At 66.8% G+C, this 57,671-nt stretch carries 42 protein-coding genes and 1 pseudogene (2 of these 43 running past the window's edge); 22 read left to right on the plus strand and 21 right to left on the minus strand.

Annotated features, from left to right (window positions below):
* A protein-coding gene (locus tag WI26_RS19510) for a cytochrome c peroxidase (RefSeq protein ID WP_155768826.1) crosses the window boundary here: on the minus strand, nt 1-872 show its 5' portion. Its footprint begins 466 nt before the window's first position; only the first 872 of its 1,338 coding nucleotides appear in the window; its start codon is at nt 870-872; the stop codon falls past the left edge of the window.
* 200 nt (nt 873-1,072) lie between these two features.
* Nucleotides 1,073-2,536, minus strand: a complete 1,464-nt coding sequence (locus WI26_RS19515; protein ID WP_069226873.1) for a metallophosphoesterase family protein — start codon at nt 2,534-2,536, stop codon at nt 1,073-1,075.
* A 177-nt stretch (nt 2,537-2,713) separates the two neighbouring features.
* Between WI26_RS19515 and WI26_RS19520 the strand changes: the two genes are divergently transcribed.
* Nucleotides 2,714-3,562, plus strand: a complete 849-nt coding sequence (locus WI26_RS19520; protein WP_069226874.1) for a class I SAM-dependent methyltransferase — start codon at nt 2,714-2,716, stop codon at nt 3,560-3,562.
* 90 nt (nt 3,563-3,652) lie between these two features.
* Here the strand turns inward: WI26_RS19520 and WI26_RS19525 are convergent, their stop codons facing one another.
* From WI26_RS19525 to WI26_RS19545, 5 genes are all read right to left on the minus strand, one after another.
* The gene (locus tag WI26_RS19525) at nt 3,653-3,964 is read right to left on the minus strand and encodes a hypothetical protein (protein WP_069226875.1); all 312 of its coding nucleotides are present in this window, start codon (nt 3,962-3,964) and stop codon (nt 3,653-3,655) included.
* Between the two features lie 58 nt (nt 3,965-4,022).
* On the minus strand, nt 4,023-6,044 hold the full coding sequence (locus WI26_RS19530) for a BCCT family transporter (protein ID WP_059510245.1): 2,022 nt from the start codon (nt 6,042-6,044) through the stop codon (nt 4,023-4,025).
* A gap of 280 nt (nt 6,045-6,324) precedes the next feature.
* Nucleotides 6,325-7,512, minus strand: coding sequence for a porin (locus WI26_RS19535; protein WP_069226876.1), 1,188 nt, complete (start codon nt 7,510-7,512; stop codon nt 6,325-6,327).
* A gap of 117 nt (nt 7,513-7,629) precedes the next feature.
* Complete coding sequence (locus WI26_RS19540) at nt 7,630-10,050, minus strand: glycoside hydrolase family 31 protein (protein WP_069226877.1); 2,421 nt, start codon at nt 10,048-10,050, stop codon at nt 7,630-7,632.
* A 27-nt stretch (nt 10,051-10,077) separates the two neighbouring features.
* Nucleotides 10,078-11,349, minus strand: coding sequence for an MFS transporter (locus WI26_RS19545; RefSeq protein WP_059595398.1), 1,272 nt, complete (start codon nt 11,347-11,349; stop codon nt 10,078-10,080).
* A gap of 400 nt (nt 11,350-11,749) precedes the next feature.
* Between WI26_RS19545 and WI26_RS19550 the strand changes: the two genes are divergently transcribed.
* From WI26_RS19550 to WI26_RS19590, 9 genes are all read left to right on the plus strand, one after another.
* A complete protein-coding gene (locus WI26_RS19550; RefSeq protein ID WP_069226878.1) occupies nt 11,750-12,706 on the plus strand; it encodes a MurR/RpiR family transcriptional regulator in 957 nt (318 codons plus the stop codon).
* Nucleotides 12,703-13,689 (plus strand): isoaspartyl peptidase/L-asparaginase family protein, encoded by a 987-nt coding sequence (locus tag WI26_RS19555; RefSeq protein WP_069226879.1) that lies wholly within the window; start codon nt 12,703-12,705, stop codon nt 13,687-13,689. The genes WI26_RS19550 and WI26_RS19555 overlap by 4 nt, the downstream gene beginning before the upstream one ends.
* Before the next feature lie 27 nt (nt 13,690-13,716).
* On the plus strand, nt 13,717-15,627 hold the full coding sequence (locus tag WI26_RS19560) for a dipeptide ABC transporter ATP-binding protein (protein ID WP_069226880.1): 1,911 nt from the start codon (nt 13,717-13,719) through the stop codon (nt 15,625-15,627).
* Between the two features lie 128 nt (nt 15,628-15,755).
* Complete coding sequence (gene gsiB, locus WI26_RS19565; protein ID WP_069226881.1) at nt 15,756-17,318, plus strand: glutathione ABC transporter substrate-binding protein GsiB; 1,563 nt, start codon at nt 15,756-15,758, stop codon at nt 17,316-17,318.
* 67 nt (nt 17,319-17,385) lie between these two features.
* Nucleotides 17,386-18,306, plus strand: a complete 921-nt coding sequence (gsiC, locus tag WI26_RS19570) for a glutathione ABC transporter permease GsiC (RefSeq protein ID WP_059466256.1) — start codon at nt 17,386-17,388, stop codon at nt 18,304-18,306.
* Between the two features lie 13 nt (nt 18,307-18,319).
* A complete protein-coding gene (gene gsiD, locus WI26_RS19575) occupies nt 18,320-19,213 on the plus strand; it encodes a glutathione ABC transporter permease GsiD (protein WP_059466255.1) in 894 nt (297 codons plus the stop codon).
* Nucleotides 19,213-20,292, plus strand: a complete 1,080-nt coding sequence (locus tag WI26_RS19580) for a P1 family peptidase (protein ID WP_069226882.1) — start codon at nt 19,213-19,215, stop codon at nt 20,290-20,292. The genes gsiD and WI26_RS19580 overlap by 1 nt, the downstream gene beginning before the upstream one ends.
* Nucleotides 20,289-21,116 (plus strand): M55 family metallopeptidase, encoded by an 828-nt coding sequence (locus tag WI26_RS19585; protein WP_069226883.1) that lies wholly within the window; start codon nt 20,289-20,291, stop codon nt 21,114-21,116. Before WI26_RS19580 ends, WI26_RS19585 begins: the two co-directional genes overlap by 4 nt.
* Before the next feature lie 224 nt (nt 21,117-21,340).
* The gene (locus tag WI26_RS19590) at nt 21,341-22,120 is read left to right on the plus strand and encodes an AraC family transcriptional regulator (protein ID WP_069226884.1); all 780 of its coding nucleotides are present in this window, start codon (nt 21,341-21,343) and stop codon (nt 22,118-22,120) included.
* Nucleotides 22,121-22,582: 462 nt separating this feature from the next.
* Here the strand turns inward: WI26_RS19590 and pcaG are convergent, their stop codons facing one another.
* The gene (gene pcaG, locus WI26_RS19595; protein WP_069226885.1) at nt 22,583-23,176 is read right to left on the minus strand and encodes a protocatechuate 3,4-dioxygenase subunit alpha; all 594 of its coding nucleotides are present in this window, start codon (nt 23,174-23,176) and stop codon (nt 22,583-22,585) included.
* 3 nt (nt 23,177-23,179) lie between these two features.
* Entirely contained in the window at nt 23,180-23,887 is a 708-nt protein-coding gene (gene pcaH / locus WI26_RS19600; RefSeq protein ID WP_059450554.1) for a protocatechuate 3,4-dioxygenase subunit beta, read from the minus strand.
* A 70-nt stretch (nt 23,888-23,957) separates the two neighbouring features.
* Here pcaH and WI26_RS32300 point away from each other — a divergent pair, with 70 nt between their 5' ends.
* The 4 genes and pseudogenes from WI26_RS32300 to WI26_RS19615 all read left to right on the plus strand — a co-directional run bounded on the left by WI26_RS32300 (nt 23,958) and on the right by WI26_RS19615 (nt 26,058).
* The gene (locus WI26_RS32300) at nt 23,958-24,098 is read left to right on the plus strand and encodes a hypothetical protein (protein WP_236849356.1); all 141 of its coding nucleotides are present in this window, start codon (nt 23,958-23,960) and stop codon (nt 24,096-24,098) included.
* A gap of 109 nt (nt 24,099-24,207) precedes the next feature.
* On the plus strand, nt 24,208-25,194 hold the full coding sequence (gene pcaQ, locus WI26_RS19605) for a pca operon transcription factor PcaQ (protein WP_059466241.1): 987 nt from the start codon (nt 24,208-24,210) through the stop codon (nt 25,192-25,194).
* Nucleotides 25,195-25,330: 136 nt separating this feature from the next.
* A pseudogene (locus WI26_RS19610) lies at nt 25,331-25,691 on the plus strand (type II toxin-antitoxin system RelE/ParE family toxin).
* 70 nt (nt 25,692-25,761) lie between these two features.
* Nucleotides 25,762-26,058 carry an XRE family transcriptional regulator gene (locus tag WI26_RS19615; RefSeq protein WP_069226886.1) on the plus strand — a complete coding sequence of 99 codons (297 nt, stop codon included), beginning with the start codon at nt 25,762-25,764 and terminating at the stop codon, nt 26,056-26,058.
* A gap of 84 nt (nt 26,059-26,142) precedes the next feature.
* Here the strand turns inward: WI26_RS19615 and WI26_RS19620 are convergent, their stop codons facing one another.
* From WI26_RS19620 to WI26_RS19630, 3 genes are all read right to left on the minus strand, one after another.
* Nucleotides 26,143-27,417, minus strand: a complete 1,275-nt coding sequence (locus WI26_RS19620; RefSeq protein ID WP_059915906.1) for an APC family permease — start codon at nt 27,415-27,417, stop codon at nt 26,143-26,145.
* Nucleotides 27,418-27,548: 131 nt separating this feature from the next.
* Complete coding sequence (locus tag WI26_RS19625) at nt 27,549-32,045, minus strand: DEAD/DEAH box helicase (RefSeq protein WP_069226887.1); 4,497 nt, start codon at nt 32,043-32,045, stop codon at nt 27,549-27,551.
* 278 nt (nt 32,046-32,323) lie between these two features.
* Nucleotides 32,324-32,848, minus strand: a complete 525-nt coding sequence (locus WI26_RS19630; RefSeq protein ID WP_059466236.1) for a metal-dependent hydrolase — start codon at nt 32,846-32,848, stop codon at nt 32,324-32,326.
* A gap of 399 nt (nt 32,849-33,247) precedes the next feature.
* Between WI26_RS19630 and ggt the strand changes: the two genes are divergently transcribed.
* A complete protein-coding gene (gene ggt / locus WI26_RS19635; protein ID WP_069226888.1) occupies nt 33,248-34,969 on the plus strand; it encodes a gamma-glutamyltransferase in 1,722 nt (573 codons plus the stop codon).
* 249 nt (nt 34,970-35,218) lie between these two features.
* A complete protein-coding gene (gene ppk2, locus WI26_RS19640) occupies nt 35,219-36,169 on the plus strand; it encodes a polyphosphate kinase 2 (protein ID WP_059466234.1) in 951 nt (316 codons plus the stop codon).
* A 55-nt stretch (nt 36,170-36,224) separates the two neighbouring features.
* On the opposite strand, the gene WI26_RS19645 is transcribed toward ppk2, so the two are convergent.
* The 4 genes from WI26_RS19645 to WI26_RS19660 all read right to left on the minus strand — a co-directional run bounded on the left by WI26_RS19645 (nt 36,225) and on the right by WI26_RS19660 (nt 41,762).
* Nucleotides 36,225-36,512, minus strand: a complete 288-nt coding sequence (locus WI26_RS19645; protein ID WP_059539483.1) for an H-NS family nucleoid-associated regulatory protein — start codon at nt 36,510-36,512, stop codon at nt 36,225-36,227.
* A 208-nt stretch (nt 36,513-36,720) separates the two neighbouring features.
* Nucleotides 36,721-37,326 carry an IMPACT family protein gene (locus WI26_RS19650; protein WP_419468946.1) on the minus strand — a complete coding sequence of 202 codons (606 nt, stop codon included), beginning with the start codon at nt 37,324-37,326 and terminating at the stop codon, nt 36,721-36,723.
* 476 nt (nt 37,327-37,802) lie between these two features.
* The gene (locus WI26_RS19655; protein ID WP_069227793.1) at nt 37,803-40,004 is read right to left on the minus strand and encodes a glycoside hydrolase family 3 C-terminal domain-containing protein; all 2,202 of its coding nucleotides are present in this window, start codon (nt 40,002-40,004) and stop codon (nt 37,803-37,805) included.
* A gap of 498 nt (nt 40,005-40,502) precedes the next feature.
* Nucleotides 40,503-41,762, minus strand: coding sequence for an oligosaccharide flippase family protein (locus tag WI26_RS19660; RefSeq protein WP_069226889.1), 1,260 nt, complete (start codon nt 41,760-41,762; stop codon nt 40,503-40,505).
* 574 nt (nt 41,763-42,336) lie between these two features.
* On the opposite strand from WI26_RS19660, the gene WI26_RS19665 reads away from it, so the two are divergent.
* Complete coding sequence (locus WI26_RS19665; protein WP_069227794.1) at nt 42,337-44,193, plus strand: serine aminopeptidase domain-containing protein; 1,857 nt, start codon at nt 42,337-42,339, stop codon at nt 44,191-44,193.
* A 144-nt stretch (nt 44,194-44,337) separates the two neighbouring features.
* On the opposite strand, the gene WI26_RS19670 is transcribed toward WI26_RS19665, so the two are convergent.
* Nucleotides 44,338-44,898 carry a hypothetical protein gene (locus WI26_RS19670; protein ID WP_236849357.1) on the minus strand — a complete coding sequence of 187 codons (561 nt, stop codon included), beginning with the start codon at nt 44,896-44,898 and terminating at the stop codon, nt 44,338-44,340.
* Between WI26_RS19670 and WI26_RS19675 the strand changes: the two genes are divergently transcribed.
* The 4 genes from WI26_RS19675 to WI26_RS19690 all read left to right on the plus strand — a co-directional run bounded on the left by WI26_RS19675 (nt 44,885) and on the right by WI26_RS19690 (nt 51,100).
* Nucleotides 44,885-46,111, plus strand: a complete 1,227-nt coding sequence (locus tag WI26_RS19675; RefSeq protein WP_069226891.1) for a polysaccharide biosynthesis/export family protein — start codon at nt 44,885-44,887, stop codon at nt 46,109-46,111. The two genes, WI26_RS19670 and WI26_RS19675, sit on opposite strands and share 14 nt — an antisense overlap.
* Nucleotides 46,112-46,169: 58 nt before the next feature.
* Nucleotides 46,170-48,443, plus strand: coding sequence for a polysaccharide biosynthesis tyrosine autokinase (locus tag WI26_RS19680; protein ID WP_069226892.1), 2,274 nt, complete (start codon nt 46,170-46,172; stop codon nt 48,441-48,443).
* Nucleotides 48,440-49,843: an oligosaccharide repeat unit polymerase gene (locus tag WI26_RS19685; RefSeq protein WP_069226893.1), complete on the plus strand. Its 1,404-nt coding sequence runs from the start codon at nt 48,440-48,442 to the stop codon at nt 49,841-49,843. The genes WI26_RS19680 and WI26_RS19685 overlap by 4 nt, the downstream gene beginning before the upstream one ends.
* 87 nt (nt 49,844-49,930) lie before the next feature.
* Nucleotides 49,931-51,100, plus strand: coding sequence for an acyltransferase family protein (locus WI26_RS19690; protein ID WP_069226894.1), 1,170 nt, complete (start codon nt 49,931-49,933; stop codon nt 51,098-51,100).
* Nucleotides 51,101-51,240: 140 nt separating this feature from the next.
* Here the strand turns inward: WI26_RS19690 and WI26_RS19695 are convergent, their stop codons facing one another.
* The 3 genes from WI26_RS19695 to WI26_RS19705 form a co-directional block, all read right to left on the minus strand.
* Nucleotides 51,241-52,320 (minus strand): glycosyltransferase family 4 protein, encoded by a 1,080-nt coding sequence (locus WI26_RS19695; RefSeq protein ID WP_069226895.1) that lies wholly within the window; start codon nt 52,318-52,320, stop codon nt 51,241-51,243.
* A 27-nt stretch (nt 52,321-52,347) separates the two neighbouring features.
* Nucleotides 52,348-53,496 (minus strand): glycosyltransferase, encoded by a 1,149-nt coding sequence (locus WI26_RS19700; RefSeq protein ID WP_069226896.1) that lies wholly within the window; start codon nt 53,494-53,496, stop codon nt 52,348-52,350.
* 459 nt (nt 53,497-53,955) lie between these two features.
* Entirely contained in the window at nt 53,956-55,005 is a 1,050-nt protein-coding gene (locus tag WI26_RS19705) for a glycosyltransferase family 2 protein (RefSeq protein WP_069226897.1), read from the minus strand.
* A gap of 442 nt (nt 55,006-55,447) precedes the next feature.
* Here WI26_RS19705 and WI26_RS19710 point away from each other — a divergent pair, with 442 nt between their 5' ends.
* Nucleotides 55,448-56,737: a right-handed parallel beta-helix repeat-containing protein gene (locus tag WI26_RS19710; RefSeq protein ID WP_069226898.1), complete on the plus strand. Its 1,290-nt coding sequence runs from the start codon at nt 55,448-55,450 to the stop codon at nt 56,735-56,737.
* Nucleotides 56,738-56,851: 114 nt separating this feature from the next.
* Here the strand turns inward: WI26_RS19710 and WI26_RS19715 are convergent, their stop codons facing one another.
* On the minus strand, nt 56,852-57,671 hold the 3' portion of the coding sequence (locus WI26_RS19715) for a mannose-1-phosphate guanylyltransferase/mannose-6-phosphate isomerase (protein WP_069226899.1). 755 nt of this gene lie beyond the right edge of the window; the window shows 820 of its 1,575 coding nt (coding positions 756-1,575); its start codon lies beyond the right edge, outside the window; it ends in the stop codon at nt 56,852-56,854.

Below are 57,671 nucleotides of genomic sequence, written 5' to 3' on the forward strand. Positions count from 1 at the left end.
GCGGGCAGCGCCCGGTTGCGCGGCACAGCGATCGCGTCGTAGCCGAAATCGGTGAAGAGCGAGCGCTCCGGCCGGCTCGACGTCTCCGACAGCGTATGGCAACTCATGCAGTTGCCCTTGTCGGGATTGCGGAACAACGCCAGGCCGCGCATCTCGGCCGGCGCGAGCGGCTTGCGCGCGCGCAGGTACGCGTCGAAGCGCGACGTGAACGGCGCCATGTCGTCGCTCTGCAGATAGGCTTCGACGGCCGAGCCCAGCGCGTGCACCAGTTGCTCCGGGTCGCGCCGCACCGATGCGCCGAAGCGCGCGGCGAGAGCGTCCGCCAGTTCGGTGCCGTTCACCTTGCGCAGCAGCGCGGCCGGCGCGAGGTTGTTCATCTCGTTCGGGTCGAACAACGGACCGCGGATCTGTTCGGCGAGCGTGTCCGCGCGGCCGTCGCTGAAGAGGCCGCCGAACGGCGATGGCGCGGGAGCGTCGTCGTCCTGGTAGAAGTGGCGGCGCGGCACGTAGCGCACGTAGAGCAGCGACGGCGCGTTGCGCTGGCTGAAGCGCCCGTGGCGGCTGCCTTCCGGCACGCCCGGCCCTGCGAGCGAAGCGGCCGACAATGTCGGCGCGAACGCGCGCCCCGGATCGTGGCAGCCCGCGCACGACATGCCGCGCGGCTCGGACAGCCGCAGATCGAAGAAGATCCGGCGGCCCAACGCGACCAGCGTCGGGTCGGGCGCGAAACGGGCGGCCGCCGCGTCGACTTTGCCGGTCACCTGCGGCGTCCCGTTGCCGATCGTGCCGACGACGCGCGACGGCGGCGCACCGGGAAGCAGGATCGTCTCTGACGGCGCGGCATGGCCCACGAGCGCCGCGCCGCCGAGCAGGGCGACGGCAAGTACGCGTATCGTCCGGCTGCCGCTGCCGCTGCCGCTGCCGCTGCCGCTGCCGTCGCCGACCGTAATCGAAGGGGAAGTCAGAGGCCCGGCAGCGGTCGCCGACGAAACCGTCCGCCACCGCGATCCGGCCATCCGTTTCCTGCTGCTGGTCGGATCCGCCGGATCCTCCTGCAATTGAACTTCGTCGCTCACGGTGCGATGAACCCCGTCTTGTCGCATGCGAGCGTGTTGCCCGACTGGTCGCACGACGCGAGCAGCTTGCCGGCCGCCGAATATGCATGGAACACCCAGCCCGTCGCCGGTGCCGCGCGCCGCTCCATGATCAGGAAACCAAAGCTGTTGTTGTGCGATAGCCGTTCGATCACGGCGCCCGGCGCGGGTGTCAGACCGGCCGGGAACGGATCGGGCAGTGCGACGTCGAGGTTGTCGCCGCCGTTGCCGGACACGATCGTCGCCGGATGCCCGGACGAGAAGTTGATCGCCTGGAAGTCGTGCACGTGCCCGTGCAGCGCGACGTTGACGCCGGGCGGGTAGTACGCCTGCGCGTTCAGGCTCGCCATCACCGACTGCAGCGCCAGGTTTCCCGGCGCGGGCGTGCTGCCGGCGATCGGCGCGAACGCGAGGATCGGGTGGTGGTTCGTGAAGATCGTCGTCGAGATGCCGGCTTTCGACGCAAGCGACGCGACCGTCTGAAACTGCTTCTGATAGATGCGGAACTGCGCGTCGGTTGTCTTCAGCGGATTGCGTCCGACCTTCGCAGTGTCGAACACGATCACCTGCGTGCCGCCGCCGAGCGATACCGCATAGGGATCCGAATAGTTCGCGTCGTCGTCGTTGGCCGGATCGTCGCACGAACGGGCCGCCGAATACGGGCGCGGATCGAGGAAGCGGTACCAGCCCTGGCCGGCCCGCGCGCATTCCTCGTGGTTGCCGCGCACGACGATCCACGGCGCCTTCGCGAACAGCGGTGCGGCGGGGCGGAACAGGTCGGCCTGCCACGTATCCCAGCCGTAGCCCCACGGGCTGTCCTTGCAGCCGGCGATGTCGGGCGGGCACGCGTTTTCGCGGTAGTGATAGTCGCCGACGTGCAGCACGAGGTCCGGCGACAGCTTCGCGACGCTCGCCGCGATCGTGTCGAACGGCCAGACCGTCGCGTCGTTGCATGCCTGCCATGCGTTGTCGGCCTTCTTCATCCGGCAGCCGGTGTCGGCGATGATCGCGATGCGCTGCGGCTGCGCTTTCGGCAGCGGCAGCGCGCGGCCCGCGACGCTCGCCGTCCGGGCATCGGTCGGCAGCGTCGCTTCGCAGACCGACACCGGGAAGCTCGACGGTTTCGAGTCGGCCGGGGCGCTCGCCGTCGGCCGTTGCGCGACGGTCGCGGCGCCGGCGCGCAGCGTCATGCGCGACAGCTTGCCGTCGACGGACAGTTGCGGACACACCGGATCGCTCGCGGACGCGGGGCTGTAGTTCGTGACCACGCGCGCGACCGCCTGGTTCGCATCGCCGATCTCGACCCACGCGGCCTGAACGTTGATCGCGGCACTGGCCGGGTCGGCGGGCGTATCGATGTGATTCGAACACGCGGACAGCGCCGCGAGAGCAACAAGCGGAGCGCAGCGCACGAGCCGCGCGCGGGAGAGGAGTCGTCGCATGGGAGGCACCGTAGGAAAGCCGTCAACGATACGGAACGTGAATGTAAGAAATGTGAAGGGCAGGTGCGATGGCCAGCGCGCGCGAGTCGTGCCGCGTTCGCGGCCTTGACCTCAAGCCGGCTTGAAGCAGCATAGTCCGGTTCACGTTCAACCACGCGGACAAAAGGAGCATCGACGATGGAAGGAAACCGGGCAAACGAAGCGCAGTCTGCGCTATGGAACGGCCCGTCTGGACTGGCATGGGTCGACGCGCAGCGCTCACTCGACCGGATGTTCGAGCCGTTCGAGGCATTGCTAGCGAATGGGGCGGTAGCGGCGTCCGCGAGCAGCGTGCTCGACGTCGGCTGCGGCACCGGCGCGGTGACGCTCGCGATCGCGCGCCGGCTTGGCGCGCACGCGCACTGCACGGGCCTGGATATTTCGGCGCAAATGATTGCCGCGGCGCAGGCGCGCGCCGAACGCGAGGGCGTTGACGCCGACTTCGTGCATGCCGATGCGCAGACGCATGCGTTCGCGCCGGACCGGTTCGACCTGATCGTGTCGCGCTTCGGCGTGATGTTCTTCGACGATCCGGTGCAGGCCTTCGCGAACCTGCGGCACGCGGCACGCCCGAACGCGCAATTGCGATTCGTCGCATGGCGCGACGCCGCCGACAATCCGTTCATGACGACCGCCGAGCGCGTCGCGGCGCCATTGCTGCCGGCCCTGCCGGTGCGGCAGCCGGGAGCGCCGGGACAATTCGCGTTCGGCGACCGGCGCCGGATCGCGTCGGTATTGTCGGACAGCGGCTGGGCCGACATTGCGATCGAGGCGATCGATATCGCGTGCGCATTGCCGGTACCCGCACTGGACGACTACATCGCGCGGTTGGGGCCGGTCGGGCTCGCGCTTCGCCAGGTGGACGACGCGACGCGCCGGCGGGTGGTCGATACGGTTCGCGCTGCGTTCGAGCGCTACGTGCAGGGCGCGAACCTGTGCTTCGAAGCGGCATGCTGGCTCGTCACCGCGCGGGCGCCGTCTGCCTGATGCATCAGGAAAAGGGCCGCAGCCCGTTGTTGTGCATGTGCGTTGCCGTTCATGCATGACAAGGCAGCGGCATCGTGCACAAGGCAGGCATCAGTCGCGCCTCGCTCGCAACATCAGCCAGGCGCAGCCGGCCGCCACGAGCACGAGCCCGAGCAGCACCGCCTCGGCGCCGAGTGCGAAACCGGGCGGCATCTCGCCGCTGTTCGGCATGGGCGACAGGTTGGCGGCGATTGCGATCGCGCCGCCGGCCAGCAGCGCGATGCAGACGATCCAGTAGAGCTTGCCGCGCGGGGCGGCGGTGCGGATCCGCCACAGCGCGAGGCCGACGCCGCCGAGGTAAAGCACCGCGAGCGTTGCGAGCGCGATGAAGTCGCCGGTGCGATCGTTCAGGAGGCTGCTCATGGCACGCCTCCGTCGGGTGCCGCGTGTCGGCTCGACGCAATGCACGCAGCGGACGGGTTCATTCGGCCTCCGTTGCGTGTCCCGGCGCGCGGCTCAGCAGATGCGTACGCTGGTCGGCCGCGAGCGATACATAACGTTCGTATTGACGCAGTACATCGGCGATCAGTTCGTCGCCGCGCAGGTATTCGACGTCGTAGCCGAGCCGGCCGTCCTCGAAGAACGTGACGATGCCGTACACGTGCGGACGCTCGGACTCCGGCTCGGCCGCTTCGCGTACCAGGAAGGCTGCCGCGGACTTCGCCGTCACGCGCGCGCCGTAGACGAAATCGCGGTGTTCCGCGGTCGGCACGGTCAGGCGTACCGCATCGTCGCTGTCGCGCTGCACGTGCGCGTCGACACCGCCCGCCCGCAGTTCGTCCGCGACCTTGCGCAGCGCGGGCTCGACGGTTTCCGCGACGAACTGGCGAGCGTCGGCCTCGGTCGTTTGCCGCAGGATGTGGGTCAGGCGATGGCGCCAGTGCTGACCGGTCCAGAAGCTCGTCGCGGGCGCGACGTCCTGCGAATAGTGCGCGCGATCTGCCGCGAGCCCGCGCCACAGCCCGTAGCAGAGCGCGAGCATGATCAACGCGACCGGCAGTGCGGCAATCAACGTCATCGCCTGCAGCGCGCCGAGCCCGCCCGCGACCAGCAGCACGGCTGCCGTCACGCCCAGCAGCGCAGCCCAGAACAGCCGCTGCCAGACCGGCGAATGCGCGGTGCCGCGCGTCGCGATCTGGTCGATCACGAATGCGCCGGAATCGGCGGACGTGACGAAGAACACCGCGATCAGCACGATCGCGACGATCGACAGCAACTGGGGCAGCGGCAGGAAATCGAAGAAACGGAACAGCAACGCATCGACACTGCCGGCCGTTTGCGCGAGCGCGCCGGCCGCGCCGTGCGTGTCGAGCCAGATCGCGCTGTTGCCGAACACGGTCATCCACACGAGATTGAATGCGGTCGGCACGAGCAACACGCCGATCACGAACTGGCGGATCGTTCGGCCGCGCGAGATGCGTGCGATGAACATGCCGACGAATGGCGACCACGATACCCACCATGCCCAGTAGAGGATCGTCCAGCCGCCGAACCAGCCTTCCTCGCGCGGCGGCGCATACGCATAGGTGCGGAACGACAGGTCGACGAGATTCGACAGGTACTGGCCGATGTTGTCGCCGAGCGCGCGCAGCAGGAACGACGTCGGGCCCGCGACGACCACGAACGCGAGCAACAGGAACGCCAGCAGCAGGTTCAGCTCGGACAGTCGCCGCACGCCCTTGTCGAGACCGCTCGCGGCCGATGCGCCGGCCAGGATCACGACGATCACGACGAGCCCGATGCGGAACGCGTTGCCGCTCGTATCCCAGCCGGCGACCGTATGCAGGCCCGCGCTCAACTGCATCACGCCGTAGCCGAGCGTCGTGGCGATGCCCGCAACCGTGCCGACCAGCGCGAACGCGTCGACCGCGTGGCCGATCCAGCCGTTCACGCGCTCGCGCAACACCGGGTACAGCCCGGAGCGCAGCGTCAACGGCAGGTTGTAGCGGAATCCGAAGTATGCGAGCACGAGCCCCATCAGCCCGTAGATCGCCCACGCATGAAAGCCCCAGTGGAAGAAGGTCATCAGCATCGCCTCGCGTGCGGCGGCGGGCGTGCCGGGGTCGACGGTCGGCGGCTTCAGGAAGTGCTGCATCGGCTCGCCGACGCCGAAGTACATGAGGCCGATGCCCATGCCCGCCGCGAACAGCATGGCCGTCCACGACAGGAAGCTGAACTCGGGCTCGGCGTCGTCGGGGCCGAGCCGGATGTTGCCGAAGTCGCTCGCCGCGATCAGCACGAGAAACACGAGGAACGTGGTGACGGCGAGCACGTAGAACCAGTCGAAGCGAGCGACGACCCATTGCTGGCCGGAGGAGAAGAGTGCGCCTGCTTCGTTCGGGTGCAGCGCGCACACGACGAGCAGTGCACCGATGACCGCAAGCGCGGGCAGCACGACCTGCGGCTTGAATGTCGTGCGGGGCGAGGAACGGGAATCCGGCATGGCTGGCATCCAGTTGTGGGCGCAACGAGGCGCGACGCCGCCCGGCGCGCGTGTCGCGCGTCGGACCCTGATACGGCGTGCGTCGAGTGTACCGCGGTGTCAGGACTGCAAGAAGGGATATGCAGCAGGGATAAACCTGACGAATTGTAAGGTATTGGGGCGATCACGAAAACCCGCACGCTGCGCGCTGCGTGCGAGAGAGCGGCACGTCGAACGTAAAACGCCCCCGACGATGCCGGATCGTCCGGGGCTCAGGCAGGCGATGCGCAGCCGTGCGGGTTCAGAACGTCACGGCGATCCCGGCCATGCCGACGAACTGCCCGTGCGTCGTCGAAGGGGTGAGTTGCTGCGAATCGCCGACGATCGGCGCCGCGTCGACGATATGGCCGGCTCCCAGCGCGCCGAGCGTCCGCCCGCTCGAATGCGTGTACGCCTGCAGCACATAGAGCGTCGTGCGCTTAGACAGGCTGTACGACTCCTTCAGCGAATACTGCTGATAACGGGCCGCGTCCGACACACCGTTCGCCTTCGACGCGAGCGTGTACGCGAACGCGCCGGCCACCGAGAAGGTCGGCGTGAAGCGATACGCGGCGAGCGCGCCGTAGGTGTTGAACACGGCCGTGTCCGTGAACGCGGAGCCGTTGCCGGGCAAATACTTCACGTTCGAGTAGTTGAGGCCCATCGTCAGGTTGCCGAGCGTGTAGTTGCCGGCGGCCGCGACCTGTTCGATGGCCTTCGCGGTCAGGTAGCCCTGGTTCAGCACGGACACCGCGAAGCTGCCCGACGCCGCGGTCGCCGGATTCAGGAAGCCTGCCGACGAGCCCGAGCTGTTGATGCGCAGGTAGCCTGCCGCGATCCCGACCGGCCCGTTCGCATAGCGCAGCGCGGCGCTGAACGTGTTGCCCTTGCCGGTCGCGCCCGCGATGCCGCCGAACGCGTACATTGCGCTCGCGGTCAGCCCGGAGAATGTCGGCGACGTATAGGTGACGGAATTGTTGACGCGGATCGTCGTGTCGAGCCCGTCGATGTCGCCCGGATGCGCGCCCGTCGCGCCGGTCAGCCAGCTGCTCGACGCGTACGGGCCGACCAGCAGGAAGTACGGCGTGTACTGGCGGCCGGCCGTCACCGTGCCGTAATGATCGTTGCGCAGCCCGACGAAGGCCTGGCGGTTGAAGATCGTGCCGGCGGAGGCTTGCGCGCCGGTGTTCAGGTTGAAGCCGGATTGCAGGTCGAAGATCGCGTGCGTGCCGCCGCCGAGATCCTCGTCGCCGCGCAGCCCGAACTTCGACGCATACAGGTTGCCGTCGCGCATGTACACGTTCGAGTGACCTTGCTGGTTGTTCACGTACGCGATCGAATCGTCGACCACGCCGTACAGCGTCACGCTGCTCTGCGCATGGGCGGCGGAAGCGCCGAGCGACGCGACCGATAAAATTAGGATTGCAGAGTAGTGATGCGATGCCTTCATTGACGATCTCCAAGTCTCAAGGGGCGGGAGGCTGATCGGCCTCCTCTTTGGCGAAGGGCGAGTCGTGTGCGCGGCCCGCCCGATCCGAGGGTTCGGTGTTTTCTCGTGTTTGCGCGGTCAGTCGCCGAGTGCCACGACGATGCGGCGCCATGCACCGTCCCGCGCATCGTGTTCGATACGCGCACCGCGCACGGCAAGCGTGCCTTGCAGCGACGCCGGCAGCAGGATCTCGACGCGCTCGGCAGGGCGGTTCATGCGGCCGTCCCAGCGGACCGACACGCCGAGTTCGCCCGACGCCGCGCGCCCGGTCTCGATGCGCCACAGCCCGTATTCGCCGTCGCGCCACGCTTCCGTTTCGCCGTCGTCCTCAACGCACTCGCCGTACGCAACGCCGTCCTCGATGCGCGGCGCGACGAGGAAGCCGCGCATGTCCGCACGTGCGCCGAACCGCTGTTCGGCCACGTTCAGCGGCAGCACGCGGCCCTCGCGCAACAGCATCACCGGCGTGTCGAGCGGCGCGGGCAGCGTCACGTTCGCGCCGCCGTCGAACGACCGCGCGCTCGTGCAGCACAGCCAGCGCGCGCCGGACGGCAAGTAGACCGCGCGCTCCGTGCGGCCGGGCTCGACGACCGGCGCGACCAGCAGCGCGTCGCCGAGCATCATGTCGTCGCATTCGTCGTAGCAGCGCGGGTCGCCGGGGAAGTCGCCGAAGGTCGGCCGCAGCACGGGCTCGTAGCGCGTGGTCGACAGCCACAGCAGGTGATAGAGGTAAGGCAGCAGCCGGTAACGCTGCTTGATCAGCGACGCGATTCGCGCGGTGATCTCCGGATACATCCACGGTTCGTTGACGGTGCCGTCGTCATTCCACGAATGGATGCTGAAGCGCGGCATGAAGATGCCGAACTGCACCCAGCGCAGCAGCAGTTCGGGCGACGGCGCGGGGCCGGAGAAGCCGCCGATGTCGTGACCGATGTTCGACACGCCCGACAACGCGAGCCCGAGGCCCATCCTGAGGTTGTAGCGCAGCGTTTCCCACGACGTGTAGTTGTCGCCGGACCAGGTCTGCACGTAACGCTGCATGCCGGCGCCGCCGGAGCGCGACACGAGGAATGGCCGCCGTGCAGGCGCATGCGCGCGCTGCGCGTCGCGCGACGCGCGCATCATCAACATCGTCTGCAGCACCTTCGCGTCGCGTGCGGGAAACGGCTGGCCGAAGCCGTGCGCGATCGCGTCGGGCGACCAGATTTCGTATTCGTTGTTGTCGTTCCACGTCGACTCGATTCCATAGTCGAGCAGCGCCGACGTGACCTGCTCGCGCCACCAGCGGTACGTGTCCGGTTGAGTGAAGTCGAGATACGCGCCGACCTCGTCCCAGAACTGCACCCATGCCGGTTCGCCGGACGCCGAACGGATCAGCAGCCCGCGCCGCGCGGCGTCGTCGAACGCCGGGTGGTCGCGCAGCAGGCATGGCTTGATGTTCGCGCACAGGCGGATGCCGTGGTCGCGGTAGTGCTTCACGAAACCCTTCGCATCGGGAAACTTCTCGCGGTTCCAGTTGAACACGTAGCGCTTCGCGCCGATCGACGTATAGCCCGACGACAGGTGAAACGAATCGCACAGAATGTCGTGCGATTCGCACTGCTCGACGAACTGGTTCATCTGCCGCTGCGCGTCCGGCGCGTCGGTGTAGCTCATCGTCGAGCCCGAATAGCCGAGTCCCCATTTCGGCGTGCGGGCCGGGCGCCCGGTAAGCCACGTGAAGCGCCGCGCCGCCGCGAGCGGCGTGTCGGGCGACGCGATGAAGTAGTAGTCGAGGTCGCCGTGCTCGGCGACGAAGTAGCGGTACAGCCCGTGGTAGTTGTCGAGTTCGCGGCCCATGTCGAACGCGCAATCCGACAGCGTGTCATAGAACAGCCCGAAGCCCTGGCATGTGTCCGGCGACCACGTGACGTAGAACGGAATGTGTTTGTAGAGCGGGTCCGTGTGCTTCGCGCTGTAACCCATCGCGTCGATGTTGCGCATCTCGAAGCGCGCGCCGGTGCGGTCGAGGTCGCCCGCGCGTTCGCCGAGGCCGAACACCTTGTCGCCGCGCTCGCGCGCGACGTAGTGATAGGCGCGATCGTCCCACCAACCGAAGTTGTACGCCTGCGTCGCACGGTCGGCGAGCACGACGCGCCACGTGTCGTCGGCGCCGCGCATCGACCACGTGCAGTGGCCGCCTTGCCGGTTTACCGTGAGGCGGATCCGCTCGGTTTCGATGCGCACGCCGCCCCCGTCTTCGACAAAGTCGTAGGCCGGCAGCGCGAAGCCGCTCAGGTCGAGCCGGTCGCGCCCTTCGAGCGGCACGTCGTCGAGGCCCGGCGCGATCGTCCAGGTGCGAAGGTTGCGCGGCGTCGCGTCGGGCAGCACGCGCACGCGCACGATGTCGTCCTCGAGCACGAAGATCTCGAGGGTCGCGCCCGCGTCGGACGCGAGCAGCACGCGGTTCGCCTGCCGGTCGGCGACGCGGAACACGGGCGGATGAAGAAGCGAGGTCATGAAGGCGATTCCTGGTGAAAACGGCGGTCAGGCGTGTTGCGCGAGCAGGCGTTCCTGCTTCGACTGTCCGCGGATCAGCACCGCGAGCAACGTGACGCCGATGATGTCGAACAGGCCGAGGCACGCGAACAGCGGTGCGTAGCCGATCTTGTCGGCGAGCGCGCCGACCAGCAGCGAGAAGCCGAGCCCGCCGATCCATGCGGCCATCCCCGCGAAGCCGCTGGCGGTGCCGACTTCCTCGGGATCGAACACGTCGGCCGACAGCGTGTTGACGAGCGCGGAGATCATCTGGTGCGCGAAGCCGCCGACGCAGAACAGGCCGATGGCCGTGTACGGCGACGACACGAGCCCGATCATCGCCGGCCCCAGCATCAGCACTGCGCCAAGCGCGACGCCGGCGACACGCGACCACACGAGCGGCAGCTTGAACCGTTTCGCGAGGTAGGGCGACAGGTAGCCGCCGGCAATGCCGCCGAGGTCGGCCGCGAGAAACGGCATCCACGCGAACACGGCGATCTGCGCGAGCGCCATGTGGCGTTCGGTCGCGAGGTACAGCGGGATCCAGAAACTGAAGGTCTGCCACGCGGGTTCCGCGAAGAAGCGCGGCAGCGCGATCGCCCAGAAGCGGCGCGCGGTAACGACGTCGCGAATCCGGCGCTTCGACACGGCCGGCATCGTGGCCTGGCCGTCGCGGATCAGCGTGCGCTCCTGCGACGTGATGCGCGGATGATCGGCCGGCGACCGGTACTGCGTGTACCACAGCGCGGCCCACGCGAAGCCGAGCGCGCCGGTGACCATGAATGCGGACTGCCAGCCGAACCGCATCGACAGGAACACGACCAACGGCGGTGCGATCGCGGCGCCGAGCGATGTTCCCGCATTGAAGTAGCCGACCGCGACGGATTTCTCTCGATCCGGAAACCATTCGGCGACGGCCTTCATCCCTGACGGAATCGCGGCGGCCTCGAACAGCCCGAGCAAGCCGCGCAGGATGCCGAGCGACAGCCAGCCCGATGCGAAGCCGTGCGCGACGCCGACTACCGACCACAGCATCGCGAACAGCGCGAATCCGAGCCGCAGGCCGATCAGGTCCACGATGAACCCGCAGACCGGCTGCATGATCGTATAGCCGATCTGGAACGCCCCGACGATGTAAGAGTACTGCTGCGTCGAGATCGCGAACACGTGCTTCAGCTCCGGTGCGAGCACCGCGAGGGAATTTCGCGCGAGGTAGTTGAGAATCGTGCCGAGACATACCAGCACGATGATCCACCAGCGCAACGCCTTGACTGTTTTCACTGCTGTCTCCTGATCCATGCAAGTCGCCCGGCCGGGGCGGCTTATGCGGTCATGTTTGTACGATGTCCGATCTTGACGGGCGGCTGTTTCACCTGATTTCTACCAGAGCGTCTGCATTCGATCGAACATTCAGTCGCCGTCGAAGCTCAATGTTATCTGACGACTGATCATTTTCGAGCATCCTATGTTCGAATTCGAATCCGGTCAACGCGAATCTGCATTCGAACGAACATCCTTGGGGTATTCCCGATAAGTCTGCGGACAGGGGGCCGATGCGTTGTGCGACGCGACTGCATCAGGCGGGCCCGGCAGGGGGCGTGACAACCCTGATGAAAATTTATTTTTTTCCTCTCGGTAGATTGTGTAAATTGATTTTCATCTACCTTGCAAAACCATTCGCATGACGCCTCTCGTTCCGCACGATGCCAGTCAGGACGAATCCGCGATCGCGGAGCGCATCGCCTCGGCCATGCCGCGGATGACACCGATTCATCGCAGGATGGGCGAATTCGTGCTCGCGAATCCGTTTCGCGCCGCGACGATGCGGATCGACGAGCTCGCGCAGGCCGTGAATGCGTCGATCGCGACCGCGAACCGCTTCGCCAGGGCCCTCGGGTTCGACGGCTATCCGGCGATGCGCGCGGCGCTCGTGCGCGGCTTCGAGGCGACGCTCGGGCCGGTCGAGCGGCTGCGTTCGGCGCAGGAGCAGGAACAGGAGCACGAGCAGGGCGTGCGCGGCGCCGCATGGATCGACGCAGTCTTCGACCAGGCCGTCGCGAACATCGAGAACACGCGTGCGCAGCTGGATGCGGCCGACGTCGAGGCGGCCGTCGAAGCGATTGTCGGTGCGCGGCGCGTGCTGATCCTCGGCGCCGGTTCGAGCGCGTTCCTGACCGGGCTGATGGAACACGGATTGTCGGTGTGTCACGACAACGTGCAGTCCCTCGCGCTGCTCGGCGGCCCGTCGCACGCGGCGCGGCGCCTGTACACGGCCGACTCGCGCGATCTCGTGATCGCGCTCGCGTTTCCGCGCTACGTCAAGGACACGATCGAGCTGGCCCGCCGCGCGGCCGCGCGTGGCGCGCGCGTGCTCGGCATCTCCGACGGGCCCGGTTCGCCGCTTGCACCGATCGCGACGCTGAATCTGTATGTCAAGGCCGAACGGCGTTTCGCGGCCACGTCGGAAGCGGCCGTGCTGACGATGATCGAGGCGCTGATCGACGCGGTGGCGCTGCGCACGCACCGCTCCGCGAAGTCCGCCGCCGAAATGACCGAATTCCTGTTGCCGTGGCTGGTCCACCCGCAAGCGGCGCTGCCCGCCGTCAACCCCTCTCCCTCCGGTCCGAAAAAATCATGACTTCAACCGCGATCGTCGCGATTCATGGCGGTGCAGGCACGATCCTGCGCGATGCGATGGACACCGACACCGAACGCCAGTACCGCGCCGAACTCACCGCGATCCTGCGGGCCGCGCAACAGGTGCTCGCCGATGGCGGCAGCGCGCTCGACGCCGTCACCGTTGCGGTGCGGCTGCTCGAGGACTGTCCGCTGTTCAACGCCGGGCGCGGCGCCGTCTATACGGCCGAAGGCAAGCACGAACTCGACGCGGCGGTGATGGACGGCACGACGCTCGCGGCCGGCGCGATCTGCTGCGCGACCCGCGTGCGCAATCCAGTGCTCGCCGCACGGCGCGTGATGGAAGCGAGCGAGCACGTGCTGTTGGCCGGCGCGGGCGCCGACGCTTTCGCGGCCGCACAGGGCCTCGAGCTCGCCGAGCCCGGCTACTTCGACACCGAAGCGCGTCATGCGCAGTGGGTCAAGGCGCGCGCGGCGGCCGGCACGATGCTCGATCACGATGCGGCGACCTTCGCGTTCGGCGCCGGGCAGCCGGCCGAGCCGCTCGATCCCGATCGCAAGCACGGCACGGTCGGCGCGGTCGCGTGCGACGTGCACGGCCATATCGCGGCGGCGACGTCGACCGGCGGCATCACGAACAAGCAGCCCGGTCGCGTCGGCGATTCGCCGATCATCGGCGCTGGCTGCTACGCCGACGATGCGACCTGCGCGGTATCCGCGACGGGCACCGGCGAGATGTTCATCCGGCTCGCGACCGCGCATGACGTGGCCGCGCAGATGGCCTATCGCGGCGCATCGCTCGCCGATGCCGCGCACGACGCGGTGATGAACAAGCTGCCGCGCCTGGCCGGGCGCGGCGGGATCGTCGCGGTCGACGCGCACGGCAACGTCGCGATGCCGTTCAACACGGAAGGGATGTATCGCGGTTACGCACGCGTCGGCCAGACGCCCGTGGTCGGCATCTATCGCGACGATGCGGCCTGATTCCGGATCGTACGAGGAGACCTTCGCATGACTTCGAGCCGAACCCCGTCCGCGCTGGTGCTGCCGGAACAGCGCGTCGTCGCCGTCGACGATCTCTCGGTCATATTTCGCCGCGAAAACGCGACGTTCGATGCGGTGCGCAACATGTCGTTTCACGTCGATCGCGGCGAGACGCTCGCGATCGTCGGCGAGTCCGGTTCCGGCAAGTCGGTCACGTCGCTCGCGCTGATGCGGCTCGTCGAGCATGGCGGCGGCGAAATCACGAGCGGCCGGATCGTGTTGCGGCGTCGCGGCGGCGCGCTCGTCGACCTCGCGCAGGCCAGCGCGGTGACGATGCGCGGGATCCGCGGCGCGGACATCGCGATGATCTTCCAGGAGCCGATGACGTCGCTGAACCCGGTGTTTACGGTCGGCGACCAGATCAGCGAGGCCATCGCGCTGCACCAGTCGAAAAGCACGACCGAAGCCCGCGCGGAAGCGTTGCGGCTGCTCGATCTCGTGCGCATTCCCGAGGCGCGCCGCGTGTTCGCGCGCTATCCGCACCAGTTGTCCGGCGGGATGCGGCAGCGCGTGATGATAGCGATGGCGCTGTCGTGCCGGCCCGCGCTCCTGATCGCCGACGAACCGACGACCGCGCTCGACGTGACGATCCAGGCGCAGATCCTGCAGCTGATCCGCGGCCTGCAGGACGAAATGAACATGGGCGTGATCTTCATCACGCACGACATGGGCGTGGTCGCCGAAGTGGCCGATCGCGTGCTCGTGATGTATCGCGGCGAGAAGGTCGAGGAGGGCGAGTCCGAGCGCATTTTCGCGACGCCCGCGCATCGCTACACGCGTGCGCTGCTCGCGGCCGTGCCGCGGCTCGGCTCGATGCAGGGCACCGACCGCCCCGAAAAATTCCCGCTGCTGAAGGTGGACGGCGCAAGCGCGGCTGCGGCGAACGATGCGAGCAACGCGGGCGCGGCTCCCGCCGCCGGGCAGCCGCCCGTCGATCCGGCGGCACCGCCGATCCTGCGTGTGCGCGATCTCGTCACGCGGTTTCCGGTGAAAAGCGGCGTGTTCGGCCGCGTGTCGCAATACGTGCATGCAGTCGAGCGCGTGAGCTTCGAGCTGCGCGCGGGCGAGACGCTCGCGCTGGTCGGTGAATCCGGCTGCGGCAAGTCGACCACCGGCCGCTCGCTGCTGCGCCTCGTCGAATCGCAGAGCGGTTCGATCGAATTCGACGGCCGCGACATCAGTGCGATGAAGGGCCACGACCTGCAGGCGCTGCGCCGCAACATCCAGTTCATCTTCCAGGATCCGTTCGCGTCGCTGAACCCGCGCCTGACGGTCGGTTTCTCGATCATGGAGCCGTTGCTCGTGCACGGCGTCGCGAGCGGCCGCGAAGCGCAGGCGCGCGTCGACTGGCTGCTCGACAAGGTCGGCCTGCCGCCGGAGGCCGCGCGCCGCTATCCGCACGAATTCTCGGGCGGCCAGCGCCAGCGGATCGCCATCGCACGCGCGCTCGCGCTGAATCCGAAGGTCGTGATCGCCGATGAATCGGTGTCCGCGCTCGACGTGTCCGTGCAGGCGCAGATCGTGAACCTGATGCTCGACCTGCAGCGCGAGCTGGGCGTCGCGTATCTGTTCATCTCGCACGACATGGCTGTCGTCGAGCGCGTCAGCCATCGGGTCGCGGTGATGTATCTCGGTCAGATCGTCGAGATCGGTCCGCGCCGCGCGGTGTTCGAGGCGCCTCGGCATCCGTACACGAAGAAGCTGATGAGCGCGGTGCCGGTGGCCGATCCGGCGCGCCGGCATGCGCCGCGCCAGCTCGCGGCGGACGAGATTCCGAGCCCGATCCGCGCGGTCGGCGACGAGCCGCTCGTCGCGCCGCTCGTGGCAGTCGGCCCCGATCATTACGTCGCGACGCATCGCGTCGGCGGCGCGTATTGATGCACGGCGAGTTGCAGATGGACCGCAGCTGCGCACGTGCCAGGCAACGGCGTCATTTTCCCGAGCGGATGCAGTCACGCCGCGATTTTCACCACGCGTTACCGAATCATCCACAGGAGCCAGACAAAATGAACAAGCCGCATTCGTTCCCGATGTTCCGTCCGCGAGCGTTGTTCGCCGCGGGGGCAGGCGCGCTCGCGCTGACGGTCGCCGTGCCCGCGTTCGCGCAACAGAACGTCGTGGTCGCCGTGTACTCGACGTTCACGACGATGGACCCGTACGACGCGAACGATACGGTGTCGCAAGCTGTCGTCAAGTCGTTCTACGAAGGGCTGTTCGGTTTCGACAAGGACATGAAGCTCATCAACGTGCTGGCGACGAGCTACCAGGCGTCGCCCGATGCGAAGGTCTACACGGTCAAGCTGCGCCCGGGCGTGAAGTTCCATGACGGCACCGAATTCAACGCCGACGCGGTGAAGGCGAACTTCGACCGCGTGACCGATCCGGCGAACAAGCTGAAGCGTTACGGGCTGTTCCGCGTGATCGAGAAGACCGAGGTGGTCGATCCGATGACGGTGCGCTTCACGCTGCGCGAGCCGTTCTCCGCGTTCATCAACACGCTTGCGCACCCGTCGGCGGTGATGATCTCGCCGGCCGCGCTGAAGAAGTGGGGACGCGACGTGTCGCTGCATCCGGTCGGCACGGGCCCGTTCGAGTTCGTCGAATGGAAGCAGACCGACGACATGAAGGTGAAGAAGTTTGCCGGCTACTGGAAGAAGGGCTATCCGAAGGTCGATTCGATCGACTGGAAGCCGGTGGTCGACAACAATACGCGCGCCGCACTGCTCAAGACCGGCGAGGCGGATTTCGCGTTCACGATCCCGTTCGAGCAGGCGGCCGACCTGAAGAGCAATCCGAAGGTCGAGCTGATCGAGCGGCCGTCGATCATCCAGCGCTACATCTCGCTGAACACGCAGAAGAAGCCGTTCGACAATCCGAAGGTGCGTGAAGCGCTGAACTACGCGGTCAACAAGGAAGCGCTCGCGAAGGTCGTGTTCGCCGGCTACGCAACGCCGCAAACGGGTGTCGCGCCGGTGGGCGTCGAATACGCGACCAAGCTCGGACCCTGGCCGTACGATCCGGCGAAGGCGCGCGCACTGCTGAAGGAAGCCGGATATCCGAACGGCTTCGAGTCGACGCTCTGGTCAGCGTACAACCATTCGACGGCGCAGAAGCTGATCCAGTTCGTCCAGCAGCAGCTCGCGCAGGTCGGCGTGAAGGTGCAGGTGCAGGCACTCGAGGCCGGCGAGCGGGTCGCGAAGGTCGAGAGCGCGCAGGACCCGGCGACGGCACCGGTGCGGATGTACTACAGCGGCTGGTCGGCCTCGACGGGCGAGGCGAACTGGGCGCTGTCGCCGCTGCTCGCGTCCACGTCGGCGCCGCCGAAGCTCTACAACACCGCGTACTACAAGAACGGTGCCGTCGACGACGATCTCGCGAAGGCGCTCGAGACGACCGACCAGGCGAAGAAGGCCGCCCTGTATGCCGACGCGCAGAAGCAGGTGTGGGCCGACGCGCCATGGATCTTCCTGGTGCAGGAGAAGATCGTCTATGCGCGCAGCAAGCGGCTGCACGGCATGTACGTGATGCCGGACGGTTCGTTCAACTTCGACGAAATCTCGGTGAAATGACGGCGATTCGCTCGCTGTGCGGCGCCGGCGACGCAAGCTGCCGGCGCGCTGATTCGATCGGTGTCCCATGCTGAATTTTCTCGTCAAGCGCCTGTTCGGCCTGCTGCCCACGCTCGCGATCGTCGCGGTGCTGGTGTTCCTGTTCGTGCACCTGCTGCCGGGCGATCCCGCGCGGCTCGCGGCCGGGCCCGAAGCCGACGACGCGACGGTCGCGCTCGTGCGAGCCGATCTCGGCCTCGACCGGCCGCTGCCGGCGCAGTTCGCGAACTTCTTCGTGAAGATCGCGCACGGCGATTTCGGCACGTCGACGCGCAGCAAGCGGCCGGTGTCGACCGAGATCGGCGAGCGCTTCATGCCGACGCTGCTGCTGACGCTCGTCAGCATGGTATGGGCGACGGTGTTCGGGATGGCGATCGGCATCGCGTCGGCGGTATGGCGCAACCGCTGGCCCGACCGCCTCGGGATGACGATCGCGGTGTCGGGCATTTCGTTTCCCGCGTTCGCGCTCGGCATGCTGCTGATGGAGATCTTCTCGGTGAAGCTCGGCTGGCTGCCCGTCGTGCCGGACGGCACGTGGAAGAGCTACGTGCTGCCGTCGCTCACGCTCGGCGCCGCGGTCGCGGCCGTGATGGCACGCTTCACGCGCGCGTCGTTCGTCGAGGTGCTCAACGAGGACTACGTGCGCACCGCGCGTGCGAAGGGCGTGCACGAGCCGATGGTCGTGCTCAAGCATTGCCTGCGCAACGCGATGATCCCGGTCGTCACGATGATGGGGCTGCAGTTCGGTTTCCTGCTCGGCGGCTCGATCGTCGTCGAGGCCGTGTTCAACTGGCCGGGGCTCGGGCGCTTGCTGGTCGACGCGGTGACGATGCGCGACTACCCGGTGATCCAGGCGATCGTGCTGCTGTTCTCGCTCGAATTCATCCTGATCAACCTGACCGTCGACGTGCTGTACGCGGTCATCAACCCGACCATCCGGTTCAAGTGAGAGTGAGGCGAGCATGAACGCGACTGTCCAGCCCGCGGCGTCGGCCGCATCGAGCGCGATCCGAACGCCGTGGCGCGAATTCTGGCGCAAGTTCCGCAAGCAGACCGTTGCGCTGGTCGCCGGCGGTTTCGTGCTGGCGCTCGTCGTGCTCGCATTTGTCGGCCCGCACATCGTGCCGTTCGATCCCGAAAACTATTTCGACTACGACGCACTGAACGCGGGGCCATCGGCCGTGCACTGGTTCGGCGTCGACTCGCTCGGCCGCGACATCTTCAGCCGGATCGTCACCGGCACGCGAATCTCGCTCGCCGCCGGTTTCTTCTCCGTCGCGCTCGGCGCGCTCGTCGGCACGTTCTTCGGACTGCTCGCCGGCTACTACGAAGGCTGGTGGGACCGCATCACGATGCGCGTGGCCGACGTGCTGTTTGCGTTCCCGGGGATCCTGCTCGCGATCGGCGTCGTCGCGATCCTCGGCAACGGGATGATCAACGTGATCTGCGCGGTCGCGATTTTCAGCATTCCGGCGTTCGCGCGGCTCGTGCGCGGCAACACGCTGATGCTCAAACACATGACCTACGTGGAAGCCGCGCGCAGCATCGGCGCGTCCGACTGGACGATCATCATGCGACACATCCTGCCCGGCACCGTGTCGTCGGTCGTCGTCTACTTCACGATGCGGATCGGCACGTCGATCATCACGGCCGCGAGCCTGTCGTTCCTCGGGCTCGGCGCGCAGCCGCCGACACCGGAGTGGGGCGCGATGCTCAACGAGGCGCGCGCGGACATGGTGACCGCGCCGCACGTTGCGATCTTCCCGAGCCTCGCGATCTTCCTGACGGTGCTCGCGTTCAACCTGCTCGGCGACGGGCTGCGCGACGCGCTCGACCCGAAGCTGGAGCGGCGCTGATGGGTGCGGTTCCGATGTGGAGCTCGACGCTGCCGGCCGGGCCGCGCGGCACGATCGCCGACGTGCCGGGCGTGAGCGTCGGCCATGCGACGCTCGATGCCGGCGACGTGCAGACGGGCGTCACCGTCGTCAAGCCGCATCCGGGCGACCTTTACCGCAGCAAGGTGCCGGCCGGCGCGGCCGTCATCAACGGCTTCGGCAAGAGCGTCGGGCTCGTGCAGGTCGACGAACTCGGCATGCTCGACACGCCGATCGCGCTGACCAACACGTTCGGCGTCGGCGCGGTTGCACAGGCGCAGATCCGCGCGGCGATCGCGACGAATCCGCGGGTGGGCCGCGACTGGCCGACCGTCAACCCGCTCGTGTTCGAATGCAACGACGGTTATCTGAACGACATCCAGGCGTTCGCGGTGACGGCTGCGCATTACGACGAAGCCTGCAATACCTCGGCGCGAGATTTCGCGCGTGGCGCGGTGGGCGCCGGGCGCGGGATGTCGTGTTTCGACCTGAAGGGCGGGATCGGCTCCGCGTCGCGCGTGGCCGTTGCCGTCGGCAGGCCGTACACGGTCGGCGCGCTGGTGCTCGCGAACTTCGGCCGGCTGCCGATGCTGACGCTCGGTGGCGTGCCGCTCGGACGCATCGTCGCGCAGCGGCATGCCGCCGAGCACGCGCAGTCGATGCCCGAGCAAGGCTCGATCATCCTGCTGCTGGCGACCGATGCGCCGCTCGACGCGCGGCAACTGTCGCGGCTCGCCCGCCGCGCGGGCGCGGGGCTCGCCCGGACCGGTTCGGTCTACGGGCACGGCAGCGGCGACATCGCGCTCGCGTTTTCCACCGCTTACACGATCGCGCACGATGCATCGACCGTCGCGCTGCCGGCGCTCGTGGCCGATGCGGCGCTCGATCCGCTGTTCATGGCCGCGGCCGAAAGCGTCGAGCATGCGATCGCCGATGCACTGCTCCAGGCCGTGACCGTGACCGGGCGCGATGGCCACGTGCGGCAATCGCTGCGGGACGCGGTGCCCGATCTCGATCGGTTACTCAACGAAGGCAACGAAGGACATCCGATCCATTCATGAAGATCCTGATCTCGACCGACATCGAGGGTGTCGCCGGCGTGTTTGCCATCGAGCAGACGCGAGCCGGTAACCCGGAATACGAACGCGCGCGCCGCTGGATGACCGCCGAGGCGAACGCGGCGATCGAAGGCGCATTCGCCGGTGGCGCGCAAGCCGTATGGGTCAACGATTCGCATGGCGGCTTCCGCAATCTGCTGCCCGACGGGCTCGATGCCCGTGCCCGTGTCGTGCTCGGCAAGCCGCGCACGCTGGGGATGATGGCGGGCCTCGAGCAGCAGCCCGACCTCGTGTTCATGATCGGCTTTCACGCGAAATCGCAGACGCGCGGCGTGCTTGCGCACACCATCAACAACTTCGCGTTCACGCAGGTATGGCTGAACGGCGTCGAGCTCGGCGAGGCCGGGCTATACGGCGCGCTGGCGCGCGAATACGGCGCACACGTCGCGCTGGCGTCGGGCGACGACGTGTTCGCCGAGGAAACCCGGCCGCTGTTTCCGGACGCGCGTTTCGAGACGGTCAAGACGGCCGGCGGCGCATCGAGCGGCGACACGCTCACGCCGGCAGCGTCCTGCGGGCGCATCGCGGCCGCCGCACGCGAAACGGTCGCGCACGCGCTGTCGTCGGGCTGGCGCGCGGGCGCGCATCGGCCCGCGCCGGCCGCTTGCACGCTGCGCGTGCAGACGGCCGCGCTCGCCGATCTGTTCTGCGTGCTGCCGTCGCTCGAGCGGGTCGATGCGGTGACGCTGCGCTTCGACGGGCCGTCGGTGGAGCACGTGGTGCGCACGCTGAACAGCCTGTCGGCGATGTCGTTCATGCTGCGGTGATGCGTGGTGACCGGATGCCGGCCCGCGATCTCATCGCTGAAATCCGTGTCGGCGCGCGTCCCGCGAGATGAAACGTATTGGATATCTCCGTTTCGATGAAGTCGCTATCCGGCCAATGGGCCGTAGGGTCCTGCGGCCGTCCGGTCGCGCAGCATGGAGCGGATCGTAGACCGATCGAAGGTGACCTACCTTCGATATCGTGCATTCATGATGGAATTCGGGCCTTGAGAAATACGCAACTGGATCCCAACGAACACATTCCGCGCAGCGTCGTGGCGAGCGCCAACGACTACGCGGCCGGCACGACGTTTCCTGCGCGCGCGCACCGGCGCGGGCAGTTCTCGATCGCGTCGCGCGGCACGATCAGCGTGTCGACGCCGCACGGCCGCTGGCTCGTGCCGCCGCAGCGCGCGTGCTGGGTGCCGGCCGGCGTGAGGCACGAAATGACGATGACCGGTCCGGTCACGATGCTCAACGCGTTCGTATCCGAAGACATGGCGCGGGCTGCCGGACTACCGGACCAGTGCGGCGTATATGGCGTATCGCCGCTCTTGCGGCAACTCATCGACGAAGCGATCGACCTGCCGGCGATGTACGACGTCGATGGCCGGGCAGGCAAGCTGATGGCGCTGCTGATCGCGGAAATCGCGACGATGCCGCGGCTGTCGCTGCACGCGCCGCTGCCGACCGATGCGCGCCTCGCGAAGATCTGCCGCCATCTGTTCGCGTCGCCGTCGATCGCGGCGGATCTCGATCTGGTGGCGACCGATGCGGGCGTGAGCCGACGCACGTTTACGCGGCTGTTCCGCGCGCAGACGGGCGTGAGTTTCGCCGCGTGGCGTCAGCAGGTCTGCATGCTGGCGGCGATCACGCGACTGAGCGACGGGCAGCCGGTGACGCGTGTCGCGTTCGAGCTCGGATATGCGAGCTCGAGCGCCTTTACGTCGGCGTTTCGCCGCATCCTCGGCGAAACGCCGAGCCGGTATCTGGAGGCGCGTCGCTAATCGGAACGGATACGGCGGCCGACGCGGTGCCGTGCTTCGTCACGGGCGAAAAAAACGCGCCTGCCAGGTTTCGGTCAGACGCGCTTAAAGGCACTCGGTCAGAAAAAAATGCGCGACAGCCAGCGGGGCAGTGTTCGCGCATCGTGTCGTGAAATTGTTGCTTGTTCCGATTCAATGGCCTCGGTTGGGTGCGGATAGCAAAGCATACGCCGCATAACGCCCAAACGATATCGCGCAGCGCCAACGATTCATGTGCAAACGCAGCATGCGTTTTAATCGCGCGTTCGATTTCGGGGTCCGAAGCAGCCAGCTACGGGCGTCGGCAATGCTGGCGGTGCGTGCTGCGGTACGGCATCGAATGTTGGCGCTCGAAAACGGAAACCGCCACGCGACGCGATGCCTGCTGGTATCGCGCTACGCGGCGGTTCGGTGCGGGCAGCCGGCAGGCTGCCGGCTCGTGCGTCACACGTCGAAGAACACGGTCTCGTCCTGCCCTTGCATATGGATGTCGAAGCGGTACACGACGGGCCGGCCCGGTTGTGCGTTGCGTTTCGCGACGAGCGTCGCGCGGCGTTCGGCCGGCACCAGGTTCAGCACCGGATCGGCCGCGTTCGCGGCAGCTTCGTCATCGAAATATACGCGGGTGAATGCGTGGGTCAGGATCCCGCGCATCATTACGGTCACGTTGATGTGCGGCGCTTCGTCGGCGGCGATGCGGCCCGGCTTCACCGTCGGTACGACGAAGCGGTGCTGCGCATCGGTGCCCGTCCCGACCCGTGCGAAACCCGTGAAACCGGACTTCGCGATGTCGCCCCGCGAGGTGGGATAGCGGCCCGCCGCGTCCACCTGCGTGAATTCGAGCACTGCGTCGCTGACGACGTTGCCATCGCCGTCGAACACCTGTCCGACCAGCAGCATATGTTCGCCTTCGGCGTCCGGCGTGGCGATCGTCGGCGTGAACAGGCTCTTCAGATCGTAGTGGTACTGCTGCGGGCACAGGCCGTAAGCGAAGTACGGGCCGACCGTTTGCGAAGGGGTTTGCTTCAGCGTCGTCATGGTTCAGCGCTCCATCGGGGTAGCGTCGCGGCCGCGCAGCACGATGTCGAATTCGTAGCCGAGCGCATAGCCTTCTTCGGTGATGTCCATCGAGAAGCGCGAGATCAGGCGATCGCGCGCTGCTTCCGGTGTGCCCTGGAAGATCGGGTCGTACGCGAGCAGCGGGTCGCCAGGGAAGTACATCTGCGTGACGAGGCGCGAGCCGAAGTAGTCGCCGAACAGCGAGAAATGGATGTGATTCGGGCGCCACGCGTTCGGATGGTTGCCCCACGGATAGGCGCCGGGCTTGATCGTCAGGAAGCGGTAGCGGCCTTCGGCGTCGGTCAGGCAGCGGCCGGCGCCGAGGAAGTTCGGGTCGAGCGGCGCGTCGTGCTGGTCGACCTTGTGCACGTAGCGGCCGGCCGCGTTCGCCTGCCATACCTCGACGAGCGTGTTGCGCACGGGCTTGCCGCCTTCGTCGAGCACGCGGCCGGTGACGACGATGCGCTCGCCGAGCGGCTCGCCGTTCTTCACGGCGTTCTTCGTCAGGTCGTGGTCGAGCGCACCGAGATCCTCGGTGCCGTAGACAGGAGCGAACTGGTCGCGCAGCTTTTCCTTCAACGGGATCATCGGGCGCGTCGGGCCGCGCTTCACCGACGAACGGTACTCGGGGTGGACATACGCGGGATGCGACGGCCAGTCGCGCGGTGTGAGGATCGTGGGGGAATCCATCGGGCGTCTCCTGATAGGTATTTCGCGAAGTGGATGGCAAGACTTTAGCCAAGCCGGAAAGTTATGAAAAATGACCTTTTTTCGCGAATTGCATAACTATTCGTTATGTTTTGCGGCGCTGCATGCGGTGTCGTCGTCGGCACCGCTCGGCCAGAAGCGCGGCACCGCGTTGCCGATCACGAAATGGATCCGGGAACTGACCGGATTGTGACCGGATTCCACGCGCCGCGGCGTCATGCGTGCCATCGTGCCGAGTGCTTGGGCCTTTCCGGAAAGTTATGCAAAATGGCATTTCATCACCACTCGCATAACTGCTCGTTATGAATAACCGTATTGCCGACGGCCGCGTCAAGTTCAGGCACCTGCAGTGTTTTCTCGCGGTCGCACAACTGGGCGGTGTGCAGAAGGCGGCCGAAAGCCTGTCGATTACGCAGCCGGCCGTGTCCAAGACGATCGCCGAACTCGAGTCGATCCTCGGCGTGAAGTTGTTCGAACGGGGGCGGCACGGCGCGCAGCCGACGCGCGAAGCGCAACTGTTCATCCCGCATGCGAACGCGTGCGTGCTGGCGCTGCGGCAGGGCGTCGGTCTGCTCGCGCGCGAGGGCGGCGCGGCTGCGGCGACGCTCGAAATCGGCATGCTGCCGACGGTTGCGGCATCGCTTGCGCCCGCGCTGATGAAGGCTTTGACCGCACGCTGGCCGCGCATCGTGGTGCGGATCGCGACGGCCGCGAATGCCGAGCTGCTGGAGCGTCTGAAGGCCGGGGCGATCGAATGCGCGATCGGGCGTCTGTCGGAGCCGGAGCGGATGATCGGGCTCGCGTTCGAGCAGCTGTACAACGAACCGCTCGTCGCGGTCGTGCGCGCCGGACATCCGCTGCTGGCGAGCGCCGCGCCGGCTGCCGAACTTGCGCGCTACCCGGTCGTGCTGCCGCCGTTCGGCACGCTGATCCGCCAGTCGGCCGAGCAACTGCTTGGCGCGTGCGGCGCGCCGCCGCTGGATTCGTTCATCGAGGTGCTGTCGGTGTCGGTCGCGCGCGCGCTTGCGCTCGAGAACGACGCCGTGTGGTTCGTGCCGCTCTATGCGGCCGAATACGACCTGTCGGCCGGCGCACTCGCGCGCCTGCCGCTGCCGTCCGCGGGCACCGACGAGCCGGTCGGCCTTGTGCTGCGTACCGATGCACAACCGTCACCCGTCGCGCGGACGTTGATCGACGCCGTGCGCGACATCGCGCAGGCGCGGTTCGGCGATGCGCATACCCGTCGCGCGCCGCGCAGTGCGCGCAAGCCGGCGGGCCGCGCGCGCTGAAACGCCGGGTAGAACGCGTGCGGGCGGTGTCCGGCCCGCTGTTCCTTTACCGCCATTCCGTTAGCCGTTCGGTCAGTAGCGGGCGTCGTCATGCTTGGCATATCGTATCGTTTTTGGTACGCTCGATGACACGACGATGGCGAGACAGCAGATTCAGATCACGCTCGGCGTGCGGTTCTTCCGCACCGCGCGTGGTAACGAGCCGGTGCGCGAATGGCTCAAGGCGCTCGGGCAGCTCGAGCGCAGGGTGATCGGCGAAGAGATCAAGACGGTTCAACTCGGCTGGCCGCTCGGCATGCCGCTGGTCCGGAAGATGTCTGCTGATCTTTGGGAAATCCGCGTGATGCTGCCGCGGCGAAGTGCGCGCGTGCTGTTCACGGTCGTCGGCGACACGATGGTGCTGCTGCATGCGTTCTTCAAGCAATCGCAGGCCACGCCGTCCGACGATCTCGACGCGACCGTCAGCGCGGCTGAAAGCGCTGACACGCGCCATCTGAATTTCCCCGGCGGCGCCGCCACATGCGATCGGCGATGTGCCGGCCGGCAACGCCATGCACTGGAGTACCCATGACGACCACGAACAACCCGCATATCGGCAGCGACTTCGACACTTTCCTCGAGGACGAAGGGCACCTCGAAGCGGCCACCGCCACCGCGATCAAGCGCGTGATCGCGTGGCAGATCGGGCAGGAAATGAAGGCGCAGCACATCACGAAAACCGCGATGGCCGCGCGGATGAAGACCAGCCGCGCCGCGCTCAACCGGCTGCTCGACGAAACCGATACGAGCCTCACGCTCGCGACGCTGGCGAGCGCCGCCACCGCGCTTGGCAAGCGGCTCAGCTTCGAGCTCGTGCCGGCCTGACGAGCCGGGCGAAACGGTGCACGGCAGGCCGGCGCATCGCGGCGAACGGCTCACGAGCGTCCGCGCACGGGCAGCGGCGCGCGATCACGTGCGCTGCCCGGCTATCCGCAGATACAGCAGCGCACCGCCCGCGAGCAGCAGCGGGCACAGGAAATACCAACCGGTCGTCAGGAAAAGCCCGGCGACGGCAACCAGCGAAATCCACGCGCAGCGATACGCGATGCCGCCGCGCGGCAGCAGTTTCAGCGCGGCGGCCGCGCCGAGCCCGTACACCATCACGAAGCATCCGGACGTGACGAGCACGAGCGGCTTCGGCCCGACGTCCGAGAGCGTCGTCGCGGCCAGCGCGACGGCCGCCAGTATCGCGATCGCGCCGAGACTGCGGCGGGGCACCCCGCCTACCTGACTACCCTGCGCGAGCCACGCAGGCAGTGCGCCGTCGCGCCCGAGCGCCGCGCCGAGCTTGGCCGCGCCCGCGAAATACGCATTCATCGTGCCGAGCGTGAGCAGCAATGCAGCCGCGGCAGCCAGGACCTGCGCATGACCACCGATGCCGCCCGCGATCAGTTCCGCGAGCGGCGCGCCGGACGCGCCGGCCGACGGCCCGAGCACCGTCACGCTCGCGGCCGCGACCGACAGATACAGGAAGCCGACGACCACGACTGCGATACCGGCCGAGCGCGGCATGTCGTGCGCGGGCCGGCGGAATTCTGCCGCGAGGTGCGTGATCGCTTCCCAGCCCGCGAAGCTCCACACGAGCAGTGCGGCGGCTTGGCCGACCGCGAGCCACCCGTGCGGCGCAAACGGATGCAGGTTGGCCGTGCGTGCATGTGGTGCGGATGCGAGCACGGCGGCCAGCAGCAGCGCGACGAGCAACGCCGACAGCACGAGCTGCATGCGCCCCGACACCGTGACGCCGAACGCATTCGCGGCCGACACCGTCGCGATCAGCGCGGCAGCCGTGACGATGACGGTCGCGTGCCCGCCGCCCGTGACGGCCGCGACATACGCGCCACCGAACATCGCGGCGGCCGGCGCACCGGCCGGCACCGCGAAATAGAAACACCAGCCGACGATCGCCGCGGCCTTCGGCCCGAATGCGCGTCGCGCATAGGTCGATACGCCGCCTGCGTCCGGATAGCGTGCGCCGAGTGCGGCGAAGGTGGCCGCAAGCGGCCCCGACAGCACGACGAGCGCGGCCCACGCAAGCAGCGACGCAGGGCCCGCGACCTCGGCGGCGAGCGCCGGCAACGCAATGACGCCGGTGCCGAGCACCGCGCCGATATACAACGCGGCACCCTGGAAAATCGTCAGTGAGCCACCGTGATGAGCAGCGGGCGAATCGGCATGCGAGGACATGAAGGGCAGTCTCCGAAAGGCTTGTTCTGGGCGCGGTCGGCCGCGCTGTGAATCGCTCGATGCTACCCGAACGGGCGCGGCGATGCGACGCGGCGTTCAGTAGTCCGCGACGTGCGGCGTGTCAGCCGACGTCAGTAGCGGCGTGCGAGCCGCAGCCGCGCATCCTCGCGTGCGGCGGGCGACAGGTCGGGCACGTAGTGGAACGTGCCGGACACGAGCGACGCAACCGGCACGCCGTCGCGGAACAGCACGCGATTGCCGGCCAGCGCCGGCACCTTGTCGCCGGGCAACAACGTGCCGGCAAGGTTCAGCGGATCGGCGCCCGTCACGCACACGAACTGGCCGTCGCCCGGTTGGCGACGCAGTTCGCGCAGGATCGGGATCGCTTCCGGCAGCGCGAATTGCTCGCCCGCGAGCCCCGCGACGAAGCGTCCGCCGCGAATCTCGCCGCGCGCTTCGAGACGTTGCAGCACGCGCACGAGTTCACGCCAGCTGGGCAGCCAGTCGGCCTCGCGTTCGAGCAGCCGCCAGAACACCACGCCATAGCGGCGCAGCAACGTCCAGGCGATATGTTCGAGTGCGTCGGGGTCTGTCGCGGCTGCGCCGCGCTTCAGTACGGGCGCTTCGTCCGGTACCGAAGCGCGTTGCACGAGCGCCCAGCGGCCGGCGTCGTCCATTCCGCCGATCAGCGCGCCGCCGCGCCGCGTGCGCGGCGCATACGTCGCGCCGCGCTTGACCGCGGGCTTCAACAGTGCGCGCAGTCCGGCGAAGCTGTCCGCATTCACGAGGCCGGCCGACACGAGTTCACCGAGCGCCTGTTCGAGCTCGACGGGCAGCATGTGCAGTTCGTCGAGCAGTGCGTCGAAGAACATCGCACCATGCGCGGCGAGCGCGTCACGCACCTGCGTTGCACGCGCGGACAGCGCCGGTTGCGCGTCCGGGTCGCGCAGCGCCTGCCATGCACCGAGGTGGCGGCGCGGCAGCAGCACGACCGGCGTCGTTTTCACGGGGGTGCCGGCCGCGCGGGCCGGGGCGCCGATTCGGGTCCACACGAGCTTGCCCGAGCGGCACAGCTCGTCGAGACCGCCTGCCGTGTAGTCGGTCAGGCGCGCGGGCAGCAGCGCGTCTTCCCATGCGCTCGCTGCGGCTTCATAGCCTTCGAGCTGCTCGACGACGGCAGCGAGCGCGTCGCGGCCCGTGCCGCGCGTGTCGGGTGTCAGGTGCTGCCAGTGGAACAGGAAGCGCATGAAATCGGCGCGCTCGACCGGTTCGATCTCGCGGCGCAACCGCTTGACTGTGTAGCGATGAATGCGCGCGAGCAGATGGCGTTCGCACCATTCGTCGGCCGTTGCGCCCGGCGTGAAGCGGCCGCGCATCACGTAGCCCTCGCGCTCCAGTGCCGCGAGCGCGGTCACGATTGCCGCGACCGGCAGGCCGAGCGGCTGCGCGATCGCGTCGAGCGTCGACGGCCCGAAGCCGGTAAGCCGCGCGCGGATCACGTCGACGAGCGCGGCGTCGGCTTCCCATGGCTGCGCGCAGGCGGCGGGCACCTTCAGCGCGGGTGCGACGCGTGCGTCGGGGTGCAGCGCGCGCATGCAGACCAGCCGTTCGACCGGCACCCACAGCGCGGCGCCGTCCGGCGTGACGAGTTTCGTCGCGCGGCGGCGTTCGGCCAGTTCCGCGAGCCGCTCGGGCCAGCCTTCGTGCGCATGCGCTTCGTTGTCGGCGACGCAGGCGAGCGTGAGCAGTGCATCGTGCATTTCGTCGGCGTCGCGCACGAGCGGCCATGCTTCGTCGCGCACCGCGTCGATCGCGTCGGCGTCGAGCGCACCGAGATCATCGGCCGATTCGGGATCGCTCCAGCGGCGCGATTGCACGGCCTGCGTGCGGCGCTCCTCGAGCGGCGCGTCGTCGAGGAACGCGTAGGGTTTCGCGTTCAGGATCTCGGCCGCGAGCGGCGACGGCGCGGGCAAGTCGCGCGCGATCAGCTCTATCGCGCCGCTTTCGATCCGGCGCAGCAGCGCGAGCCAGCCTTCGGTATCCATCGCATCGTGCAGGCAATCGTCGAGGGTCTGGTCGACGAGCGGATGATGCGGGATCTCGCGTTCGCCGACGATGTTCTCGAGGCACGCGACCTGATCGGGGAACACGGTCGCGAGCAGGTCCTCGCTCTTCATCCGCTGCAGCTGCGGCGCGGTGCGCCGGCCGCCGGTGAAGCGCGGCAGCGCGAGTGCGGTCGTCGCGTTCCAGCGCCAGCGCACGCCGAACATCGGCGCGTCGAGCAGTGCCTGAACCAGCACGTGCTCGGCGCTGGCCGAGCGGAGGTAGCGCCACACTTCGTCGAGCGCGAAGCTGTGCGCGAGCGACAGCGACAGAATGATTGCGTCGTCGGTCGCGGCGGCCTGCAGCTCGAAGTTGAAACTGCGGCAGAAGCGCTTGCGCAGCGCGAGCCCCCACGCGCGGTTGATGCGGCTGCCGAACGGCGAATGGATCACCAGCTGCGTGCCGCCCGATTCGTCGAAGAAGCGCTCCATCACGAGCGTGTCCTGCGTTGGCAGCGCGCCGAGCGCCGCGCGCGTGCGCGCGAGGTAGTCGGCGATCTGGCGGGCCGCATCGGGCGACAGATGGAGATCGTCGACGAGCCAGCGCAGCGCCGGCGTGAGGCGGCTTTCGGTCGGGCCGACCGCGGTGCCGACGGCATCGTTGCGCGAATCGGTGGCGGCACGGGTTTGCGCCGCTTGCCCGGCGTTGCCGCGCGCGCCCGTCTTGCCGGCCACGTCGCTGCTCGCACGCTTGCGTCCAGTGGCCTCCGCGTGCCGATCACCTTCGGCGAACAGCCCGTCGAGCCGCGCGCGCAGCCGTCCGACCGCGGCCGACAATTCGTCGCTGCGCCCGGGCGCCTCACCGAGCCAGAACGGAATGCTCGGCGACTGGCCTTGCGCGTCCTCGACGCGCACGCGGCCCGTTTCCACGCGAATGATCCGGTACGACTGGTTGCCGAGCTGGAACACGTCGCCCGCGAGGCTCTCGATCGCGAAATCCTCGTTGACGGTGCCAACCTGGATCCCCTGCGGTTCGAGCAGCACCGCGTAGTCGGCCATGTCGGGAATCGTGCCGCCTGACGTCGTCGCGGTCATCATCGCGTTGCGGCGCCCGCGCACCGTGCTGCCGACCACGTCGCGATGCAGATACGCGCCGCGCACGCCGCGGCGGCTCGTGAAGCCTTCGGCGAGCATTTTCATCACATCGTCGAAGCGTTCGCGCGGCAAGCTCGCGTACGGCGCCGCGTGCGTGAAGCTCGCGTACAGCGCGTCCTCCTGCCATTCCGCGCAGGCGACTTCGGCGACGATCTGCTGCGCGAGCACGTCGAGCGGCGCTTCCGGAATCCGCAATGCGTCGAGCTCGCCGCGTTGCACGCAATCGAGCAGCGCCGCGCATTCGACCAGCTCGTCGCGCGACAGCGGGAACAGGCGGCCCTTCGGCACGCCGCCGACATGATGCCCCGAGCGGCCGACGCGCTGCAGGAACGGCGCGATCCCGCGCGGCGAGCCGACCTGGCATACGAGATCGACGTCGCCGATGTCGATGCCGAGTTCGAGCGATGCGGTCGCGACCAGCAACTTCAGATCGCCGCGCTTGAGCCGCTGTTCGGCTTCGAAGCGATGCTCCTTCGCGAGACTGCCGTGGTGCGCGGCGATCGCGTCCTTGCCGAGACGGTCGGCGAGATGGCGCGCCATGCGCTCGGCGGTGCGCCGCGTGTTCACGAACACCAGCGTCGTGCGATGCGCGGCGGCGAGCGCCGCGATCCGGTCGTAGACCTGTTCCCATACGTCGGTTGCCATCACCGGCTCGAGCGGCACGTTCGGCAGTTCGAGCGCAAGGTCGCGTTCGCGCGTGTGGCCCGTGTCGACGATCGTGCAGTCGCGCGGCGCATCGGCCGGGCCGCCGACCAGGAAGCGCGCGACCGCGTCGATCGGTTTCTGCGTGGCCGACAACCCGATGCGCGGCAGCGCATGACCCGTCAACGCGTCGAGGCGTTCCAGCGACAGTGCGAGGTGGCTGCCGCGCTTGGACGACGCCAGTGCGTGAATCTCGTCGACGATCACCGAACGCACGTTCGACAGCATCTGCCGCCCCGACGTGGACGACAGCAGCACATACAGCGATTCGGGCGTCGTCACGAGGATGTGCGGCGCGCGCTTGCGCAGCGCCGCGCGCTCGGCCTGCGTGGTGTCGCCGGTGCGTACGGCGGTGCGGATCGCCGGCACCGGCAGGCCGAGTTGCGCGAGCGACTCGGCGATGCCGGCAAGCGGCGCGTCGAGGTTCACGTGGATGTCGTTCGACAGCGCCTTCAGCGGCGACACGTAGACGACGAGCGTCGTGTCGGGCAGCGCACCGTCGTGCGCGAGCGCATCGCGCACGAGGTCGTCGAGCGCGCACAGAAACCCGGTGAGCGTCTTGCCGGAGCCGGTCGGCGCGGCGACCAGTGTCGACCGACCGGCCTTGATGTGCGGCCACGCGAGCGCCTGCGCGCCGGTCGGCGCGGAAAAGGTACGGCGGAACCACGCGGCGACGGCCGGGTGGAACACGTCGAGCGCATTGGCAGGGCGGGTGGCTGTGACGTCCATCGGAGCGTTGAATTGGGGAGCGAGCGCGCGGGCGGCGCGCGAATCGTCAGTGTGCCAGACGCCGCGTGTGCGTGCCGGACACCGCAGGCGGGGAGCGCGCGCGTCGGAGATTCAGATGAGGTGCGGTGCCGACATTTCAACGGGCGGGCGCGCGAAACGACACCCGCTCGGTCACGGGTGCCGGATCGCGACAGGATGGGCGTTACGCTCGACGTGGGTCGGCGCGGTTGCGCGGCTCGATCCGACGGTCACACGCAACTGCATTCGACTGTACGCAGCTACACGCGATGGAGCCAGCCGAGCCAGTGTTCGAGGAACGGGGCGCGGGTCCACAGCGACTGCGCGAGCCACAGCGTGCCGCCCCATGCGGCAGCCACGACGATCAGGTCGCAATGTCCGCTGTTCCACAGGTTCAGTGAATGGCGCCGCCAGATCCACGGCACACCGAGCGGATTCGGCCAGTCGGCGAGCAGGTGCATCACGCCGCCGCACGCGAAGCCGAACAGCGGTGCGGCCCACAGTGGATGCGGATGGTGCGTGAGCCCGTGCCATCCGAGCGCGAGCAGCGCGATCCAGCCGATGCCCCAGTGCGTGACGGTGCGGTGCGTGATCCACAAGCGGCGCTTGCGGGTCCACCACGCGACTTCGAGCCAGTCGGGCGCGGTGCCGCCCGCGACGCCGGCCGCGAACGCGGCGAGCAGGCCCGCGTGCCAGGGGCCGGTCGCGCCGGTTTGTGCGACGAGGACGGCGGCGGCGACCCCGGCCGCGAAGCCGGACGCGTGATGCGCATTGTGTGATGCCATAGGAAACGAGACGAAAAAGCGTGAAGCGGCCGCAGACGAGCGTGAATGATCGGGCGCGCAAGCGGGGCGCTATCTTCTCAGATCGGCCCGCGCAACGGGCGGTTCGATCACGGTTTTTTTGCATGGATGGGAGCCGCGCAAGCGGCGCGCGCCGTGATTTTCCGATTGCGCGGTGCGCGTCGCATTCGCGGTGTGCAATTTCGACCGATTCGCCGGCTCGCTTTTTGCTCGCCGTGTCACCGGCCGCACAGGATTCGCAATGGTTCGTAGTGGGCGGCAGGTTTATCGTCCATGCGGTCTTGCTTACTACTAAAACGGTATATGGCCGACCGCCTGCCAGCGGCTATAAGCGGATCGGGGGCTCATTCCAGCCCGCCGGAGATCCATGGGGGACATGCAATGACGACGCTGAATCGTTTCAAATCATCCGTTGCCGTGCTCGCGACGGTGGCCGCCATCGGCTTCCTGCCGGTCGCGCCGGCCTATGCGAAGGGGCCGCAGCCGGCGGTCCTGACGAGTGCGGCGGTCGCCGTGGCCGACAAGTACAGCGCGGACGCTGCGGAGCAGATTTTCAAGGAAGGCGGCAACGCGATCGACGCGGCCGTCGCGATCGCGTTCACGCTTGCCGTCACGTATCCGGAGGCCGGCAACATCGGCGGCGGCGGCTTCATGACGATCTACAAGGACGGCAAGCCGTACTTCCTCGACTACCGCGAGCGCGCGCCGCTTGCCGCGACGAAGGACATGTATCTCGACAAGGACGGCAACGTCGTCAAGGACATGAGCCTGTACGGGCCGCGCGCGGCCGGTGTGCCGGGCACGGTGTCGGGCATGTGGGAAGCGCAGAAGCGCTTCGGCAAGCTGAAGTGGAAGCAGGTGCTCGCGCCGGCGATCCACTATGCGCGCGACGGCTTCGTCGTCGACGAACAGCTTGCGCAGCGTGGCGTCGACGCGTCGAAGGAGTTCGGTGGCAAGACCAACTTCGACAAGTACTTCTCCACGATGAAGGCCGGCACGAACTTCAAGCAGCCCGATCTCGCCGACGTGCTCGCACGGATCGCGAACGACGGCGCGAACGGCTTCTACAAGGGCAGGACGGCCCGGTTGATCGCCGCGTCGATGAAGACCGGCGACGGCAACGGGCTGATCACGACCGAGGATCTCGCGCAATACCGTGCGGTATGGCGCCAGCCGGTGCAGGCGAAGTGGAACGGCTATGACGTGATCACCGCACCGCCGCCGAGCTCGGGCGGCATCGGCCTCGTGCAACTGCTGAAGATGAAGGCGGACCTCAAGCAGGACTTCGAGGGCGTGAAGCTCAACTCGCCGCAATACATCCATCTGGTCGCGGAAATCGAGAAACGCGTGTTTGCCGATCGTGCCCAGTATCTCGGCGACCCCGACTTCTACAAGGTGCCGGTCGCGCAGTTGACCGACGATGCGTATATCGCGAGGCGCGCGGCCGAAGTAAGCCCGACGCAGATCGCCGACACGAAGAGCGTGCAGCCGGGTCTCGGCACGTCTATGCCGGAGAAGGCCGAAACGACGCACTTCTCGGTCGTCGACAAATGGGGCAACGCGGTGTCGAACACGTACACGATCAACGGCTATTTCGGTTCGGGCGTGATCGCCGACGGCACCGGCATCGTGCTGAACGACGAGATGGACGACTTCTCCGCGAAGCCGGGGGTTGCGAACATGTTCGGCGTGGTCGGCAGCGATGCGAATGCGATCGAGCCGAAGAAGCGTCCGCTGTCGTCGATGTCACCGACCATCATGACGAAGGACGGCAAGGTGTCGCTCGTGATCGGCACGCCGGGCGGCTCGCGGATCTTCACGTCGATCTTCCAGGTGATCAACAACATCTACGACTTCGGGATGCCGCTGAAGGAGGCCGTCGGCGCGATGCGTTTTCACCATCAGCTGCTGCCGCCGAACACGATTTTCTGGGAGCCGTACCACCCAATCGAAGGCGAACTCGCGAAGCAGATCGAGGCTCGCGGCTATACGCTCAAGGGGCAGGACTTCAGCGGCGATATCCAGGTGATCAAGATCGATGGCAAGACGCCGGAGGCGATGGCCGATCCGCGCGGACGCGGGGTCACGCGGATCATCCAGTGACGGAAGGGGCGGATGCGCGACCGCCGCGGCGGTCGTGCCGTTGCGTGTCGCCCGACGCTCGGCTCCGGTCGTCCGCCGCATCGCTCTCGAGGAAGCGGTCCACCGAGATCAGCGCCTGTGCGTCGGCTGGCGAGCGTGCTGCCCGGATTCCGCTTCTGAGGGGCGGATCGGCCCCTTTTTCATCAATTTGACGCGAGACGCTGGGATAATGGCGGAGTTTGGTTGCGTCAATTGAAGGAAGGAGGCCCCATGGGCGATAACGATTCCCGCACCGAGACCGACAACGTCGCCGATACGGCATCGCTCGAATCGCGCCAGCGCCGTTTCGAGGAAGACCTCGTCGACGCGTACGACGAAGAACTCGAAATGGAGCTCGACGACCGCCGCTTCGACAACGACGAGGATCTGCTGTTCTCGCCGGAGCGCCGCGAAGCGCGCAAGCAGTATTTCCGTGAGCTGTTCCGGCTGCAGGGCGAGCTCGTGAAGCTGCAGGACTGGGTCGTGAACACGGGGCATCGGCTGGTCGTGATTTTCGAGGGGCGCGACGCGGCAGGCAAGGGCGGCGCGATCAAGCGCATCACGCAGCGCCTGAACCCGCGCGTGTGCCGCGTGGCCGCGCTGCCGGCACCGAGCAACCGCGAACGCACGCAATGGTACTTCCAGCGCTATGTCGCGCATCTGCCGGCCGGCGGCGAAATCGTGCTGTTCGATCGCAGCTGGTACAACCGCGCGGGTGTCGAGCGCGTGATGAATTTCTGCACCGACGACGAATACGAGGAATTTTTCCGCTCGGTGCCCGAGTTCGAGAAAATGCTCGTGCGAAGCGGGATCCAGATCGTCAAGTACTGGTTCTCGATCACCGACCACGAGCAGGAACTGCGCTTCCAGAGCCGGATCGAGGATCCGCTGAAGCAGTGGAAGCTGAGCCCGATGGACCTCGAGAGCCGCCGCCGCTGGGAAGCGTATACGGTCGCGAAGGAGGAAATGATGCAGCGCACGCATATTCCCGAGGCGCCGTGGTGGGTCGTGCAGGCGGTCGACAAGAAGCGCGCGCGCCTGAACTGCATCCACCATCTGCTGACCCAGGTGCCGTACCACGAGGTGCCGCGGCCGACGATCGACTTGCCGCAGCGCGAGCATCACGAGGACTACATTCGCCGTCCGACGCCGGACAGCATGATCGTCCCTGAAATCTATTGAGCGGTTCGGAGCGGCTCGGTCGACCACGGAGGCGCACCGTGCAACGCGGCGCGCGTCATTCCCGGATCAGGAACGCGGCGCGGTCGCGGCCGGCGATCCAGACAGGCGCGCGACCGCGCCCGCTCCAGGTGGCGCCCGTCGCCGGGTCGCGATATTTCGCGCCGACCGTGAACAGCTTCGCGCGATCGCTGTAACCCTGCCCGAAGACTTCTCGCGCGGTCAGCGCATAGCTCGTCACGAGCTGGCGCACCTGCACCAGTGCGGCCTGGCGTTCGCCGCGGCGCGCCGCCCGGATGCGTCGATCGAGTTGCGCGAGCTCCGCTTGCAGTTTCTGCAGTTGCATGCGTCCGATTTCCCCGTAGCTGAATTGTGATTGTTGGCGACGCGCGATGTGCCGTGTGTCTGCACGCCCGGCCAGACGTATGCAGAACGCATCGCGAAGAACACAGGGGAGATTAAGTTCAGACGCGCGGGTTTTCCATCGGACACATCTGAATTTTCGCGGGAATATGTATGAAACCGTGCTGGCGATACTGGGCAGGTTGCCCGTTTCATAGATCGGGGAAGCCCGAGCGCCCCTGCGTCAAATCGAACAACTCGGTCTTTGCCGCCGCCTCGGCCGTTTCCGGCAGCTTGATCACGAGCCTCACCGTCATCCCGTACGTACTGTCCACCAGCTCGTAACCCGCCTGCTCGATCCAGCGACGCACGCGTGCCTCGTCCGGGTAGCCGATTTCGATCGCAAATCGCGTGTGGCGAATGCGTTCGACGCGCTCGGCATCGAGCAGCGCCGAAGCGATCGCATCCGTATAGGCGCGGACCAGGCCGCCCGCGCCGAGCTTCACGCCGCCGTAGTAGCGGACGACCGCGCCGAGCACGCCGTCGAGATCGTGATGACGCAGCACTTCGAGAATAGGCCGGCCGGCCGTGCCCGACGGCTCGCCGTCGTCGGACATGCCGGACTGGCCGCCGGCAAGCAGTGCCCAGCACACGTGGGTGGCCGTCGGGTGCTCGTCGCGAAGGCGCTGCAACGCCTGCATTGCGGCGTCGCGGTCCTCGACGGGGATCGCGAACGCGATGAAGCGGCTCTTGCGGATTTCGAGTTCGGTCGTGCGGGAGGCGGATAAGGTGTAAGTCACGTTGATCGTTGTCGGCATGCACAGGGCATGCAATGGCTTGCCCGCATTGCGGGCGCTTTCTGTTGCGGCTGGCCGATGACCGGGACGGCCACGCGGCGGCGTGAGACGAAGGATACCGCGAGCGGCCGCGACGGCGGTGAAACCTCTCGCGACGCGCGCCGAAATGGGAGCGGCATTCGGCATTGTGAGTTGGATCGACGGCGATTCCGAGTTCTCCGTTCAGCGCACGCCGGTGACCAGCGTTCATCGCATCCCGACCGCGCCCTGATACGCCGCGATCCGCTCACGCGCCGGTTCGAGGAGCACGGTGCCATCGGCCGACAGGCATATCTGGCGCGGCGTCGGCTCCGCCAGGCGCGGTCGAGCACATCTTCGAGCCGCTCGATCATCAGGCTTACGGCGGACTGCGTCGCCCGCATACAGCTGTCGAGATCGGCAAGCGGAAGCGGAAGCGCCGCACCTCAAGCGCGCGGCGCTTCGGTCATTTCCGCGGCTCAACTTCCCTGCAGCCGGATATCGCGCGACGACGCACCCACATACACAGTCCCGCCCGGCACGACCTTCCAGCCGTTGCGCGACGTGTCCCACACGCTCTGCATCCGCGGCGACACGGTCACGCGTACATGCCGTGCCTCACCCGGATTCAGCCGGATTTTTTCCCAGCCGACCAGCCGCTTCGGCGGTTCGTCCTTGTACGGCACGCCGAGATAAACCTGCGGCGTTTCCGCGCCGGCGACGCGGCCGTCATTGCGCACGGTAAATGCAACGCTCAGCGAGCCGTCCCGTTGCCGCGACACCGACAGGCCCGAATACGCGAAGTGCGTGTACGACAGCCCGTAGCCGAATTCAAACATCGGCTTGATGTTGCGCGCGTCGTACCAGCGATAGCCCATGTTCAGCTTCTCCGCGTAGACCGGGTCGTTCTCGAACGCACCGTTTTGCCCCCACGCCGGTGAATCCTGGTCGCGCGCCGGGAACGTGACGGGCAGTTTGCCGGACGGATTGACCGCGCCGAACAGCACGTTCGCGATGGCCTTGCCGCCGGCCTCGCCCGGATACCACGCCTCGACGATCGCCGACACGTTGTCCTTCCACGGCATCAGCACCGGATTGCCGCTCTGGACGACGACGATCGTGTGCGGATTCGCACGTGCGACCGCTTCGACGAGTGCGTCCTGGTTCGACGGATTCGCGAGGCTCAGGCTTTGCAGATCACCGAAGTCCTCACCGGCCGGCTGCGCGACCACGACGATCGCGACGTCCGAGCGGCCCGCGAGCGCCGCGGCCTGGTCGATTTCCTGTTGCGTGTACGCGCGGAACGGCGACTGCTGGTCGCTGTTGCCCGCGAATGTGACCTGCGCTGCCGGCGCGAGCGCGCGGATCGCCGCGACGATCGGCACGTCGACCTTGAGCCACGGATTGCGCCACCAGCTGCAACCTGTCGACGACCCGAAGGTCAGCCCGCCGCAGCCTGCGAACGAACCGGTGACAGGATCGCGCGTGTTGCCCGAGCCGCCGCCAGACAGCACGGCCGCATCGGCGTGGCCGCCAATCACGGCGATGCGCGACAACGCCGCCGCCGCCAGCGGCAGCTGGTTGCCGTCGTTCTTCAGCAGTACGATCGACTGCTCGGCGACCCCCTGTGCGAACCGGTTCGCCGCCGCGAAATCGATCGTGCCGCCGCCCTTGGCTGGATCGTCCATCACGCCAACGCGAAGCATCACGGCCAGCTTGCGTCGCACCATGTCGTCGAGGCGCGCGGTCGACACGGAGCCGTTCGCGATTGCCTGCTTGACGGCGGCTGGCGTGAGGTAGACGGTCGGCCCAACGTCCTCTTCCTCGTCGAGCCCGGCATTGATCGCCGCAGCGGTGCTGTGCGCCGCCCCCCAGTCGGACTGCACCTGGCCCTGGAAGCCCCATTCATTCTTCAGCACGTCGTTCAGCAGATGAGTGTTCTCGCATGCATACGTACCGTTCAGGCGGTTGTAGCTGCACATCACGCTGCCTGGCTGCCCGCGTTTCGCGGCAATCTCGAACGGCAGCAGGTAGAGTTCGCGCAGTGTGCGCTCGTCGATCTGCGTGTTGCCGCCCATCCGGCCATGTTCCTGCTCGTTGCCGGCATAGTGCTTGATGGTCGCGATGACCTTCTGCCGCTGCGTGGCGAGCGTGCGCTCCGCGAGCAGGTCGCCGGCGAGCAGCGGATCCTCGCCGAGATACTCGAACAGCCGGCCGCCGCGCGGCTCGCGCGCGAGGTTGGTTCCGCCGCCGAGGCCCATGCCGAATCCTTGCGCACGCAACTGGATCGCGACCTGCTTGCCATAGTCGTACGACAGGCGGCGATCCCAGCTCGCGGCAACGGCAATCGTCGCGGGGAAGGTCGTGCTCGCGAGCGACGTGCTGCCGGAGCCGGTCGCGGAGTCGACCATGTTGAGATCGGGAATGCCGAGTCGCGGCACACCCTGGATGTAGCCGGCGCCGCCGTTCGGCACTTTAGACATTTCGTATTGCGAATGAATGAACTGCAATTTCTCGTCGAGCGTCATCTTCCGCACGAGGAGGTCGGCGCGCCGTTGTGCGGCCGACGATGCAAACGTGTCGGTGGCGTCGCCCTGCGAATTGAAATCGGCGTTGCCTGCGTAGGCGGTGGTGCAGAGGGCCGCTGCCAGCACGGCGGCCGGCCAGAGTGTGTCCCGCATGTTGCTCTCCATGATCGTATTGCCGGTTGTTCGGATGATGTCTGGAGCTGCGCACGCCCGGTGGATTCGCACCGGACGCATTCGGCTGGCGATGCAGGGTGGTTGCGCGTCGGCATGCCAGGCCAGGCGGGGAATCGTTACGGCCGGTTGGGCCCGATCGAACAACGCGGACGGCGACGCGGACCGTCCGATGCTGCCGAATCGGATGTAGCGATTCTCTGCAGCGACCAATCGTACGAATGTAGTTTGACTACAGCATCGGTGTTTCTACCGATACGTACGATCTTTTTTCGATGCGATTGCGTGGCGCGGAAAAAAGACGGTAAGCGGTTCTGATTGTGCGTGTGCAGCAGGGTAAGAAGTACCTGTGCACGAGCGTTCGGAGGGGATGACCGCGCAGATGTGCGGGCTCGCTCGATGCGGCTCGTTGCGCGCGCATCGAACGCGATGCCATCGAATTCCGGCTGCCTCCAGGGGGATCGGAGCGCGTGAACCCGCCTAGCCGCGCCGCGCGACGGGACTGCCAGGCAGCGGAATCCCGGCGCGATAGACGACGGTTGCGAGCGCGGCGGCGACGGCGGCCTCGGCCGTCAGCACGGCGGCCGCAGCGCCCAGTTCGGCGAAGTACTTCGCGAGCACGGGTACGAGCACGATGTTCAGAATGCCCGATGACATCAGCACTCGCGTGAATTCGGACTTCATCCCGAGCGGCAGCATCGTCTGCACACCGAATAGATCGGTCATCCCCGCCATGAATGGAATGAAGGCCATCCACCGCAGAACCTGGACCGTCGGTTCGTATGAGGGACCGTACAGGATGCGCACGGCGAGCGGCGCGCCGAAGAAGATCGCGAGCGAGATGCCGAGCACCATCGCGACCTGCACGACGAACAGCTTGCGGAGAAAGGAGAACGCGTCGTTTCGCGCATGCCGCATCAGATAGCTGATGCGCGGATAGGTGGCGGCCTTCAGCGGCTGGAGCATGCTGAGCGCCGCGCGGATCAGCTTGTCGCCGGCGGCGAAATAGCCGGCTGCGACGTTGCCCGATACGAAGCCGAGCAGCACGGTGTTGGTCGACGCATAGAACGCGATGGACGTCGATGCGAGGAACACCTGCCAGCCGCCTTTCAGCGATTCGGCGATGTCGGTGAAACCGACGCGAACGAAGTCGATTTCGCGCTGGGCATACAGATAGACCGCCAGCACGAGCGCGGACAGCGTCGGGACGGCGGCGTTGACGATCATCGCGCGGTCGATGTCTGCCGGGCCATGCACGAGCGCGAACATCGCCGGCAGGCTCAGGATGCGGCCGACGAACAGGATCACGCTCAGCGCGCGCAACTTCTCCATGCCCTGGAAATACCAGCCCGGCGTGAATGCCACGCCGGCCACCATCCCGAAGCCGATCAGCAGCAGGTCGCGGTCTTCGCCGAAGCGGCCGACCAGCACGATCAGGCCGATCAGCACGATGAAACAGATCATCGCGATGCCGATCTGCGCATACAGCGTCGCCCAGAAGATGCGCGAGCGTTCGGCGCGATCGTCGCGGGCGAGCGCGATGCGCGGCGTGGCGGTCAGGTCGAAGCTGTAGCTCGTGCAGTTGGTGAGGTATGCGATGACCGCGAGCGAGAACGCGAGCTGCCCGTAGCCCTCCGGGCCCAGCGCATGCGTGAGCAACGGTGCGATCAGCAGCGGCACCGCATACATCGAAATCTGCAGCATCAGCAGCAGCAGGAAGTTCTTCTTGAGGTTTGACATTCGCTTGGTCGGCGCCGTGGGTGTCGCTGGGCGGCGGCGTGCGTGCCGCCGTGCGCTCGCGCGGCCGGTCGGCGCTGACCCGGCTGCATGGGTTCGCGGCCCGTTCCGGCAGGCACCGGTCTCGTCCGGCGATGCCGGACACGGCCACATCGTATGACGGTCATGATACGGGCCGAGCGTGACGACAGTGTTCGCGAGCCTACCTTTCGCGGATTCGGTACACATCTGCGGCACGAATCGCGACAGCAAGCGCCGCGTTGTATCGCTGCAGTGATGAATGCATTTGTAAGCTGGCGCACCGAAGAACGCTCGGGCCGAGTGCTCTAATCGGACGACTGTTTTGGTTCGCGGCGGAAAGGTCTGGTGACGACCCCGACCGGCACCCGTCCTCGGCAGCGGGCCAGGACGACGCATGTCGAAGGGCGAACGAGTCGCGCAGGGGCGCGGCGGATGTCTGTTGTCCGAAGGATGTGCGCCGTAGCGCAGTCACACGATCGTGGAATGGCCGATTCCGGTGGAGCTGCCGGAACGCGTGTCCGCATCCGATAACAAATACCGATCCGAGGAGTACCGATTGAAGCCGATAACGTTCGGCAGCTGCGTGGGATGGCTGCACGAAGGACAGACGACGCAAGGCGTGATTCTGTGCGAATCACTGGGTCACGAGGCTTCGTGGACGCACAAGCTCATGCGGGCGATCGCTGAGCGGCTGGCCCGCGAGGGTGTCACGGTATTGCGATTCAGCTATCCGTGCACCGGCGACTCGGCGGGCGACGACCGCGACGTCGGTCGGCATGCCGCGAGCATTGCCAGCATTCACGATGCGATCGACCTGTTGCGCGATCAGGCCGGCGTGACCGCGCTGACGCTCGTCGGGATCCGCGCGGGCGCGCTGTTCGCGATGCTGGCCGCCGCCGGCATCGGCCCGCGCCCGGCGCCGCGCGTGGACGCGCTGGTTGCGCTGGCGCCGGTCGTGCGCGGCCGCGCCTACCTGCGCGAGCTGTCGTTCGTGCATCGCCAGTGGCTCGATACCACGTCGCCCGCAATCCGCATTGCGCATCGCGACGAACCGTGCATGAACGTGCTCGGGCACCGCTTCCCTGTCGATTTCGTCGAAGCGCTGAAGGCGGTCGATCTGTGCGGCGTCGTGCGTGATGCGCCGACGTTGCCCGGCGCGATGCTGCTGATCCAGCCCGATCAGGGTGACGGGCCGGCATTGCGCGAAGCGCTGCTCGAGCGCGGCGTGGACGTGGAGAGCGATCCGTTTCTCGAATGGCCGACGACGATGCTGGACGGCACCCGCTCGCGTTTGCCGCTCGCCGCGATCGACACGCTCGCGAACTGGATCACCAAACGCGCGCGGGGTATGCCGACTGGCGTCGAGGCCTCGTCGCGAGCAGATCCGACGTGGAATGGCGAATCGGCCGTCGCGCTCGACTTGCACGACATGACCGAGCAGGTCGTCGCGGTTGGTCCGGACCGGCTGGTCGGCGTGCTGTGCCGTCCCGCCGACGCGCGCCCGGCGAATCCGGCAGGTCCGGCGGTCGTGATCGCGAACACGTCGACGAATCCGCGCAGCGGCGAGGGGCGCTTCAGCGTGCGCCTCGCGCGCACGCTGGCACGCGCCGGCGTGACGACGCTGAGAATCGACGTGCATGGCGTCGGCGATAGCGGGTCCGCTGCGCTGGACGACCAGTCGGGTGTCGTGTATTCGGCGCAGTCGAGCGACGACGTGGCCGCTGCCGCGGACTGGCTGCGCGCGCTCGGTTACCCGGAGGTCGCCGCGGCCGGCATTTGTTCAGGTGCGTATGCGGCGTTGCATGCAGCCGTGAAGACGCCGTCGCTCGGCGGCGTGATCGCGATCAATCTCGCTCGCTTCGTGTGGCCGGCCGGGCTCTCGCTCGAGGCGGTGCAGAAGCAGCGGAACAACTCGGTGCGCGGCTACTGGCTGTCGGTGCGCGACTGGCAGAAGTGGAAGCGTCTCGTGCGGGAACGGCGCGACCTGCGGCCGATCGTGCGGGCAGTCGCCGCGAATGCGATCGCGCGGGTCAGCGTGCCGGCGAAGGAACTTGCCGCGCGCGTCGGCTGGAAGCCGGGCATCGACACGCCACGCGGCGTAATGCGCGAGCTCGCGCAGCGCGATGTATGGACGACGCTGGTTTACGGCGCGCTCGATCCCGGCATCGACGATGTCCGGCGTCACTTCGGCGCAATCGAATGCGCGTTCCGGCGCTCGCGTCACGTGCGTCTGCATCTCGAGCCGCAGGTCGACCATGCGGTGTACGGCGCGGTGGGCACGGACATCGTGATCGATCTGTGCATGCAGGCGCTGGGCCGCGACTCGGCCCGGCCGGCCGCGCGCGTCGCCGATCCGGCCGCACCCGAAGCGACGTCGCGATCGTATGCGAGCGTGTCGGTCGGGCGGTCGTGATGCGCGGCGCGTCGGGGTGCGGTCCCCGTTACACATGAAGATCGGCGTTGGGTGGGATTGCTCACAGACGCACCGTTCGCCGTGGTGTCCAATCCCGTATCGACGCGTCGCCGGTCACGTCCCGGCATGGCCGGACGGGATACGTCAGTCCGGCTCGCCCGGTTGCTCATACGGCGACTTCGCGTAGGGCGACGTGTACAACGTGTCGCCGCGCCATGCGTCGTCGGCGGGTGCGTCGGCAAGTTGCGGCCGATGCGGCCGCCCCGGCACCAGCGACCGGCGCAGCGTGCGACGGGCGCGCGTGTCGGGTTGGCCGGCGGCACCGGCGGCGGGACGGGCGAGGGCGGGCACCGCAATCGCGGAGGCGGCTGCAGCGCGATCGGCAGCATCGCTGGTCGCGGCGGCTTGCGCCGGACGTTGCAGCGATGTCGACGGCAGCACCGCCGCCGATGCGAACGCCGGCGCGTCGGCGGGGACTGCGGGTAATGTCTGCGCATTGACGCCACAGGCAATGCCGGCCAGGGCGACGCAGACGAGTGACGAAAGTGACGAAGGGCAGTTCATGACGAATCGTACGGAATGACGTGCGGTGTAGAGGGAGGTGCGGCACCGCGATGCGAGCCGCGCCGGCAAGCGTAATGCCGGAATTCGCCGCGTTCGGCGGGTTACCACACAGTATTGGAAGGGCACGATGTCAATCACCACGCAACCGGAATCGACACTCGGAGCGCCGCGGCCACGCGTGGCCGGCAGCCGTCGCGCACCGTGGCTGTCGCGCATGGCGATCGTGGCGGCCGCGTATGCGCTGAGTGCGTGTGCGCTGTCGCCGGGCATGACGTACCGGGCGCCTGCCGACCATGACGCGAATGCGCGCGTGAGCGCCGATGCGTCGGGCTCGGGCGGCCTCGACGGCGTGCAGAACGTGTCGCGCGAGGAGCTGATCGAAATCACGCCGGCATTCGTCGCGCAGCAGCATGCGGGGCAGCACGCCGACGTCGATGCGGAAATCCGTCAGCTGTTCGGCAAGCCGAAGCCATACGCGATCGGCCCCGGCGACGTGCTCGGCATCGTCGTGTGGGACCACCCCGAGTTGAACCTGCCGACGACGCAGACAATGGGGAGCGGCGACGGCGTCGGCGCCAGTTCGGTTTCGACCGGCTACACGGTCGACGCCGATGGCAACGTGCAGTTCGCGTATGCGGGCCTCGTGCACGTTGCGGGGTTGACCGAGGCGCAGGCGCGCGCGCTGCTGACCAAGCGGCTCGGCGAATACGTGCGCAAGCCGCAGATCGCACTGCGCGTGCAGACGTATCGCAGCAAGCGTGTCTATCTCGATGGGGAGGTGCGCACGCCGGGTCTGCAGATCGTCAACGACATGCCGATGACGCTGCCCGAGGCGATCGACCGCGCGGGCGGCTTCACCGCGACGGCCGACCGCTCGCAGGTTTCCGTCACGCGCGGCGACAAGACGGTGAACGTGAGCCTGCCCGCGTTGATCGCCGCGGGCGTCAACCCGTCGAACATCCTGCTGCGCGACGGCGATCTGATACGCGTACGCGCGGCGAGCGACGCGAAGGTGTTCGTCCTCGGCGAAGTGTCGCGGCCCGCGACGCTGACGCTGACCGACGGCCGAATGAGCCTCGGCGAAGCGCTCGGCGACACGGGCGGCGCGAGCCAGTACACGTCGGATGCGCGCCAGGTGTTCGTCGTGCGTCGCGGCCCGGACAACCGTCCACGGGTGTATCACCTCGACGGCAGTTCGCCCGCGTCGTTCGCGCTGGCCGACCAGTTTCCGCTCGAGCGTCGCGACGTCGTGTTCGTCGATGCGTCGTCGCTGGTGCGCTGGAGCCGCGTCGTCAACCTGCTGATTCCGTCGTCCGCGCAGGGAGCGCTGACGGCCAAGGCGATTTCGCCGTGACCCTCGTAACCCATTTCGTCATCGCGACCGCGCGTCGCGCCTACGGGACTGCTGCCGTATGACTTCTTCGACCCTGCCCGACCCGCATAGCGGGCTCGCCTTGCGTCCGTCCTTTCCGGTGCGCCGCTATTGGGGCATGCTGTACGGCGGCCGGCGCCTGATCCTTTGCACGACGCTCGCGGGCGCGCTCATCGGCGCGGTGTATGCGCTGTGTGCAGCCCCGGTCTACCGAACCGACATCCTGTTCCAGGTCGAGCAAAGCCCGACAGACTCGAAGTCGACGTCGCCGACCGGCGATCCGTCGTCGGTCTTCGACCTGAAGACGGACGCATCGACCGAGATCGAAGTGCTGAAATCCCGCGCTGTGCTCGATCGCGCGATCGACAGCACCAATCTGGCCGTCGATGCACGACCGCACTACCTGCCGCTGATTGGCTGGCGGTTCGTGAACGCGGCCGACGGGGTGTCGTCGCCGCTGCCGGGCGGCTACGTGTACGGCACGGAGCGCATCGACGTGCCGACCTTCGACGTGCCCAAGCGCCTGCTCGGCAAGCGGTTCGCGCTCACTGTCGGCGACGACGGCGCCTACACGCTGCAACGTATCGGCTGGTTCGGCCGAACTGGCCCGGCATGGCAGGGGCGCATCGGGCAGCCGCTGCATGTCGAGACGCCGCAGGGCCCGCTCGACATTTTCGTGCGCGCGGTGGCCGGCAAGCCCGGCGCACGCTTCGACCTGACGCGCTACAGCGACGAGGAGGCGACGGCCTGGCTGCAGAAGAACGCGCTGATCTCGGAGCGTGGCAAGCAATCGAACATGATCGGCGTGACGCTCGACGGCACCGATCCCATGCACGACAGCCGTGTGCTGAATGCGATCGGCGACGCGTACCTGGCACAGAACACACAGCGCAAGTCCGAGGCGGCCGACAAGCTGATCCGCTTCATGGACGCCCAGTTGCCGCAGCTCAAGGCGCAGCTCGAAAAGGCGGAAGGCCGGTTCAACGCATTCCGGGCTTCGCACGGGACGGTCAATACGAGCGACGAGGCACTGGCGTTGCGTCAGCAGTCGGTCGACATCGAGACGCGCGTGCAGACGTTGCAGCAGCGGCGCGAAGAATTGCTGACGCGCTTCATGCCGAAGCATCCGGCCGTGGTGGCCGTCGATGCCCAGCTCTCCGACGCGCAGCGTTCGCTCGATATGACGCGCAAGCAGATTCAGCAGCTGCCTGCCGTCGAACAGGGCGTGCTGCAACTGCAGCGCGATGTGGCAGTCGATACTGCGTTGTACACGAACCTGCTCAATACGCGACAGCAGATGATGCTCGCGAGGGCCAGCAAGACCGGCACCGTGCGGATCGTCGATACGGCGAAGGTCGCCGAGCAGCCGATCGGCCCGCATCGAGGGGTTGCCGTGGTCGCTCTGTTGATGGTGGGCCTGCTGGCAGGTGCGGCAATCGTGATCGTCCGGCAGCGCGTCGTCGGGACGATCGGCGATGCCGAGGAAATCGAATGGACGACGGGGCTGCCCGTGTTCGCGACCGTGCCGCACAGCCCGGTCGCGGCGCAAGCGGAGTTGCGCCCGAAGGCTGGCCGGCGCGGCGCGCGCGCGCCGGTTGCGCCGGTCGTCGTGCAGGACGCGGCGCTCGAGAGCCTGCGCAATTTCCGTGCGGCGCTGCAACTGTCGATGCCGGACGCGTCGAATCCCGTCGTACTGATTTCCGGGCCGACGACGGGTGTCGGCAAGTCGTTCGTCGCCGCGAATATCGCGTCGCTCGTCGGCGCGGCGAAGCGACGAGTCCTGCTGGTCGATGCCGACCTGCGCAAGGGATCGTTGCACGAGCGATTCCGCTATAGCCGCGCGCCGGGCCTGTCGGACGTGGTGGCTGGCACCCACCGGCTCGACGAGGCGATCAAGCGCGGCGTCGTGCCGGGTCTCGATTTCATCGCGATGGGCAGCATCGTGCCCGATCCGGGCGAACTGCTGCTGCAGCCCGCGCTTGCCGAACTGATCGAGCAGGCCGCATCGCGCTACGACATGGTCGTGATCGACGGCCCGCCGTTGCTGCCGGTTGCCGATGCGCTGGTGCTCGGCCGCCTCGCGGGAACCGTGTTCCTCGTCGCGCGCAGCGGCGTCACGACGCTCGCCGAACTCGATGAAAGCGCGCGACGGCTCGAACACGCGCATATCGACGTTCGCGGTGTGGTGCTGAACGATTACAAAGGCGCGCCGGGACGGTACGACTACGGCTATACGGATACGAACACGCACCAGGCCGCGTCGGGATATGCAGGGGTGATCGCGCCGCGGCAACGGGTGGAACGGGCGTCATGAACCGGCGAGCGCGCGGTGCGCGGGGCGGGTCGCGACAGCGTCCGGCGACGATGCGCAGGATGGCGCGCGCGCGCGGCGCCGAAGGCGCTTATACGGGCTATTGGTGGGAAGACCCGGCGCGCCTCGTGCTGATGTTCATCCTGCCGTTGTACGGATTGCTGTCGCTCAGCCTGCTGGGTGACCAGAAGTCGATCGCGCGGATCTACTTCGACGGCTACTACGCGTTCGTCGGCGCGCTGTTCCTGATGGTGGTGGTGGCCGCGTCATGGCTCGCGACGACCGAAGTGCGAACGCGAAGAGGTCCGCCGCCTGCCGCGGTCGAACTGTCGCCTCGCGTGCTCGATTTCGTGTTCGCGCTTGCGCTGTTCGGCTATGCGTTGCTGCTGAGCGGCATCGCTACGCATCCTGCACTGCTGGTCGCATTCTTCCGGGGTGAAGCGAATGCATACGACATGCTGGATCTGAAAGGGCGTATCACGGGCCTCAGCACATTCACGCAGGCGACGGCGCCATATGTCGTGCTGTATTTCCATGTGTTCAGGACCCCGGTAAAAGGACTGAATCGCTACAAGATCTACTTCGCCGTGCTCGCGGTGCTGACGCTGGTGCGCAGCTTCATCTTCGCCGAGCGTCTCGCGCTGATCGAAATGGTGATGCCGCTTGCGCTCATGGTCGTGCGATTCAGGCTCGGCGGCAGATATTCGCGGTTGTTTACGTTTGGTCCGTATGCGGCGATCCCGCTGCTGTTCGGGCTGTTTATCGCGAACGAGTACAACCGGTCGTGGGAAGCCTATTACGTCAACATCTACGACAACCTGTTCGATTTCGCACTCGAACGTCTCGGCCTGTACTACTCGACATCGTTGAACAACGGCGCGGGAATACTGAGTGTGCTGGGGTGGGATCAGGGGCACCCGATGTTCACGTTCGACTGGCTGCTGCGATTCCCGGCCATCGGCGCGACGTTGCAGCCGTGGCTCGACTCCGGGGACAGCATCAACCTGTTCCTGAACGGCTACGCCGATCCGGAGTTCAATAATCCATCGGGGATTTTCGTTCACTTCTACGAGTGGGGCTGGTTCGGCTTGGTCGACGCACTCGTGCTTGGTTGGGTGGTTGGTCGCAGTTACGCGGGATGGCGAAGCGGGAACGGGTTCTGGTGTTGCGTCCACGCGGTGCTGTTCGTGTCGGTCATGGAAATCATGCGGACCCCAAATCTGTTCAGTGGACGGAATTTCGTGCCGGTCGTACTGCTGATCGTCGTATTCCGCTGGTTCGCCAAGGCTCGGGCACGCGCTGCGCCCGATGCCATGGGCTGCCGGCTCGATGGAAATGAACACAGGCGTGCCGTCACGCTTCAGAATCGCGCCGCGGACATCGATTCAGTGTTCTCGCGATAACAACAAGGGTCGGGCGGTGCGGGGCATGCGACCGCTTTGTAGATTGCCGGGTCCCAGAACCAATATTTCCCGGAGCCACTCCATTTCATGGCTATTCACAAGCAGAAGTTTGAAATTCTGGACGGATTGCGCGGCATTGCGGCAATCAGTGTGATGCTCATGCATTTCCTTCAGGATCTACCGATTCCGATACTGCAGAGCGCGTATCTTTCGGTGGACGTTTTCTTCATGCTGAGCGGATTCATCCTGACGCACTCCTACGGCGAAAGATTGCGTCAGGAGTCTTGGTGGGGCGAGTATTTGAAGCGCCGCGTGATACGTCTGTATCCGATGATATGCATCGGGCTCACGATCGGGGTCGTGAGCCTCGTCGTCATGCGTATCCACTCGTCGGCGGCGTTCTCGCCGGGTAACCTCGCGGCAGCCACCGGCCAGAATTATTTTCTCGTCCCGTATCTCGGTCGTTTCTCGGTGTCGGGCTTCGTCGGCGGGGCGAATCACGGCTTGCCGGCGGTCGATGACCCAGGGGTGTTTCCTCTGAATCCGCCTGCGTGGTCGCTGTTCTTCGAGTTGTTCGCGAGTGTCGTCCTGATCGCGGCGATCAGATTGAACGCGCGGAATTTGCTGCGACTGGCGTATGCGTGTCTCGGCGCTTTCGTCGTGTATGGATGGCTCGTGGGCCTCGACAACGACAAGCTGACCGTCATCCTGAATCAGGGCTGGTCGGCCGACAACTTCATCGGCGGATTCTTCAGGGTTGGCTACGGATTCCTGCTGGGCGTTGCGATTGGAAAGATGCACGATGCCAGTTTCTCGGGCAGGCCGCGCTGGTTCGTCGCCGGGCTCATCAAGAACGACTATTTGCTGTTTGGCGCTTTCCTGCTGGTTGTCGCGTTTCCGACGTCGATCAAGGGGATGTACGCGCTGGCAGTGCTGTTGTTCGTCGCGCCTGCGCTGGTTTACCGGGGCGCCATGCTGGCGCCGAGCGGCAAGATGATTGCACGGATCAGTGAATTCCTGGGCTGGATCTCGTACCCGCTCTATTGCGTTCATTACCCGATCGGCAGGCTGGTGTTCGCGTATGCACCCCACGGCGACATCCACGTCGTCAGAACGGCGATGCTTGCCGCGGGCATTTCGATCGTCTCCGCTGCCGTCCTCGCGAAATTCGTCGAGGAGCCGATCAGGTCGCATCTCGGCAAGCGCCTGTTCGGAGATCGACGGGCCGCAGCCGGCAGCACGGTCAACGTCGTGTAACCGCGCCGACTTGCCGAGCATGCCGGCCGTCGCCGGCGCGACTGCATGAAACTTCGCGGCTCGACCGGGACGCCGGGCAGTGCATGAGGGCAGCGCGTGTCGATCCGCGCCTTCTCCGATGACGACACGCCGCGATCGCCCTACAGCGACTCGAAGATCTCCTTCATCATCTCGGCACTTCGGCTCCAGCGATATTTCTCCGCATGCAGGGTTCCCTTGCGTTTGAGCTCGGCCCTGAGCTCGGCGGAATCGAGCAGGCTCCGCAATTTCTCCGCGATGTCGTCGTGCGAATACGGATCGCAGTACAGCGCCGCATCGGCGCAGACTTCCGGCAAGGCGGCCGATTTTCCGACAACCGCCGGACAGCCGTAGCGCATTGCCTCGAGCGGCGGTATGCCGAAGCCTTCGTAGATCGACGGGTAGAGGAAGCACGCCGCGTTCTGGTACAGCGCCTTCAGTTGCTCGTCGCTGATGTAGCCCACGTACTTGATGTTCGGTTCGGCTGCCGAGAGATGATCCTGCTTGCCGAACACGGTGGCGTTCTGCATGCCGACGATGACGAGATCGACCGACGGATCGTTGATCTGCCGGAACGCCGCGATCAGCCGGCCGAAGTTCTTGGTCGGATTCATGCTGCTGACCGCGAGCACGAACCGGTCCGGTGTCAGCACATGCTTGTCGAGCACGCTCGTGTCGGATTCCAGCACATCGAGATGATCCGCACCGAGCGGCACGACGCTGATCTTTTCCGCGGAAACGCCACAGTGATGCGCGAGGCGATCGCGCGAGAAACGGGAGTTGGTCAGCACGCAAACGGAGGTTCGCGCGAGGATCCAGAACATGATCCGGTACCACACGCGAAACGGCCGAGAGAAATGCGCGGGCGTGTCGAACACCGCCGCGTCGTGCATGTAGACGATCTGGTTGCCGGCGAAAATGGATGCCGAGTTGCTGAGATTGACGATGCGATCGCCGCGCGCGAATAACGGGAGAACCAGCTGTTCCCAGATCACGCCCTTGTAAAACCCCACCTTGACCGTCTTCGCCCCGCTTACCTCGACGCCAGGTTGCGGGGGCACCAGCACGGTCACGGGATCCTGCGGCTGAAACTTGATCAGTGCGGCGATCAGTTCGCGCGCGACGCGTTGCACGCCGGTCGTCTTCTGCGTCGTGAATCGGCCGTTGTATACGAGTTGCTTCGATTTCTTGAAAGCGATCATGTCGATAAGGGGATGTCGAAATCGGAATCAGGCTTTGACGTGATCCGGCACAACCGGCTTGAAGTCGCGCGTATCGACATGCGGCTCGTCGGTGTCGAGCCCGTAAAGCGCGTGCCACTGACGGAAGATCGCGTTCATCGAAAATCGCCGAATCGCCCGTTGCCGGGCTGCCGCACCCATTTCCTCGCGAAGCTGCCGATCGTCGCGGAGCAGGCTCAGATATGCGGTCATCTCGTCGGCGCTCGACGCGACGTAGCCGGTCACACCGTGAATCACCACGTCGCGATTGCCCACGACGTCCGTCACCACGGCCGGTATGCCGGCGACCTGCGCCTCGATCAACGCGACCGGCATGCCTTCCCAGCGGGAAGTCTGGACGTAGATGTCCAGTTCCGACGCCAGCTCGAGTGCACTAGCGCGCGTTACCCAGCCGCTGCAGACGACGGCGCGGCGCTGGCCGGGATCGGGAATCTCGGCGGCGTCACCGCCGATCCAGCGAAACTCGACGTCCGCGCCGTGCAGCGCATCGGCGAGACGCACGAATGCTTGATGATTCTTCTGGAACGATGCCCGACCGCTCATCCCGATGACGACCTTGCGATCGCCGCGCGTTCGACGCGGCGGAATCTCCGCCGGATTCACGCCGTTTTCCACCAGGACCGCCGACTTCGCCCGGACCCTTCCCTTGATTTCGGCGAGTTCGCTGCCCGAGCACGCGACGATGGTTCCGCCGATATGCGCCGCGACGCGTTCGAAGCCCAGATAAGCGTACTGCTTCATGCGCGATACGTCGCGGCGCAGGAACGAGAGCCCGTGCGGCGAGTAGAGGACCCTCGCGTCCGGGGCCGCGATCCGCGCGGCGATACGCCCCAGCACGCCGGCCTTCGACGAGTGCAGATGAATGGCGGTCGGCTTGCAGTCGCGCAGGTTCCGGACCAGCGCACGCAAGCTCCGCAGGTCCTGTCTGATGCTCACCTCGCGTGCCATGTCGACGTATTCGAGCTTCACGTCGGGCAGGAACAGCGTTGAAAAATCGGTCGGGGTTTCCGGTCGGATCGAATGCAGCACCGTCACGTCGACACCGGTTGCTGCAGCATGGTTCGCGAGATGGGTCAGCATCGAAAGCACGCCGCCACCAAACGCCTCGGCAATATGAACGATCTTTTCTTTGGTCATCTTGAGTCTGGCGACCCGATCGCACATTCATCGCCCATCGTGACGATGAGCGGCCTGCCGATCGTGCGGTATCGGTGTCCGTTTCGTTAAACTATGCATTCCTGATTGATAAATGCATGGCGATATTGGCCATTGGATCCTGCGGTCGCGGCCGCATGTGCGGTGCTTGCGAGGCGGCCGGATGATTTCAGCCGATGCAATATCGGGTAGACGTTGCCGGAGGGCGCCGAACAAGATGCGGCGTGAAGAATCCATGCCGCGTTCCACGTGTCGGGCGGATTCCTCCGAACATCGGAAGCCGGCGTTCGACTACGACGACTGGAGACGAAAAGACGGCGAAATCCGGTCAGTGCGCGTGAATCCACTGGTCCGGATCATTGTGCAGCGCATGCGCGACGCACTGGGTGCGATGGCTTACCGAAGGCGCGATTCGGCGCCGGAAGCGCGGGTGCGACGCTGCTATCGAGCGTCGGCGCGATGGCTGGATGAATTGCGCACGCGTGCGAGAGGATTGGAGATGTAGCGAATCGCGCGGTTGCTGAGCGTTGCTGACGGTAGCAGGCATGCGAGTGACAGCCCTGCGACCGCCACCTTCTTGGCCGGACCCCAGAACGGATTGCGCAGCACGGTGTGCCAGTAGCGCCCGGATTCGCACAGGAACCAGCACCAGCGCCGCACGAACGACGCGTGATACAGCGTGCTTGCGAAGCGTGCTTTTTCGATCGCGAAGTCGAGCGGGGCGACCGGCAATGCCTCGTGCAGCCGCGTGCCTGCGATCATGCGCAAGGTCGACCACCGGCGTTCGGCCTTCAGCGCGCCCGTTGCGGCGTCTTCCGAATTGGTGAGGGCCAGGGCCGGCGTGTCGTCGGCAGGGCGCGTGTCCGCCTGCTGATGCACGCGATAGCCACCGAGCGTTGCATCGATCATGTGCACGGCACCGAGCAACGCGATACCGTAGATCGCGTAGAAATCGGCGCCATGCAGGTTGTCCGGGGTGACGGGCACCGGAAAGATGCGCTTGAGCGCATCGACGCAATACGCGTTGCCCGATGCCGGCGGCGACGGGTACAGCCAGCCCGCGCGCAACAGACGGCCGCAATCGGCGTCGACGGCCGACTGCGGCACGCTCGCTCCGGTCATCGCGCCGTTGCGCGCGATCACGTCGAGCCGGAAATGCACCTTCACGAAGTCGCCGGACGCGAACGCGGCCAGCACGCGGGCCGCGGCGTCGCCATAGAGCCGGTCGTCCGCGTCGAGCAGAATGACGTAGCGCGTCGAGACGTGCTCGAGCGCGCGGTTGTATGCGGCGACCTGACCACGATTCTCCTGAAACACCGCCGTCACGCGCTCGCCGTACGAGCGAATGATGTCGCGCGAATCGTCGGTGGAACCGTCGTCGACGATCAGCACGCTTACACCGTGAGCGGTCTGTGCGAGCGCCGAGTCGATCGCGTCGCGCAGGTACGCGCCGTGGTTGTAGTTGCAGATTGCGATGGTCAGGTTGGTCATGAACGGAGTCTGGACGAGCGAATTGCGGACGGTCCGTGTGTGCACGCGTCGCGCTCCGCAGGGCGCACGGCACGGCGGCGGGACCATGACGCCGGATCGGGCGCGGCGGATGCCTTTGGGCGATGCCGGGGCACGGTCGCGTCGCATGAGGGCCATGATACGCGTCGCTGGTCGGCACTCGGTTCGCGAGCCTACCGATCGGCGATTCGGCTCCATGGAACGCTGGAAAGCGCAATGAATGATCAACGGCACGTGCGATCGCACCGCGCAGGCGGGATGCATTGGTCTGTTGACGCACCGAAAACCGGCTCGTTCGAATGATCTAATCGAACGTATCGCGTCGCCCGCTTCGGCGGCATCACGGGCAGGCAACTCGGCCGGCATGCCGCGTTCGGGGGCGCCAGACGACGCGCATGAAGTCACACGAGGGAGTCGATTCGATATGCGTACATCACAAAGCCCGTTCCTTGCATGCGCGGTGATCGTCGGCATGTGCATGGCTGGCGGGCTGGCTTGGCCGGGTAGTGCCGTCGCGGCATCCGGCACACCCGCACCTGTTGCGCTTCACGCGAACCTACCGGATGCGTATGTTCGTCCCGCCGCGGATGCGACCGATCAGGCCGATATGTTGCAACGTGCGCTGGACGCATTGCAGCCGGGCCAGCGATTGATGTTCGCGCCGGGGCGGTATGTGATCGGCCGTTCGCTGGTCGTGCGGCAGCCGAATGTGGTGTTGTCGGGCTACGGCGCGACGCTGATCGCGACAACCCCCGACGATCAGACGATCGAGATGCGCGGCGACGGTACGACACTCGTCGGCTTCCGGCTCGCGGGAACCGGCACGACGCGGCTCACGACACCCGCGTCGACGAAGGTCGAGGTAACGGGGCGCGGTGTACAGGTGCTCGACAACGTGATCGACGGCGGCGCCGGCGCCGGCATTTTCGTGTTTGGCGGCGCGGACGTCGCGATCGTCGGAAACGAGGTACTGTCGACGCTGGCGGACGGCATTCACATGACGCATGGCGCGCGCAACGTGCTCGTGCAAGGCAACGTCGTGCGCGGCACCGGCGACGACATGATCGCGGTGGTGAGTTACCAGGCGGAAGGCGTATTGACACGCAACGTGCTGATTACCGGCAACTCGCTGGAGGGCAATCCGTGGGGGCGGGGCATCACGGTGGTCGGCGGTGCGAACGTCACCATCTCGAACAACATCGTGCGCAACGTACAGGTGAGCTCCGGGATTCTCGTCGCACAGGAAGACAGCAACCGCACCGCCGGTTCGTCCGACATCCGCATCGAGAGCAATTCGATCGCGGATATTCAGACGACGACGGGCCGGCCGGATTCGCGTCCGATCACACGGCAGGCGGCGATCGAGGTCAGCACGTGGTCGGGCTCGGTATCGCGGGTGACCGTGGTCGGCAACCGCGTATCGCATGCGCGATTCGATGGCATTCGTCTGTCGGGAAACGTATCGGGCGTGCGTCTTGCAAACAACCAGCTGTCGGAGATCGGTGGAATGCCGGTCCGGATCGACGCTACGGACGATTGCGCGACCGACCGGCCGCCGACGGCATCGAGGGCTCCGGCGAAGGGCACGCCGTGTGCGGCCGCGCGTCAGCCACTGTCGACGGCGGGTGACGCGGCCGGCGCGGATACGATACTGTTGCCGCGCGTGCGCGAGTCCGTCAGGCGCGCGCGATGGTCGCAGGGCGGCCTCGAGTGATCGTGCATCGCACGCGCCGCCGGTTCGAGGCGCCATGCGGCGAACGGGCCGCCGCCCCTTGTTCGTGCGGCAGCGGCCATCGTCATCGCACGCGCCGCCGCGAGCCGCATGCGCCTACCGGATGACATCGCGTTCTGCGACTTCCTTTTCCGGTTCGCGCGAGGCGAGCGACGGTCGTTGCTGCGCGGTCTCGACGACCGGTCGTCCATATTGATCGTCGAACCGCACGATGTCGTCTTCGCCGAGATAGTCGCCCGACTGCACTTCGATGATCTCGAGCGGAATCCGGCCTGGATTCTCGAGACGGTGAACCTCGCCGACGGCGATGTAGGTCGATTCGTTTTCGCTGAGCAGAAAGGTTTCGTCGCCGCGCGTGACCTTCGCGGTGCCGCGCACGACGATCCAGTGCTCGGCACGGTGATAGTGCATCTGCAGCGACAGCCGCTTGCCGGGCTCGACGACGATCCGCTTCACCTGGAACCGCTCGCCGAGATCGATCGAATCGTAGTGTCCCCACGGCCGCTGCACCTTGCGGTGTTCGCTTGCCTGCGGGCGCTGCTCCGTCTTCAGGCGCGCGACGATGTTCTTCACGCGCTGCACATCGTGCTTGTTCGCGACCAGCACCGCATCGGGCGTCTCGATCACGACCACGTCCTTCATTCCGACGCACGCGATCAGCCGGCCTTCCGAGCGCACGAGACTATCCTGCGTGTCCTCGAACACGATCGGGCCGCGCGCAACGTTGCCCTGATCGTCCTTCGGCATGATTTCCCAGATCGCATCCCAGGTGCCGACGTCCGACCAGCCAGCGGAAAGCGCGACCACGATGCCTTCGATGCCGAGTTCGGGGCTGTCCGCGAGGCGCTCCATGACCGCATAGTCGATCGAGTCGGACGGACAGGCGTCGAAAGCCGCCGCGTCGATGCGGAAGAAC

The sequence above is a fragment of the Burkholderia diffusa genome (genome assembly GCF_001718315.1).
In the GTDB taxonomy this organism is placed as follows: Bacteria; Pseudomonadota; Gammaproteobacteria; order Burkholderiales; family Burkholderiaceae; genus Burkholderia; species Burkholderia diffusa_B.

Coding starts and splice junctions, on each gene's coding strand:
- WI26_RS19515 (WP_069226873.1), bottom strand. CDS start 2,536: ATGCGACGACTCCTCTCCCGCGCGCGGCTCGTGCGCTGCGCTCCGCTT.
- WI26_RS19520 (WP_069226874.1), top strand. CDS start 2,714: ATGGAAGGAAACCGGGCAAACGAAGCGCAGTCTGCGCTATGGAACGGC.
- WI26_RS19525 (WP_069226875.1), bottom strand. CDS start 3,964: ATGAGCAGCCTCCTGAACGATCGCACCGGCGACTTCATCGCGCTCGCA.
- WI26_RS19530 (WP_059510245.1), bottom strand. CDS start 6,044: ATGCCGGATTCCCGTTCCTCGCCCCGCACGACATTCAAGCCGCAGGTC.
- WI26_RS19535 (WP_069226876.1), bottom strand. CDS start 7,512: ATGAAGGCATCGCATCACTACTCTGCAATCCTAATTTTATCGGTCGCG.
- WI26_RS19540 (WP_069226877.1), bottom strand. CDS start 10,050: ATGACCTCGCTTCTTCATCCGCCCGTGTTCCGCGTCGCCGACCGGCAG.
- WI26_RS19550 (WP_069226878.1), top strand. CDS start 11,750: ATGACGCCTCTCGTTCCGCACGATGCCAGTCAGGACGAATCCGCGATC.
- WI26_RS19555 (WP_069226879.1), top strand. CDS start 12,703: ATGACTTCAACCGCGATCGTCGCGATTCATGGCGGTGCAGGCACGATC.
- WI26_RS19560 (WP_069226880.1), top strand. CDS start 13,717: ATGACTTCGAGCCGAACCCCGTCCGCGCTGGTGCTGCCGGAACAGCGC.
- gsiB (WP_069226881.1), top strand. CDS start 15,756: ATGAACAAGCCGCATTCGTTCCCGATGTTCCGTCCGCGAGCGTTGTTC.
- gsiC (WP_059466256.1), top strand. CDS start 17,386: ATGCTGAATTTTCTCGTCAAGCGCCTGTTCGGCCTGCTGCCCACGCTC.
- gsiD (WP_059466255.1), top strand. CDS start 18,320: ATGAACGCGACTGTCCAGCCCGCGGCGTCGGCCGCATCGAGCGCGATC.
- WI26_RS19580 (WP_069226882.1), top strand. CDS start 19,213: ATGGGTGCGGTTCCGATGTGGAGCTCGACGCTGCCGGCCGGGCCGCGC.
- WI26_RS19585 (WP_069226883.1), top strand. CDS start 20,289: ATGAAGATCCTGATCTCGACCGACATCGAGGGTGTCGCCGGCGTGTTT.
- pcaG (WP_069226885.1), bottom strand. CDS start 23,176: ATGACGACGCTGAAGCAAACCCCTTCGCAAACGGTCGGCCCGTACTTC.
- pcaH (WP_059450554.1), bottom strand. CDS start 23,887: ATGGATTCCCCCACGATCCTCACACCGCGCGACTGGCCGTCGCATCCC.
- WI26_RS32300 (WP_236849356.1), top strand. CDS start 23,958: ATGACCTTTTTTCGCGAATTGCATAACTATTCGTTATGTTTTGCGGCG.
- pcaQ (WP_059466241.1), top strand. CDS start 24,208: ATGAATAACCGTATTGCCGACGGCCGCGTCAAGTTCAGGCACCTGCAG.
- WI26_RS19615 (WP_069226886.1), top strand. CDS start 25,762: ATGACGACCACGAACAACCCGCATATCGGCAGCGACTTCGACACTTTC.
- WI26_RS19620 (WP_059915906.1), bottom strand. CDS start 27,417: ATGTCCTCGCATGCCGATTCGCCCGCTGCTCATCACGGTGGCTCACTG.
- WI26_RS19625 (WP_069226887.1), bottom strand. CDS start 32,045: ATGGACGTCACAGCCACCCGCCCTGCCAATGCGCTCGACGTGTTCCAC.
- WI26_RS19630 (WP_059466236.1), bottom strand. CDS start 32,848: ATGGCATCACACAATGCGCATCACGCGTCCGGCTTCGCGGCCGGGGTC.
- ggt (WP_069226888.1), top strand. CDS start 33,248: ATGACGACGCTGAATCGTTTCAAATCATCCGTTGCCGTGCTCGCGACG.
- ppk2 (WP_059466234.1), top strand. CDS start 35,219: ATGGGCGATAACGATTCCCGCACCGAGACCGACAACGTCGCCGATACG.
- WI26_RS19645 (WP_059539483.1), bottom strand. CDS start 36,512: ATGCAACTGCAGAAACTGCAAGCGGAGCTCGCGCAACTCGATCGACGC.
- WI26_RS19650 (WP_419468946.1), bottom strand. CDS start 37,326: ATGCCGACAACGATCAACGTGACTTACACCTTATCCGCCTCCCGCACG.
- WI26_RS19655 (WP_069227793.1), bottom strand. CDS start 40,004: ATGCGGGACACACTCTGGCCGGCCGCCGTGCTGGCAGCGGCCCTCTGC.
- WI26_RS19660 (WP_069226889.1), bottom strand. CDS start 41,762: ATGTCAAACCTCAAGAAGAACTTCCTGCTGCTGCTGATGCTGCAGATT.
- WI26_RS19675 (WP_069226891.1), top strand. CDS start 44,885: ATGTCAATCACCACGCAACCGGAATCGACACTCGGAGCGCCGCGGCCA.
- WI26_RS19680 (WP_069226892.1), top strand. CDS start 46,170: ATGACTTCTTCGACCCTGCCCGACCCGCATAGCGGGCTCGCCTTGCGT.
- WI26_RS19685 (WP_069226893.1), top strand. CDS start 48,440: ATGAACCGGCGAGCGCGCGGTGCGCGGGGCGGGTCGCGACAGCGTCCG.
- WI26_RS19690 (WP_069226894.1), top strand. CDS start 49,931: ATGGCTATTCACAAGCAGAAGTTTGAAATTCTGGACGGATTGCGCGGC.
- WI26_RS19695 (WP_069226895.1), bottom strand. CDS start 52,320: ATGATCGCTTTCAAGAAATCGAAGCAACTCGTATACAACGGCCGATTC.
- WI26_RS19700 (WP_069226896.1), bottom strand. CDS start 53,496: ATGACCAAAGAAAAGATCGTTCATATTGCCGAGGCGTTTGGTGGCGGC.
- WI26_RS19705 (WP_069226897.1), bottom strand. CDS start 55,005: ATGACCAACCTGACCATCGCAATCTGCAACTACAACCACGGCGCGTAC.
- WI26_RS19710 (WP_069226898.1), top strand. CDS start 55,448: ATGCGTACATCACAAAGCCCGTTCCTTGCATGCGCGGTGATCGTCGGC.